The organism is Burkholderia sp. MSMB1078WGS (assembly GCF_001528895.1).
Classification (GTDB): domain Bacteria; phylum Pseudomonadota; class Gammaproteobacteria; order Burkholderiales; family Burkholderiaceae; genus Burkholderia.
Genome location: NZ_LPDI01000114.1, coordinates 113154 through 156143, shown reverse-complemented (window position 1 = coordinate 156143; position 42990 = coordinate 113154). Strand labels below are relative to the sequence as shown.

Genomic DNA, 42990 nt, shown 5'->3' with positions numbered 1-42990 from the left:
TTGATCGTCTTCGCCTGCTCGTCGGTGAGCAGCGAAGCGTCGAACTTGTCCCACGGAATGTCCTTCTCCATGTCCCAGCGGACAGCTTCGAGCGATCTGAAAAGTTCCGGATAGAGCATCGTCGTCATCGTCGTCGCAACGCACTCGGCATCGGCGGTCACGCCGATTGCGTGGACGCCGGCGCGACCGCTTCGGCATCGGGCTCGCGGTCGTCCCGATCGTCGTCCACCGAGCGCGGCGACAGCCGGCCGCGCAGCAATGCGTAGTAGAACTGTCGATAGGTGCGGTGGTAATAGCGGATGCGCGGCGCGATCGCGCCATGCAGGTCGTGCAACCGCTCGATCGGCAGGCTCGGCATCATGTGATGCTCGACGTGATAGTTGTTGCCGTTCGTGAACCATGTCATGAACGCGTTGCTCTCGATCGTCCGCGTGTTGCGGAACGGGTCGGTGCTCGTCAGGTCGCAGCGGTAGTGCTCGGGCATCTCGACCAGCGCATGTACGGGCGCCGCGACGCACACGAGCGGCACGACCCACACCCAGACGGCGAACCACGTGTGCAGCGCGAACGACAGCGCGGCAAGCAGCGCGATCGCCACGGCCATCAGCAGGTAGTCGCGGCGAATCGCGCGCGACACGAGTGCGTTGTCGCCGAAGCGCGCGCCCGGCACGACGAGCTTCGCGACGTTCTTCGCGAACTGGATATAGTGCGCGGCCATCGACAGCCGCCACGCCCACAGCCCCACATTGACGACGGGGCTCGCGCCGTACTGGTCGCCGTAGTCGAAGAACTCCTTGTTCTCCGGCGTGCCGAGCAACCGGTGATGGCGCAGGTGGCTGTCCTGGTACGCGTGGAACGACACGAGCATCGGCATGCCGAGCAGCACGCCGAACACCATGTTCAGGCGCTTGCTGCGGAACCCCTGGTAATGCAACGCCTGGTGCTGCAGCTCGACGCCGTGCGCATACATCGCGCCGATCAGCAGGATGCCGACGATCTTCACGATCACGAGCGTCGACAGCGCGAACATCATCCCGTGCGCGACGAGCGCGACGTACACCGCCAGCTTCAGCGAGAAGACCACGCCGCTCGGGCGGCTCTTCATGTCTGCAACCGGTTTCGAGCGGGCAACAAGCGATGAGGTGACGGACAAGACGCTCTCCTTGAGCCGGACCCTGCCCGGCACGATGACGCGGCGACGCTGGCGCGCTGCCGGGATGCAATTCTTCTGTGAGTCGATGTTTCGGACAAGCGAATTTTCCGAACGCATTGCATGACGCCTGCGCATGAGCGAACCACATCGTGAACTAGACGACCGGTCGAATGAGACCGACCAGTCACCTCGCGCCCCGAGCACGCTAATCACGCGAATAAGGAACCTGCGCCGGCCTTGGTGGATGCGCTCCGCTCATGCATAGCCTGCATAGATTCCGTTTGTCGCAGCGGATCGATCCGGCAAGAATCCACCTCACTCGACGAACGGCGCCGCCGGCACCGTGGCGCGAGCGGCCGTGTTCCTCAAGGGGAGAACCCTCGTGACGAAGTACGCATCCACCATTCATCGCCTGATCGAATCGCTCGAGGACGTCGCGGGCGCCATGCATCGCATGACGTTCGTCGACGACGCGGGCCACGAAGCCGGCATCACGTACCGGCGCTTCGCGGAAGAGGTGTTTCGCCAGGCCGGTGCGCTGCGCGAGCTCGGTGTGCGCGAGAACGATCTGGTGATGCTCGCGCTGCCAGCATCGGTCGAGCATGCGGCCGCGATGATGGCCTGCGTGATGACGGGCGCGCTGCCCTGCACCGTGCCCGTTCCCGCGCGGCGTGCAACGGCCGGACGGCAGGTGGCGGACGTCGCGTGCGAGTTGTACCGGCCGCGCATCGTCGTTGCCGCGGATGCGCAGGCCGCGGCCTGGCACGATGCGGCGTTTCCCGCGGCGTCCACGCGCGTCGTCGATCTCGCGATGCTGTCGAGCGCTGCAGAGGCCGGCGCGCGTGCGCTGATCAGCGCGAAGAGCGGCCGCGATCCGCATCATGTCCAGCTCACGTCGGGTTCGACGTCGCATCCGAAGGCCGCGGTGCTCAGCCACGAGAACGTGATCGCGAACGTGCTCGGCATCGGTGGGTCGGTGCGCTTCGATATCGCGGCCGGCGACGGCACCGCGTCATGGCTGCCGCTCTATCACGACATGGGGCTGCTCACGCTGCTGTCGAACCTCCACTACCGCGCACCGCTGCTGATGATGCAGCCGAACAGCTTCATCCGGAATCCGCTCGGCTGGCTCAAGCGCATCGCATCGGTGCGCGCGACGACGACGTCGGTGCCGACCTTCGCGCTGCGCTATTGCGTGCGCCGCTTCAACGCCGCCGCGATGGATGGCGTCGATCTGTCCGCGTGCCGCAACATCTTCATCGGCGGCGAACGCGTCGACGATGCGACGCTGCGCGATTTCGCCGCGACGTTCGCGCCGTATGGCCTGGCGGCGTCGGCGCTGCAACCGTGCTACGGGATGGCCGAATCGACGCTCGCGGTATCGATGCACCGTGCATGGCACGAAGGCGCGGTCGACGGCGCACCGTACGTGATCGCCGACACGCTCGACCGGCGCGCGCTGATCGAGCGCCGCGACGCGCAGCCGGCCGCCGCGAACGACGGCCACGAGACGGATACCGAAGCGGACACCGAAACGGTGCTCGCGATGGGCACGCCGATCGACGGGATGGCGTTCCGCATCCTCGACGACGGCGATCACGCGCTGCCGAACCGTGCAGTCGGCGAAGTCGCGATCCGCGGCACGTCGGTGATGCTCGGCTACCTGAACCCCGACGACGGCACGATCGCCGCGCCGCTGACGGCCGACGGCTGGTTCCGCACCGGCGACATCGGCTACGTCGCGGACGGCCAGCTGCATATCCTCGGCCGCAAGAAGGAAGTGATCATCATTCGCGGCAGCAACTATTTCCCGCACGAGATCGAGGAAGCGCTGGCGTCGCACGGCGCGCTGCGCAAGAGCACGTGCATCGCGTTCGGTCTGCCCGATCCGGAAACCGGCACCGAACGGCTGGTCGTCGCGATCGAGGCGCGGCCCGTCGACGCCACGCCGCAAACGCGGTCCGAGTGCCAGCAGTTGCTCGCGTCGCGCATCGGGTTCGCCGCGCAGGATCTGTGTTTCGTCGAGCCCGGCTCGCTGCCGCGCACGACGAGCGGCAAGCTGCAGCGCCTGAAGTGTCGCGATCTCTATGCGAACGGCGCGTTGCCCGTGATTCCCGCGTCGGCCGCCGTCGAAACGGGCCAGGGAGCGTTCGCATGACGGCCGCGTCGCCTGGCCCCGTGCTCGAACTGCGCGACGTCACCCGCGTGTACGAGGGCGCGGGCAGCGTCGTCGCCGTACGCGGCGCGACGATCTCCATCGGCCGGCGCGACGTCGTCGCGCTCGTCGGCCCGTCGGGCAGCGGCAAAAGTACGCTGCTCAACCTCGCCGGCTTTCTCGACGTGCCGAGCAGCGGGGAACGCTGGCTCGAAGGCCGCCGGATCGACGACGCGCCGGACACGCTCGAACGGATTCGCCGCGAACGCATCGGCTTCGTGTTCCAGCAATTCAACCTGATTCCGGTGATGTCGGCGCTCGAGAACGTCGAGCTCGGCTGCTTCGCGTGGGGCACGCCGCGCACGCGGCGCGAACGCGCCCGCGCGATGCTCGACGCGGTGGGGCTTGCCGCGCGCGAACGACACCGCCCCGGCGAACTGTCGGGCGGCGAGCAGCAGCGCGTCGCGCTGGCCCGCGCGCTCGCCAAGGAGCCGGCGATCGTGATCGCGGACGAGCCGACCGCGAGCCTCGACAGCGCCAACGCGCGGGCGGTCGCCGAGCTGATCCTCGACACCAACCGCACGCTGGGCACCGCCTTTCTGATTGCGTCGCACGACGATCGTCTGTGCGCGCACCTGCCGCGCCGCATCGAGATGCGCGACGGCGTACCGGGAGTGAATCGTGAACTGGTCGACGTTTGCGTGGCGTAACCTCTGGCGCAACCGGCGCCGCACCGTGCTGACGATGGCGATGATCGGCGTCGCCGCGTTTGCGTCGAGCCTCGCGCTCGGCTACGTGATCGCGACGTTCGACGCTGTGCGCGAAGGGTCGATCGACAGCGGCGTCGGCCATGTGCAGGTGTTGCATCATGGCTATCTCGACCTGATCGGCGAACGGCCGCTGCAGTACGGGCTGACCGCCGACGAGCAGGCTGCCGCGACGCGCGCGATCGCCGCGCTGCCCGGCGTCGCGACGACCGCGCGCGGCATCGACTTCGACGGGCTCGTGTCGAACGGCGATCTGAGCTACGGCTTCGTCGGCGAAGGGATCGAGCCGAACCGCGAGCCGCCCGGCTTCTTCGACTATCACACGGTGCTGTCGGGCCGCTATCTGTCGCCGACGCATGCGGGCACCGAAGTCGTCGTCGGCGCCGAGCTCGCGCGCAAGCTCGGCGTGCACGTCGGCTCGGTCGTGCAACTGATGGCGTCGACCGCGCACGGCGGCATCAACGCGACCGACGCGCAGATCGTCGGCGTGATGAGCACCGGCAACAAGGACGTCGACGAACGGATCGTCGACGTGACGTTCACGGCCGCGCAGGCGCTGCTGCGCACCGACCGCGCGTCGCGCATCGCGGTGTTCCTGTCGAATACCGCGCACACGCCGGCCGCCGCCGCGACACTGCGCGCCGCGCTGCCGACGCTCGACGTGCGGACCTGGGACCAGCTCGTGTCGCTCTATCACCAGGTCGTCGCGCTGTACAAGAACCAGTTCTCGGTATTCGGCGCGATCCTCTGCGTGACGATCCTGCTGTCGATGAGCAACTGGATCCTGATGAGCATCGTCGAGCGGCGCCGCGAGATCTCGACGCTGCGCGCGCTCGGCGTGCCGGCCGCCACGGTGCGCGGCGTGCTGATCCAGGAAACCGCGCTGCTCGGCCTGCTCGGCGCGGCCGCCGGCATCGCGCTTGCGCTGCTGACGATGGTCGCGCTCAATCACGCGCAGATCCACTTGCCCGCGCCGCCCGGTCGCGTGAAACCGATCCTGCTCGAATTCACCGTGTCGCCCGCAGCCGTGGCCGCCGTCGAAGCCGCGTTCGTCGTGCTCGGCGTGGCCGCGGCACTGCTCGCGACGCTCGGGCTCGCGAAACGCAACATCCTCGAAGGACTCGCCCCATGAACCGCATTCGCGTAACGTTCGCCGCGCTCGTCGCGTGCGCGCCGCTCGCCGTCCACGCAGCCGACGTGCCGACGGCCCAGACCATGCTCGCCCGTGCCGACGCATACCGCAGCACGGCCGCCGACACGCAGACGAACATCCGGATCACCAACGAAGTCGGCGGACAATCCGGCGACGCGACCCGCTATCTCGTCTACACGCGCGGCAACGGCGACACGCTCGCGCTCACGCGCAGCGGCGAGAACGACGGCCAGAAATACCTCGCGACCACGCGCGGGCACTGGTTCTACGTGCCGAACACGCGCAGCGCGGTGCGCATCAACGGGATGCAGCGACTGCAAGGCGAGGTCGTGATCAGCGACATCACGCGCACGCACTGGGCGGACAGCTACCGCGCGACGGCGGCTCCGGGCACGACGCCGATCGACGGCAAGCCGGCCACCGAGCTCGACCTGACCGCGACCGACCCCGACAACGTCTACCCGACGATCAAGCTGTGGGTCACGCCCGATACCGACGTGCCGGTGCGCGCGCAGTTCTTCCTCGCGAGCGGCCTGCTGTTTCGCAGTGCGGATTTTTCCGCGCCGGTCGACGCGAACGGCCGCAAGGTGATCCGCAAGATCACGTATCGCAACGAGGTCGAGAAGCAGCGCGCGAGCGTCGTCGACATCCTCGACGGTCAGCCGCGCAAGATTCCGTCGGGCTGGTTCAACCCCGACACGCTCGCCGATGGTCAATGAGTACGACGCCGATGCCGACGCCCATCGTGACCGCCTCCGTTCATCGTCCGGCCGGGCCAGCCGCAACTGGCCGGGGATCGCGCTCGCCATCCCGCTCGCGCTCGGCTGCACGCTCGCGCATGGAGAATCGCTGATGGATCAGCTCGGCACGCTCAACGGTATCGGCTACGCGCGCTCCGTCGACAGCATGGACGGCCGTGCGCTGCTCGGCCGCCTGATCGGCGACTCGCCGCGCAACCTGCAGGAAGTCGGCCTGCTCGCACGCATCGACGGCGAAAACCTGTTCGCGAACGCGCGCGTCGTCGCCAGTAATCATTCGCTCGGCGCGCAAGCGAGCCGCTTCAACGAAGCCGGCGTGCGCTACGCGTTCGACAACGGCATCACGCTCACGGCCGGCAAGCGGATCGACGCGCTCGACACGTCGCAGGCGTTCTTCCCGCTCGGCTTCTTCCAGAAACGGGCCGCGACGGCCGACATCTACGACCGCTACGGCGACGTCGAAGGCACGCCGCTCGTCGAAGCGAAATGGGCCGGCGAGCAGACCACGCTGCAGTTCATCGCCGGCGAGAACCGCACGCTGCGCAACGACGTCGACAACCGCGACGTCCAAGGCGCGACGCAACTCGTGCGCGGCGCATACAACTGGTCGGGCGGCTCGGCCGCCTTGCTCGCCGGCCGTCACGCGGGCCGCGGCGGCGCCGGCGCGACGCTGTCGTTCGACGTCGCGCGCTCGAACACCGTCTATGCAGGCGCATGGCTCGAGCGCGGCACGACGCGACCGCTGCCGGCCTTCATCGCGGACGGCACGCCGCTCGATTCGGCGGCCGCGTACGACGCCGTCGATCGCCGCAACGATCGCCAGATCATGTGGCGCAGCGCGGTCGGCATGCAGAGCGCGCTGCCCGGCAACCTGTCGCTGATCGTCGAGTGGTCGCACGACGAGGCGCGTTACGACGCCAGCCAGTGGCGCCGGATGGTCGGCGCGGTGCAGGCGAACAACGCGCTGCTGCCCGTCGCGCCCGGCGCCGCGCTGGCCGGCCTCGGCGGCACGGCCAACTTCGTGAGCGTCGACGGCAGCCTGCGCGACTACCTGTTCGCGCGGCTCGGCAAGAAAATCGGCCGCGTCGAGTATTCGCTGCGCGGCGTCTATTCGCCGCAGGACAAGGGCCTGCTCGCGATCGCGCAGGTCGTCGCCGACGTGAACAAGCGCGTGAGCGTCGATGTCGCCGTCACGCGCGCATTCTCCGACAGCCAGTCCGAGTACCGGATGGTCGGTCTCGGCACCCGTATCGACGCCGCCGTGCGCGTGCGTTTCTGACAGGAACCCTGCCATGTCCACGCTTTCCGTTCCCGCTTCGACCGCCACGCCGCCCTCTCCGCCGCTGCTGCGCGTGGCCGACCAGGCCGCGTATCCGGTGCTGCGCCACCTCGACAACCTCGACACGATCGGCGCCCCGCCGCGTGCGGCGGCCCGGCTGGTCGAAGCCGCCGCCGTGCGGCTGCTCGACAGCGAGATGGTGATCGCGCTGCGCGCGTCCACACCGGACGTGCTGCCCGACGCGTCCGCGTCGACGCCGCTTCGGCACGACGAGGCGCCGCTCACCGAAGCGCTGCTCGAACAGATCGGCCGCGAAGGGTTTCATCACCTGTTCAAGCCGTTCATGCGCGCGTTCATCCGCATCATGTTCGGGCTGTTCTTCTCGGACGACCAGAACCGCCGCGCATGCGAGTGCATCGACGCCGGCCACAACTTCGCGTTCCTGATGAGCGACGGCGGCGGCCCGACGCTCGCCGCCTGGCGCACCGTCGTACGCAGCGACGACAACGGGCTCGCGCTCACGGTCGACAAGGTGTGGGGCATCGAGGCGCACCGCGACTGCATGGCCGTCGTCGCGGCACGCCTGCCGGGTGTGATGTTCCCGGCCGCCTATCTCGTGTGGCCCGACGAGTACCGAAAGCTGACACGCGCGACCTGCGGCGCGCCGTTCCTCGCGGGCAACCTGCAGCTCGCGAACGTCGCCGGCCAGGTACGCATCGCCGCCGAGGATCGCCTGCGGATCGGCGGCCCGACCGTGTTCAACAAATACCTGACCGTCGTGCGGCCGTACTTCGTCCGCGCGCTGATGGCGCACGTCGGCTGGCTCGAACGGACCGGCCGCGTCGAGCTCGACGCCGACGCACGCGCGGTGCACCGCTTCATCGCGGACGCCGCGCGCAACCAGACCGACGACGCGCACTACAGCTTCGGCAAGGTGCAGCGCGTGCTCGCGATCAAGCTGCTGTCGAACGAGTTCCTGAGCGCGCTCGTCCGCGACGGCAAGGTGCCGCTGTTCGACGACCAGCGCGATCTGCTGGCGTTTTCGAAGATGGAAGGCAGTTCGTACCGTTGTTATCACGAGCTTCGCAAGAGCCTGCGCTGCGAAGCCGGCAGTTGACCCACGCGACAGGCCGATCGATCCCGATCAATCCAACTCAACTTCAGGAGCTCCCCTCATGACGACCCAGAACGTTCCGGCCGACGCGCTCGACATCCTGTCCCGCGAAGTCGCGAAGATCCTCAACGTCGAAACCGTCGACACGGACGCCGGCATCGGCGAACTCGGCATCGATTCGCTGAACATCGTCGAGCTGATCGTGTTCTGCGAACAGCTTTACGGTTCGATCGATCCGGAAGCGCTGAACATCACGCAATACACGACGCTGCAGCAGCTCGACGCGCAACTGCGCCGCCAGCAGCACGCGGCCTGATACGGCGATGCTCGCGCCCCTTGCCCCCGCGGCGGCCGCCGTCGTCCAGCCGGCCCCGGCGACCGCGCTGACCGTGCAGGCGCTCGCGTACCGACGCGTCGCGCCGTCGCGCGACGGCGCGGCCGTGCCGCTCGACGACACGGCCCGCGCGATCGGCGCACTGGCGTGTGCCGAACGCGAGCGACTGTGCGGCGCGATCGCCGCGGACGACTACGTGGTCAGCTCGACGATCCTGTCGATGCTGCTGATGAACGACTCGCCGCAGCATCGCGTGTTCGCGCAGGCGCTCGCCGGTACGAACGACTACACGCCCGACTGGATGACGTGCTCGTACGAGTGCGCGGGCTGGGGCTACGTGCTGCGCCGCACGCTCGCGACCGCGGCCGAGACCGGGCCGCGCACGCTGCTGCTGCAGATCGTCGACATCGACGTGCACGGCTATACGTACTGGCACGGCAATCCCGCCTGGGGGCGCTCGGGCTTCGGCGTCTGCACGCTGCTCGTCGACGTCGGCCGCGAACCGGCGCAGTCGGTCGTCGCGGACGCCGCGCCGCCGGCCAGCGCGGTCGTGCGGCTCGGTCGCGACATCCGCACGTTCTGCGCGGCGCGCCCCGGGCTGCATGCGGCGCTGCCGTTCTTTCCGGCCACGTCGCGCCGCGCGCTGCTCGCGTCGGTCGGCAAGACGCCGCTGCTGCCGGACGGCCACGGCCTGTTCGGTCATGCGTTCGGCAGCGACCCGTGGCTGTCGGTGCTGCTCGCGCACCGCGACGGCGACACGCCGCGCCGCGCGGCCGTCTGCTCGCTCGCGCTGAACGGCTATTACGCGATCGCCGACGTCGCGTTCGCGCCGGACGCGACGTTCTCTCTCGACGGCGAGGCGTGACATGGTGCGGCCCGTTCACTTCACGTACCGGATCGCGCGCGACGCACGGCAGCCGGTTGCGGTCGCGGCCAGCGCATACCGGATGCCGCTCGACACGCCGGCCGACTATGCGCGCGCCGCGCTCGCGGAAGCGGCCGGCGATGCGTATGACGCTGGCAATACGTACGACGTGGCCGCCGGCGAACGCCGCGTGCTGCTCGACCACGTGCAGTATTTCGCATTCCTCGCGGAAATCACGGCGCGGATTCGCGGCGCCGTGCATCCGGACGCGCGCCTGTTCATCGAAGTCTGTGCGCCGTATTTCGGCGCGCTGCCGGCTGAACTGCTCGCGCCGCACGTGCTGCTCGGCGTGCACCTGTACGACGAAGCATTGCGCGACGCCGCGCGCGGCGCGCCGGTCGTCTGGATCGGCGACCGCATCCTGCGCGATGCGGAATTCGCCGGCGACAACCGCGTGTGCTGCGCGATCTGGCCCGCGCGGCTCGCCGATGCGTTCGACGCGCAACTGCGCGGCGCGTGGCCGGCCTATGCGATCCGGCTCGACCCGCACCCGGGTGCGTCGCGCGCCGCCGCTCCGTTCATCGATTCCGTCCATCATTCCGGCGCCGCCGCGCGGCCGGGGAGACCCTGATATGAATGACACGCTTACCGTGATGCAGGACACGGCCGATATCCGCTGGTCGATGCCCGTCGACGCGCTGATGTCGAACGACTACGCGCTGCGCGAAGAGGCGCTGAACCGGCTGTACGAGAAGGCGAAGGCCGCGCAGTGGGATGTCGCGACCGACGTCGACTGGCGCCACGACCTCGACCCGGCGAATCCGCTCGGCATGCCCGACCCGACGCTCCTGATCTACGGCACCGAGCTGTGGGGCAAGCTCGCCGACGCCGACAAGCGCGAGGTGCGCCATCACGCGCAGGGCTGGCTGCTGTCGCAGATCCTGCACGGCGAGCAGGCCGCGCTGATCTGCGCGTCGAAGCTCGCGTCGGCCGAGAGCGGCCTGAGCGCGCGGCTGTGCGCGGCCGCGCAGATGATGGACGAAGCGCGCCACGTCGAGGCATACGCGAAGCTCGTCAACGAGAAGCTCGACGTCAGCTACCCGATGAGCCGCTCGCTGAAGGGGCTGCTGCACGACACGATCACGAGCAGCGCGCTCGACATGACGAACCTCGGGATGCAGGTGCTGGTCGAGGGCATCGCGCTGTCGATCTTCCAGAGCGTCGTCGCGTACAGCACCGATCCGTTCGTCAAGGACCTGTTCTTGCGGATCCAGCGCGACGAGGCGCGTCACTTCGCGGTCGGCCGGATCACGCTGTGCCGCGTGTACGCGGAGATGAGTGCGCACGAGCTGCGCGAGCGCGAGGAATTCATCTGCGAAGGCGCGGCCGTGCTGTACGAGCACCTGTGCGCGGACGACATCTGGGAACCGATGGGGCTGTCGAAGCGCGAATGCAGCGCGATGGTGCGCGAATCGCCGGTGTCGAGCTCGATCCGCCGCTCGATCTTCCGGCGCCTCGTGCCGACGATCCGCGAGATGGGCCTGCTCACGCCGACCGTGCAGGCGACCTTCGAAAAGCTCGACGTCCTCGACTACGCGGCGATGCCGCTCAACTGACATGACGATGCCCTCCCCCCACGCATCCCGCGACGCCGGTTTCTGGATCGGCGTCGACGCAGTGGCCTACGAGCTGCCGGGCCCGCCCGTCGATATCGAGGCCTGGGCCGCCGAGCGCGACTATCCGGCGCAGCGGGCGGCCGCGATCGCGCAGTCGGGCAGCCGCTATTTCCATATGGCGCTCGACACGAGCGAGACCGATCTCGCAATCGCGGCCGTCGGCCGGCTGCTCGACACCGCGCGCGTGCATCCGTCCGACGTCGGCGCGATCGTGCACGTGCACACGCAGCAGTTCAGCGTGCCGCCGGCGCCGCGCAGCCTGCCGCATGAAGTGGCCGCGCAGTTCAGCATCGAGCCGCTGTGGCTCGGCTCCGTCGCGCAACTGAACTGCGTGTCGGTCGCGGCCGGCATCGAGACCGTGCGCGCGCTGATGCGCCGCCATCCGCAGCTCGATGCGGCGCTCGTCGTTTCGTCCGACCGCGTGTACGGCGAGGATTACCGGATGCGGCAGATGACGGGCGTGCAGTGCGACGGCGCGGCCGCGATGCTGATCGCGCGCAACAGCACGAAGAACCGGCTCGGCGGCATCGCGATCGAGACGCACGCGAAATGGCATCGCGGGTCGGACACCGTCGCCGCGAACGAGGCCGACCTGATCATGATGGAGTGGCCGTACACGCGCCGCGCGATCGACGCGGCCGTCGCGCTCGAGCCGCATGCGCTCGACGCATACGATCTCGTGCTGCCGCACAACGCCGATCTGCCCGGCTGGAACGCGCTGTGCCGCGCGATGCGCGTGCCGGCCGAGCGGCTGTATGCGGAAAACATCCATGCGCGCGGCCACGCGTGCTGTTCGGATTTTCCGATCAACCTGGCCGACGTGGGGCTCGATGCACTCGCGCGCGGCCGGCGCGTGCTCGGCGTGATGCAGTCGAACTGCGGCGCGTATGCGGCCGCCACGCTTCATCCGGTAGGTCGCCATGACGCCTGAGCGCCCGCTTCCGCCCGCCGGCGACTACGCATGGATCGCCGACCTGCGCACGCCGTGCTACGTGTACGAGCCGGACGTCGCGATCGCCCGCTACCGGTCGCTGAAGGCGCGGCTCGGCACGCGTCTGATCGTGTCGCTGAAGGCGAACCCGAACCAGGACATGCTCGCGCGTTGCGCGCATGCGTACGAGGACGGCGTCGAACTCGCGAGCCGCGGCGAACTCGACGCTGTGATCGGCCGGATCAAGACGCCGCGCTACCTGAACAATCCGTCGATGGACGAGATGTTCATGCGCGCGGGGCTCGCGTCGCGCTGCCATTTCGTGCTCGACAACCCGGACGCGGTCGCGCGTTTCGTGCCGCTCGCGCGCGAAGCGGCGGCCGGCGGCAGCACGCCCGGCGCGGTGCTGCTGCGCGTGAACGCCGGCGCGCTGGCAGGCGTCCACGCGAAGGCACTGTGGCACGACCACTTCGGGATGACGCCGAACGAGGCGCACGACGCGGTGCGCACGCTCGCGGCCGCCGGCCTGCCCGTGGCCGGGCTGCACGTGTTCTCCGGCCCGCATTCGTTCATCCGCCAGGACGCGACGCAGCCCGACACGCTCGTGCTGCCCGAATTGCTCGCGGCGCTGGCCCGCGATCTCGCGCCGGCCAACGGTGCGCCGCTCGGCGCGCTGAGTCTCGGCGGCGGCTTTGCCGACGATCACCCGGGCGACGCCGCGTTCGAACGCTATGCCGCCGCGCTCGCGCCGCTGGCCGGCCGGTATTCGCTCGCTCACGAATCCGGCCGCGCGATCTTCGCCGATGCGGGCGTGTTCGCGACGCGCGTCGTCGCGGTGAAGGCGTGGCAGGACCGCACGATCGCCGTCTGCGACGGCGGCCTGTCGCATGCGTTCCTGCTCGCGCAGACCGAATCGGTGATGCGCCGCCTGGCCGCGCCGTCGCTCGTGCGCCGCGCACCCGCGCCTGCGCCTCGCGGCGTGCCGACGCTCTACGTCGGCAGCACCTGCAGCCGCGCGGACGTGATCGGCCGCGACGACACGGGCGCGCCGCCCCAGGTCGGCGACATCGCCGTGTTCGCACGCTGCGGCGCGTATCACCGCACGTACTCGATGGCGCATTTCCTGTCCCACGAAGCCGCGCACGTGTACGTGCGGCCGGCCTAGACCCTCCAGAGGAGCCGATCATGAACGCATTGATCAGCATCGCCGACCTGCTCGAACACGGCGCGCAGCGCTGGCCGCAGCGTCCGGCGTATGCCGACGGCGGCGGCACACTGACTTACGACCAGCTCGCCCGCGCGGTCCGGCGCGCCGCCGCCGTGCTGACGGCGCGCGGCGTGCAGCCCGGCGAACGCATCGCGATCTACGCGCCGAAGCGCATCGAAACCGTGGTCGCGATGCTCGCGGCCAACGCACTCGGCGCGATCTTCGTGCCGGTCAATCCGCAGTTGAAGGAAGCGCAGATCGAACATATCGTCGCCGACAGCGGCGCCGCGCTGTTCGTGACCGGCGCGCAGCGGCTCAAGCGCCTGCCGGCGCTCGCCGCGCTCGTCGGCGAACGCGTGATGCTGATGGAGGCACTGGCCGATGCGATCGACTCGCCCGGCACCGACACGCCGGCGTCGGCAGCGACCGCCGCCGGCCGCCCGGTCGACGACGATCCGGCCGCGCTGCTCTACACGTCCGGCTCGACCGGCAAGCCGAAAGGCGTCGTCGTGTCGCACCGCAACCTGGTGTCGGGCGCGTTCAGCGTCGCCGCGTACCAGGGGCTCGCCGAAGACGACGTCGTGCTCGGCGTGCTGCCGCTCAGCTTCGATGCGGGCCTGAGCCAGCTCACGACCGCGCTGGCGTCCGGCGCGTGCTATACGCCGCTCGACTTCCTGCAGCCGGCCGAAGTGCCGCGCCATTGCGACGCGTTCGGCGTCACGTCGATCACCGGCGTGCCGCCGCTGTGGATGCAACTCGCGTCCGCCGGCTGGAGCGACGCCGCGCGCACGCGGATCCGCCGCTTCGCGAATACCGGCGGCCATCTCGCGACGCCGCTGCTGCACCGTCTGCAGGCGCTGTTCACGCATGCGTCGCCCTACCTGATGTACGGGCTCACCGAGGCATTCCGCTCGACGTACCTCGCTCCGGCCGACGCGGCGCTACGCCCGACCTCGATCGGCAAGGCCGTGCCGAACGCGGAAATCCTCGTGCTGCGCGCGGACGGCAGCGAATGCGCGGCCGACGAACCCGGCGAACTCGTGCATCGCGGCGCGTTCGTCACGCTCGGCTACTGGAACCGGCCCGAGCTGACCGCGCAGCGCTTTCGCCCGCTGCCGCGCCGGCACGGCGAGATCCCGCGCCCGGACGTCGCCGTGTGGTCCGGCGACATCGTGCGGCGCGACGCGGACGGCTACCTGTATTTCGTCGCGCGCGGCGACGACATGATCAAGACGTCCGGCTATCGCGTGAGCCCGACCGAGGTCGAGGACGTGCTGTTCGCGTTGCCGCACATCCGCGAGGCCGCCGTGTTCGGCGTGCCGCACCCGGCGCTCGGCGAGGCGATCGCCGCGTGCGTCGTGTCGACGCTCGACGCCGCCGCCTGCCGCGCCGACATCGCGCGGGCGTGCCGCGACGCGTTGCCCACCTACATGAACCCGCTCGTCGTCGAGCTGCTGCCGGCGTTGCCGCGCAACCCGAACGGCAAGATCGACCGGCCGGCGCTGAAAGCGCAGTATCGCGACGCATTCGCGCGCCCGAACCTCGAGGAGACCGCCGCATGACCCTGTCGACGCTCGATGAAACCTGTATCGGCGCGCCCCGCGTCGCCGCGCCCGGCACGCTCGCGTTGTCCGGCGGCGTCGTGGTGCTGCCGCCCGCCGTCGTGTTCAGCGCGATCCAGGCGCAGGAGCGCCATCCCGGCTACCGGCACCTGCTGCTGCCGCAGGCGCGCTTTGCACGGCCACGCGGCACGGGCGCGCTGACGCCCGACGAAGGCACGCGCCTCGCGCCGGGCGGCCGGCCCGTGCTGCGCGTCGCGCCGCCCGGGCGCAGCCTCGCCGACCTGGCCGCCGATGCCGCGCTCGACCTGCGCGATCAGCTCGGCTCCGGCGCGCTTGCGCGCACGACGCACGTGATCGTCGCGAGCTGCGCACTCAACGAAGGCATCGGCGACTCGGTCGTCGGCCGCATGCAGTACGAACTCGGGCTGCAGCGCGTGACGCCGTTCGCGCTCGGCCAGAACGGCACGCTCGGCTGGTATTCCGCGCTGATGCTGCTCGACGGGCTGCTCGACGAAGGCGACCAGGCGCTCGTGATCCTCAGCGACAAGTGGCTCTATCCGTTCTTCCGCCAGTTCGGCGACCTGGTCGGCTACGGCGACGCGGCCGCGGCACTGCTCGTCTCGCGCGCGGGCCCGGCGCCGGAGCCGGCCGCGTGGGGCGGCGTCCGGGCGGTCGCGCTCGAATTCGGGCCATCGATCGCCGATCCGTGGGCCGATGCGCCGGTCACGCTGCGCGACACGCTCGCGCCGGTCGCCGCCCGCGCGATCCGCCGCGCGCTCGAGCAGGCCAACCTGCGCGCGAGCCAGATCGACTGGTGCGTGCCGCCCGGCTTCGATCCCGGCTTCGCGGCGCGCGTGGCCGACGCCGCGTCGATTCCGGTCGCCGCGCGCATCCAGCACGACGGATCGGGCCATCTGTCGTCCGCCGAATCGGCCGCCGCGCTGATCCGGCTCGCGGGCGCGCTGGACGAAGGCGAACGCCGCACGGTGCTCGTGTGGGACGCGGCGCTGCACGGCGCGGCGGCCGCGGCCGTCGTCGATCTGGCCGGCGGCCTCGACGCCGCGCTCGATATCGAAGGAGACGCATGATGAGCGCATACAAGGTCAGTCTGCGCGAACTGCGCTTCTTTCTGTGGGAACTGTTCGAGGCCGACCGGCACTTTCTCGAACATGGGCCGTACAGCGCGCACGACCGCGCGTCAGTGGATGCGCTGCTCGAACGCGCACGCGATTTCGCGCTCGACCTCGGCCGCAGCTACCAGCAGGCCGACGTCGAGGGCTGCACGCTGCTCGACGACGGCCAGGTACGGATTCCTTCGCATTTCCACGCCCTGTGGGCGCGCTTTCGCGACGAGTGGTCGAACACGCTGTTCGGCACCGCGCACGGGCTGCCGCCGATCGTCACGCAGATGATCTACGAGATGTTCATGGGCGCGAATCCGTCGTTCATGACCTACGGCGGCTTCACGCGCCCCGCGATCAAGCTGCTGCAGATGCACGGCACGCCGCACCAGAAAGCGCTCGTCGCGCCGCTCGAAGCGTACCGCTGGGACGCGTGCTTCTGCGCGACCGAGCCGCAGGCCGGCACCGACCTCACCGCGGTCGCGCTGCGTGCGACGCCGCTCGAACGCGACATCTACGCGATCGACGGCGAGAAAGTCTATATCTCGGCCGGCATGCACGAGCTGACGGAGAACACGCTGTACTTCGTGCTCGGCCGCATCGACACGGCGTCGCCGGATTCGTTCTCGCTGTCGTGCCTCGTCGTGCCGCGCTTCTGGCCCGACGAGGCAACCGGCGAGCTGCAACCGAACCACGTCGACTGCATCGGCCTGCCGCGCAAGATGGGGCTGAAGGGTTGCGCGAACACGCACCTCGTGTTCGGCGCGAACGGCACGACCAAGGGCTGGCTGCTCGGCGGCCGGCGCAACGTCGGGTTGCTGCAGCTGATGCCGCTGATGAACCAGGCGCGGATGAGCACCGGGATGTTCGGCGTCGGCGTCGCGTCGAGCGCGTACCTGCATGCGGTCGAGTATGCGGGCCGCCGGCTGCAGGGCCGGCCGATCGAGCGCGCATCGAACACGAATGCCGCGCGCGTCGCGATCGTCGAGCACGCGGACGTGCAGCGCATGCTGGTCGACATGAAAAGCCGCGTCGACGGCTGCCGCGGGCTGCTCGGCAAGCTCGCGGCGACCGCGACGCGCGCGGCGATGCTCGAAGCGACGCCCGACGCCGACCCGGCCGAGATCGAACGCCATCGCAAGCTGCAACTGCTGCTGACGCCGATCTGCAAGGCGTTCATTTCCGACCAGGCGTGGCGCATCTGCGAGACGGCGATCCAGGTGCACGGCGGGCTCGGCTACACCGACGCGAGCCCCGTCGAGCAGAACGCACGCGACGTGAAGATCCTGTCGATCTGGGAAGGCACGAACTACATCCAGGCGCAGGACCTCGTGCGCGACAAGCTCGGCTTCGGCCGTCATTCGCGGCTGATCCAGTACTACCGCGACGAACTCGACGCATTCCTCGCCCATCAGCATCAACCCGGCACGCATGCGGAGCTGCGGCCGCTGTTCGATGCGCTGCGCGCGGGCGCCGACCGGATCGCCGCCGCGCTCGACGACATCGCGCGCGACGTGCAGGACGGCCACACGCATCGCAGCAGCCAGTTCTACACGCGCTTCCTGGAGATGTTCGGCGTGGTCACGTCGGCGTGGGTGCTGCTCGAATCGGCGACGATCGCCGCGCGCCGGCTCGACGCGCCCGGAACGGCCGACGTGCCGGCCGAGCTCGCGTTCTATCGCGGCAAGCTGAAAAGCGCGCGCTACTACTTCGCGAACGTGCTGCCCGTCGTCGACCAGCACGCGGCCGTGATCGCCGCGATGGCGCACGCGGCGATCAGCGTCAGCAGCGACGAACTCGCCGCGGCGGAATGACATGGACACGACACTCGATTCCGGCACCTCCGTCCACGCGGCCGGCGATGCGCCGCGCAACCTGCTGGGCCGCCCGGCGACGCGCCATCGCGGCACCGACATCGACGGCGCGACGCTCGACCCCGAAGCGCTGCGCGTGCGCGACCTCGACCTGAACGCGCTGATCGGGGCGACGACGTTCGAAGGCGCGCTCGCGCATCTGTGGTTCGACGTCGCGCCCGGCAGCGCCGCGCATCGCGCGCACGAGGCGGCGCTCGGCGCGCGGCTCGCGGCGTTCGCCGACGCGCTGGCGCCGGGCTCGGTCGGCCAGTCGGTCGCCGCCGACCTCGGCGCGGCAGGCGTCGCGCCGGTGTTCGCGGCCGCGTCCGGCCTGCTGCGCGGCCTCGACGACGTGACGGCGCGCGTGCGCAGCCCGGCGCCGGACGATGCCGATCTCGACACGATGCTGCTGTGCGCGGCCGCCGCGCCGTTCCTGCTGCACGCGGCGATCGAGGGCCGGCCGTTCGCCGCCGGCACGGCCGGCCGCGCGTCGCTCGACGCGGCCGCGACGCAAGCGCAGCGCATGCTCGTGCTGACCGGCGCGACGCGCGGCGATGCGCCGGCGCAAGCGGCCATGGACATGCTGCTCGTCGCCTGGCACGCCGGCTTCGGCTACATCACGCCGACCGTGCTCGCGCCGCGCGTCGCGATCGGCACCGGCGTCACGCTGGCGCAGGCGATCGCGTCCGGCTTCCTCGCCAGCGGGCCGTCGCACGTCGGCGCGGCGCTCGAAGCGATGCAGTGGCTCGCGGCGCTCGCACGCTCGGTGCCGGGCGGCACCGGCGCGCCGCCGGCCGCGCTCGACGCGGCCGGGCGCACGGCGATCGATGCGGCGCTCGACGCGAAACGCACGCTGTACGGCTTCGGCCATCCGCTGTTCGTCGCCGATCCGCGTCCGCCGCACCTGCGCGGCCGGTTCGCGGCATGCGGCTTCGACGGCGGCTACGTGACGCTGTTCGACGCGTGCTGCGCGCAGGCCGACGCGCGCCGTGCGCTGCGGCCGAACATCGATTTCCTGACCGCCGCGACGCTGCTCGAACTCGGCGTCGCCGCGCCGTCGTGGGGCGTCGGCGTCGGGCTCGGCGCACGCATCGCGGCGATGGCCGCGCATGCGGTCGAACGGCGCCGCCGCCCCGCGTTCGGCGTCAACAGCGCGACCGCGCGACGGCTCCTGGCCGCCGTGCCGGTCGGCTGGCTGTGAACCCTCACCCTTTCGCACAAGGAACGTCATGCTGCTCAAGAACCTGCGCCCGGCGAACGACTACGATCGCTTCGCCACCGAAACGCTCGAACCCTGGGACCTGCTGTTCATCAGTCGCATCCGCCAGCTGGCGCGCGGGATGACGCCCGGCACGATCGCCGACATCGGCACGGCCACCGGCGTCGTGCCGGTGCGCCTGGCGACCGATCCGGCGATGCGCGGCTGGCGCTACGTCGGCATCGACCTCGATCCGGCGATGCTCGACGAAGGCCGCCCACGCATCCGCGAACTCGGGCTCGACGACACGATCGAGATGCGCGTCGGCGACGCGCTCGCGCTGCCGTTCGACGACGGCACGCTGACGATGGCGGTCGGCCGCGCGACGCTGCATCACCTGCCCGACAAGGCGCTCAGCCTGACCGAGATGTACCGCGTGCTGGAGCCGGGCGGCATCGCGCTCGTGCACGACATGCGCCGCGACGCGCCGCAGCACCTGCTCGACCGCTTCACCGAGATGCGCGCGGCCGCCGACTATCCGCCGACCCACGTCGAGGAAAAGATCACGCTCGACGAAGCGCACGCGCTCGTCGCCGCGGCCGGCCTCGCGGCGGTTGCGTCGATCTACAGCCCCAGCGCGGGGCTCGGCGCGCTCGGCTTCGAAATCCTGCTGAAGAAACCGGCGCTGGCCTGAGCGATGACCGATCTCGCCTTCCTCGCCGCCCATGCCGCCGCACGGCTCGGCGCCGACGACGTGCACTGCGCGGCGGTCGCGCCCGGCGCGACGCTGCCGCTGTGCGTGACGCCGCGCAGTGCCGAACTCGCGACGTCGCCGGAGATGTTCGTCGCGTGGTACCGCTCGCGGCTCGACACGATCGACACGCTGCTCGACGCATGCGGCGCGCTGCTGTGGCGCGGCTTCGCGGTACCCGACACCGCCGCGTTCGGCCGCCTCGGCGCGCTCTATCCGGCGCACGCGAACGGCTATACGGCCGGCGCCGCCCCGCGCCGGCAGATCGACGGCCAGGTCTACGAGTCGACCCGCATGCCGCCGCCGTTCAGGATCGGGCTGCATCAGGAGATGGCCTACATGCCCGCGTTCCCGCGCCTCGTCGCGTTCTACTGCCGGCAGCCGGCCGACGCGGGCGGCGAGACGCCGATCTGCGACATGCGCCGCGTGACCGCGCGCGTGCCGGCCGCGCTGCGCGAGCGGTTCGCCGAACGCGGCGTGATGTACCTGCGCAATTTCGCGGCGCCGGGCGACCGCGCCGACGGCCTCGCGGCGAACCCGAACCTGCCGTTCGCCGCCTACCATCGGCCGTGGGACGACGCATTCGGCACGACGGATCGCGACGAGGTCGAGCGGCTATGCGCGGAACGCGGCGTCGGCTGCCGCTGGCTCGACGACGGCAGCGTGACCGTGTCGCACGTCGGCAGCGCGCTGCGCACGCACCCGCGCACCGGCGAGACGGTGTGGTTCAACCAGGCGAGCGCGCAGCACCCGAATCCGCGTTCGATGGGCGAGCTCAGCTATCGCTACCTGCAGCGCATGTACGGCGCGCGCGCCGCGTTCCCGTACGAGATCCGCTACGGCGACGGCGCGCCGATGCCGTTCGACGATCTGGTGGCGATCTACGACGCGCTCGACGACGAGGAGCGGGCGTTCCCGTGGCAGGCCGGCGACGTGCTCGTCGTCGACAACATGCTGGTCGCGCACGGCCGCAACCCGTACCGCGGTGCGCGCGACACGCAGGTCATGCTGTTCGACTGAGGATGCCCACGATGAGCGTTTCGCTTCTTGCGTCCGTGCGCGCGATGTTCGGCGCGCCCGCCGCGTTCGACCGGCCGCAGCGCGCGGGCCTGCCGCCGCTGCCCGATGCGCATGCGCCGGACGCAGCGCTCGGCGCGCGCGCGATCGACGTCACGGCCGGCGATTTCCGTTTCTCCGCGCGCCACGTGCGGTTCCGGCTCGGCGCGATCACCGCGATCGTCGGGCCGAACGGCTCGGGCAAGACCACGCTGCTCGAAACGCTGCTCGGCTTCCGGCGCGGCGGCAGCGACGTGCGCGTGCTCGACGTGCCGGCCGAACGCTTCATGCGCGATTCGCGGTCGCTGCAGCGGATCGGCGCGCAATTGCAGAAGGTCGAGTATCCCGATCATCTGCGCGTCTCGGAGATCGTCGCGCTGCACCGCGCGATGTACGCGCACACCGATGCGGCGATCGCCGATGCGCTCGGCATCGCCGAACTGCTCGACAAGCCGTGCCGCGCGCTGTCGAAGGGGCAGCGCCAGCGCGTGGACCTGTACGTCGCGCTCGCGCACCGGCCCGAGCTGGCCGTGCTCGACGAGCCGTTCACGGGCCTCGACCGCCGCTATGCGGGCGTCGTGATCGACCTGCTGCGCCATCGCGCGCGGGGCGCGAGCGTCGCGATGATCTGTCATTCCGAGGAAGAACTGAGCGTGGTCGACGATCTCGTCTGGGTGCGCGACGGCGGCGTGCGCTACCAGGGCGACCGGGACACGCTGCGCGCCGAGCTCGTCGGCGATGCGCGCGCGGTCCTGCATTGCCGCGACGAAGCCGACGCGCGCGCGCTGCACGAGCGGCTCGCGGCGCTGCCCGGCGTGACCGGCGTGCGCGTGTCGGCCGCGCACGTGGTCGAGGCGTTCGGCGATACGACGCTGCATCCGAACGTGCACCGGATCGTCGGCGAACGCGGCATCCAGCATCTCGCGCTCGCGCCGAGCACGCTGGGCGACCTGCTGCGCCTGTGCACCGAGGGCCCGACCCATGACTAAGGTGTTCCTGATCCTCGTGCGCAACGAGCTGCTCGGCTATCTGCGCAGCCGCTCGTCGCTGTTCTGGACGCTCGTGTTTCCGGTGTTCCTGCTGAGCGTGATGCTGTTCGCGTTCGGCGGCTCGGGCTCGCTCGGCACGGCCGACATCGCGTTCGACGCGCCCGGCGGCGCGACGCCGTACAGCCGCGCATGCGAAGCGCAGATCGTCGACAGCCTGTCGCACAGCGACACGGTGAAGGCGACCTTCGGCGGCCGCGGCGCGCCGGCCGATCGCGTGACCGTCGTGCTCGGCGCCGACGAACGCACGCCGGCGACGATCCGCTACGACTTCAACGGCCCGCTCGCGGTCAAGGCCGCGTCCCGCGTCGTCGAGATCGCGCTCGCGCGCTGCGCCGCGCAGCGGCTCGGGCTGCCGGCCGCGCAGGCGCGCTTCGAGAATGCCGCGCCGACGCGCCGGCCGTTCGATTACGGCGCGTTCTTCGCGACCGGCATCCTGGTGATGGCGTTCATGGCGATCGGCCTGAACTCGACGACCACCGCGATCGCCGCGCTGCGCGAGCGCAATACGTTCAAGCTGTACGTGTGCTTCCCGGTCTCCCGCAGCGTGTTCCTCGCCGCGCTGATCGTCGCGCGCATGGCGATGATGGCGCTGTCGGCGCTCGTGCTGCTGACGGTCGCACGCGTCGCGTTCGGCATCGCGCTGCCGATCGCGACGCCGGACGGGCTGCGCGCGTTGCCGATCGTGCTGCTCGGCGCGGCGATGGTGCTGAGCATCGGCGTGCTGCTGGCCAGCCGCACCCGGTCGCTCGCGGCGGCCGAACTCGCGTGCAACGTCACCTACTACCCGCTGCTGTTCTTCAGCGACCTGACGATCCCGATGCACGACGCGCCCGCGTGGCTGAAGGCCGGGCTCGCGTTCCTGCCGACCAACCAGTTCGCCGTCGCGCTGCGCGGCGCGCTGGTCGACGGCGCACCGTACGCGCAGCTCGCGCCGCAACTGCTCGGCATGACCGCGTGCACCGCGCTGTTCCTGTTCGCCGCCGCGCGACTGTTCCGCTGGCACGACGCCTGACGCGTCGCCACGCCGTTTCGACGAAGGAGAGACACCGATGAAATCGAACCATCCCATAACCGACTACCTGCTGCATGCGAGCAACTTCCTGCCGGCGATCGTGTTCCTGTTCTACGGCCGGCTCGGCCCGGAGCAGCCGGGCCTGCGCTGGACCCACGCGTTCCTGATCGGCGGCGTGCTCGCGCTCGTGCATGGCGCGTGGCTGATCCGCCGCGCGGAGCGCAACAGCATCGCGATCGGCGTCGACCTGTTCCTCGTGATCGGCGCGGTGCTCGCGCTCGTCTCGCCGACAGGTAGCCGTCTGTGGGGCGAGGAACTCGGGCCGGCCGCGATGCTCGTCTGCGTGCTGGTGGTCGGCATCGTCCATACCGCCTGGTCGGACGGCGGCTTCGTCGACGGTGCGTTCGTCGACCACGCGCGCACGCGTTCGCTGTCGCTCGTGCTGCTCGCCGTCACCGTCGTCGCGCTCGCGGTGTCGATCGCGATGCGCCACAGCCCGCTGTGGGGCGGCGTCGTGCCGCTGATCGCACTGGTCATCGTGCGCGGCCGGCTGCGCAAGCAGCTCGCGCGGGCAGGCTGACGATGAACGCGCTGCCCGCCCATGCGGCACACGCCGCGCAACGGCACGCGCTCGCCGCGGCGCTCGGCGACGGCTGGCTCGACGGCGCGGCGTGCGAGCCGTATGCGACCGACGTCGCGCGCTACGGCGGCGTGCCGCTCGGCGTCGCGCGGCCGGCGTCGACCGCCGACACGCGCGCGCTCGTGCGCGTCGCCGTCGCGCACCGGATCGCGCTCGTCGCCCAGGGCGCGCGCACCGGGCTCGTCGGCGCCGCCGTGCCCGATCGCAGCGGCACGCAATGCGTGGTGTCGTTCGAGCGGATGCGCGCCGTGCGCGCGTTCGATCCGGCCAATCGCAGCATCACGGTCGAGGCCGGCGTGCGGCTGTCCGACCTCAATCGGGTGGCAGGCGAAGCCGGGCTCTGCGTGCCGATCGATCTCGGCAGCGATCCGGCGGCCGGCGGCCTCGTCGGCGCGAACGCGGGCGGCAGCCGCCTGATCAAGTACGGCGACGTGCGCCGTCACGTGCTCGGCGTCGAAGTCGTGCTCGCGGACGAAGCCGGCACCGTGATCGACGCGCTCGCGCCACTGCGCAAGCGCAACGCCGGCTTCGACGTCGCACAGTGCTTCATCGGCGCGAATGGCGCGAACGGGCTCGTGACGGCCGTGTCGTTCGCGCTCGCGCCGCTCGAACGGTCGTCGTGCGCGGCGTTCGTCGCGTTCGCGTCGTACGACGCGGCGCTCGCCGGCCTGCTCGCATTCGAGCGTGCATTCGGCGAGATGCTGTCGGCGTTCGAATTCATGTCGGCGGCGGCGGTCGGTCGCGTCGCCGCCGTGTTTCCGGCGTTGCGGGTGCCGTTCGAGGCCGACACCGCCGCATGCTACGCGCTCGTCGAGATCGCGACCGGCATGCCCGGGCTCGATGCGCTGCTCGAGGAACGTGCAGTCGCGACGCTCGACGCGCTCGCGCAACGACACGAGGTGCTCGACGCGGCGTGCGCGCCGGCCGAACGGTTCTGGCGGATTCGCGACGCGCTGCCGGCCGCGGTCGCGCAGGACGGCATGCCGCTGTCGTTCGACGTGTCGTTCCCGCGCGGCGCGCTGGCCGGATTCGTCGCCGATGCCGAGCAATGGCTCGCGGCCGCGCATCCGGCGCTGCGCTGTCATGCGTTCGGCCATTTCGGCGACGGCGGCTGCCATCTCGTCGTGTCGATTCCGCATGCCGACGCGCAACGCTACGGGCCGCTGCAGCAGATGGCGCTGCGCGGCGCGCTGTACGACCGCGTCGCGCGCGCGGGCGGCTGCTTCAGCGCGGAGCACGGCGTCGGGCCCGTCAATATCGCGTACTACCGCAAGCACGTGCCGGCCGCGCAACGGCAGGTCGCCGCCGCCGTCCAGCACGCCGTCGATCCGCTGGGCCTGATCGGCCGGGTCCGCTACTGACGCGCCGCTGCGCGGCGCCACGGAGATTTCGCATGATGTTTCGACACTCGCCCGGCCCGCACACCATGGCCGAACCGGACACCGACGAGCATTCGTTCTCCGGCATCCCGGGCCCGTTGCCCGACTCGGGCGTCGTGGTGAACGTGCGCGGCGTCGCTTACGTGATCCGGTTGCCGCCGCGCGACCATGCGCGCCCGGCGCTGTGGCGCGCGCTGGCGGACTGGCGCGACGAGCGGTCGGCCGACGGCGACGTCGAGCCGGATGGGCGGCAGGATTGAGCAGCCGCGTCGCGACGGCCCGGCAAGCACGCCGCGCATGCGAGCGCGGCGCCGGACCACCTCGGTCGTCCGGCGCCGCGACGGGCGAAGCACGCCGTCAGAACACCGCGTGCCCGCTGATCAGGCTCGGCAGCCACGTCGAGAAGAACGGCAGGTACGTGACGATGTTGATCGCGCTGAAGATCGCCAGATAGTATGGCCACGCCATCTTCGTGGTCTCGCCGATCGACACGTTGCCGATCGCGCAGCCGACGAACTGCACCGACCCGATCGGCGGGTGCACGAGACCGAGCGAGCAGTTCAGCAGCAGCATGATCCCGAACTGCACCGGCCCGACGCCGCACGCCATCGCGATCGGCAGGAACAGCGGCGTCGTGATCAGGATGTGCGCGGCCATGTCGACGAACGTGCCGAGAAACACCTGGATGATGTTGATGTACAGCAGCATCAGCCACGGCGCCGCGGTCGACTGCTTCAGCAACCCTTCGATCGCATCCGGAATCTCCAGGTACGACATCTGGAAGCGCAGCATGTTGGACACCGCGATCAGCAGCAGCACGACGCCCGTCGTGCGCGCCGCATGCGACAGCGCGCGGCGCAACTTCTCGGCGGTGAGCGTCCGGTAGACCACCGCGGTCAGCACGAGCGAGTAGACCACGGCGATCGCGGCCGCTTCGGTCGCGGTGGCGATGCCCTTCGCGACGCACACGAGGATGATCGCGATCACCATCAGCCCGGGCACCGCGCCGACGAAGCTGCGCAGCACCGCATACCAGCCGGGAAACCGCGGCAGCGCGGACGAGCCGTCTGCGCGGCGCGGATAGCCGTGACGCACGGCCTGCCAGTACGCGGCGGCGAGCACGAAGCCCATCACCCACAACACCGGCAGGAGCCCCGAGAACAGCAGGTCGCCGATCGACACGCCGCTCACCGGCTGGCCGTGCAGCATCCCGGTGATGCCCTGCGCGGCGAACGCGTAGATGATCATGTTGGTCGACGTCGGCATCAGCGCGCCGGCGAGCGACGCATGCGTGGTCACGTTGACCGCGTACGCGGCGCTGTAGCCTTCGCGCTTCATCAGCGGAATCACCACGCCGCCCATCGCCGACGTATCGGCGGTCGGCGAGCCCGACACGCCGCCGAACAGCGTGCACGCGACGACGTTCGCCATCCCGAGGCCGCCGCGGAAGTGGCCGACGCTCGCCTGCGCGAAGCGCAGGATCCGGTCCGCGATGCCGCCATGCAGCATCAGTTCGCCGGAGAAGATGAAGAACGGCACCGCGAGGAACGAGAACGCGTTCATCCCCGAGATCATCGCCTGCATCGCGGTCGCGATCGGCAGGCCTTCGACCATGTAGGTCAGCACGCACGAAATGCCGAGCGCGAACGACACGGGCACGCCGAGGACGAGGAATATCAGAAAACTGACGGACAGGATCGCGAGTTCCATGGCGTTATTGTCCCGACGAAGAACGACGAAGCGCGAGCAGGTGCTCGAGCGAGAAGAGGACGATCGCAACCGCCGCGGGCATCGCGATCAGGTAGCGCACGCCTTCGGGCAGCCCGATGATCGGAATGCGGTCGCCCATCGTCTCGGCGGCCATGCTGCCGCAACCGATCATGATCATGATCGCGAACGCGATCAGGCTCAGGTGCTGGATCGCGACGACGACCGTGCGCGCCTTCGGCGACAGCCGGCGCACCAGCGAATCGAGGCCGATATGGCCGCCGTCGCGCACCTTCATCGCCGCGCCGAACATCGCGATCACGATCACGAGCAGCAGCGCGATCGGCTCGACGAAATCCGGTGCGTTGTCGAACGCGTAGCGCATCACGACCGCGTAGAACACCAGCACCGTGAGCACCGCGAGGCACGCCGATGCGATCACGGCCAGCACGCGAAACAGCAGGTCGTTCACGCAGCGCAACAGCGGCACGGCGTGCGGCGGCGCCGGCGCTGCGCCGTCGGGGGCGGCGGCCGGCGAGCCCGCGGCCGCCGCGCCGTTCAGGGAAGTGCGACGCGTCACTTGGTGGCCTCGATCTCGTCGACGATCTGCTTCATCTGCGGCGTCTTTTCATACTTGGTCCACAGCGGCTGCATCGCCTTCACGAACGCCGCGCGGTCGATCTGCGCGGCCGGCAGGATCTTCGCGCCGCCCTTCGTCACCATCTGCTGCGCCGACGCTTCGCGCGCGGTCCACAGCTTCTGGTAGTACGGCACCGAATCGGCCGCCGCCTTCCTGATCGCCGCCTGCTCCTGCGGCGACAGCGTGTCCCAGACCTTCTTCGAGAACACCAGCACTTCCGGCGTCATCGCGTGCTGCGTCTCCGAGTAATCGGGCGCGACTTCGTAATGCTTGGTTTCCTCGTACGACGGCAGGTTGTTTTCCGCCGCGTCGACGAGCCCCGTCTTCAGGCCCGTGTATACCTCGGCGAACGGCATCGGCGTGGGCGTGCCGCCCATCGCCTTGATCTCGTCGACCATCAGGTCGGACGGCTGCACGCGCACCTTCAGCCCCTTCATGTCCGCCGGCGAGCGCACCGGGCGCTTCGCGTAGATCGAGCGCGCGCCGCTCTCGTAGAACGTCAGCGCGATCATCCCCTTCGCGGTGAACGCATCGAGGATCTTCTGGCCGGCCGGGCCGTACATCGCCTTGCGGAAATGGTCGATGTCGCGGAACAGGAACGGGAACGACGGGATCAGCGATTCCGGCACGATCTCGTTGAACGACGCGCCGTTCACGCGCGCCATGTCGATCGCGCCGATCCGCACCTGGTCGACCGTGTCCTTCTCGGAGCCGAGCGCGCTGTTGCCGAACACCTTGATCGAATCCTTGCCGCCCGTCTGCTTCGACAGCTCGTCGCCCATGAACTTCACGGCCATGTTGGTCGGGAAGTTGTCGCCGTGCACGTCCGCCGAGCGGAACACGCGCGCCTGCGCGGACATCGCGAAGCCGGCCATCAGTGCGACGGCCAGGGCGGCACGGGAGCCGGGGAATCGGTGTTTCATGGTGAGTCTCCTTGATGGTCGATCGTTGTTGTGCCGCGATCCGCCGGCCCGCGCGGGCTTCGCCGATACGCTTCCTCGAACCGCAGAGTCATACGTCGTATGACGTGTTCAGCGAATGTACGTCGGTTAACCGTTTAACTCACTTGGTGCATACCCCTATAACCGCTGCCATCCAAGGTTTTCGGCAGGAAACAGGGAATCGCCTTCTCCAGTTTTACGCTTTTCCGCGAAACGTTTTCCGGAAACGGGTCGGCATGCGAATCGGACGCCGAAGGCATGGCTTCCCGACATCCGACGGTCTTCTTTCGCTTCGCTTGCCATCGTTATAGGATGACTGATCACACCATCGCCACGCCGTTGCGATGCCACGAGCATGCGCCGGCCCGCATTCCGCATGACGCGATTCGGGTCCGTGGCGCACGGCCGACGACCCGCGCCGGCGGCCGTGGTTCACGTGTACGCCAATTCGTTCTCGCGAACGCGCGGGAAACCGTCGTCGCGCGCTCCGCCTGCCAGGCACGCGCGATGCTCGCCGTCATCGCATCCGACGCGAAAGGAGCCAGCGATGTCGACCACGAAGCCATCGGCGACCCCCGAGCCGGCTACCCCGCCGAATGCCGGCGACGAAGGCCCGGCCAATGCGCCGGGCATCGGCGAGGACACGTGCCGCGTCTGCCGCGGCACCGGCAGGGTGGAAGGTCAACCCTGCACCGTCTGCGGCGGGACCGGCAAGATACTGCAGGGAATCGGCGGCGGATAGGTAACAACGCCGCCGCATCTGCGCATATCGATCGCTCAGGTCTGCATGACGAGCGACGTGAGCTGGGCTGCGCGCGCCACGTCCGTTTTCGTGTAGATCGACTTGATCTGCGCGCGGACCGTGCCGATCGACACGCCGCGCAGCGCCGCACACTCCTGCGGCGAGCGCCCGTCGCAGCACAGCAGCACCGCGAGCTCGGCTTCCGCCGACGACAGCCCGTAGAACACCCGCAAGCGCTGCGCGCGCGCTGCCGGCGAACGCAGGTCGGCGGCCGTCATCAGTGCCGCAACGCCGGGCCGCTCGCGCGCGAGGCGCGACTGCTCGGGAACGGGAATCAGCGCAAGCGGCAGCGGCTCGCCCGTCGCACGACGCAGCAACAGCCCGCCGCGTGCGAATGCATGCCGCCATTGCGCGTCGTCGACGCAGCCTTCCGGCGCGAACCGGCCGCTCACGATCCGCAGCGCCGGTTCGGCGGCGATCAGTTGATCGGCCGCGCGGTTCGTATAGCGCAGTTCGCGCTGGGCGCCGAGCAGGAACACCGGCACCGGCACCGCATCGAGCGCCGATTCCGCGGCGGCCACGCGCGCTTCGAGCTCGCCGATGCGCGCGTGGATGCGCAGCGCGCGGCTGATGTGCGCGCCCATGATTTCGATGGTGCGACGCTGCTCGTCGGACAGCCCTTGAGATTCGAGGCCGCTCTGTACGCTGAGGAAAGCGCCCGCACCGTCGCCGTGATGGATGTACAGGCCCGAGATGCCGCCGAGCCCGAACGGCTGCATGAATTCCCGATAGAACACGCCATGTGTGCGCTGCCGCACCGACAGATGCTTCACGTCCTCGAACCAGCGCCCTGCGGGCCAGTCCGCGGCAACCGGCACGACCGGGTCGTACAGGTGGAACTCGGCGTTGTAGCGGTGCAGGCACGCGGCGACCCATGACGGATCGTCGCCGGCCACCTGCTCGATCGCCGGCAGCCGTGCCGCATCGTCGAACGACAGCAGTATGGCCATGCGCACGCCGACCGACAGACGCAGCCCGTCCAGCACCGCTTCCCATCGTTGGTCGCCCAGCGCCGCAGCGTAGACGTCATCGATCCATGCCGACGGAACCCACCCGTTCATCTGCATCTGGCCACCCCGCGCCATGCGTTTTTGTCGAACGCCGTTCGGGCATCTTAGTCAATCGGCCTCATTGTTCAAATCGTCGATGCGGGTTTGATCGAAATACCACGTTTTCTACCGTTTCTCGTCTGACGTAATGGCCGTTTCGGACATGGCGGCGCAATCCGCGTCGACGCAGAAGGGCGCCTGCGCAGCGTCGATCGACGCGATGACATCCGGATGAAAGCACGCAGCCGACGGCGCGACGAAACGTTTTTCGCTGCCCGACTCGACGATGCACTTACTTCATCGTCGCGAACCGCACTTCCATCTCGTCGATCTTCGCGAGCACAGCTTCGCTCAGCGTTCTGACGTGACGCGGCACGTCGGGCGTCGACATCAGTTCCTCGATACGCCCGCGCCAGTATCTCGGATGCCTGACGCGCCCCGCCCCCGACATCGACACGTCGTCGAGGTCCGTCTCGCTGTCCAGCAGCGCCACCATGCGCTGGATATGCGAGAGCTCTCGTTCCACATAGTCTCGTGCGAGCATAGTGATTGAAACTCCCCCGAAATACGGCATCAGGCCTTCGGTCATCAACGCGCCACCGCGCGCGGCGCCGACGATGCACCGCACACGTTGCACGCCAGCGTACGCGACGACCGTGTCAGTCGACTGTGCGAACGCGCACAGCGATCGACGAAGCAACGACAGACCTGTTCGAGTGTTCCGGCGATATCCGGTGCCGGTACCCCGGTGTTCATCGTAGGCGTACCGCCCGGCCGCGGCATCCCCAAAAGTGGGGATGCCGGCCGATATCGGTCGGGTAATGACTGACGGAAATGCCGGGGAGCCGGAACGGCCGGCGTGGGTGGCCGGTCGGCTCCGCAAGGCGACGCTGCCGTGCGCTACCGACGATAGGGCGGCGGCGCGAGTTCGAGCGGATCGGGGTTCAGGCGCACCCACGCCACCGCGAGCCGGCACAGTTGCGCCGGGTCGCCGGATTGGCGCTTGACGTCCTGCATGACGGCTTCCACGTCTGACAAATCGGCCGCCGGCAGCGACGTGCCGGTGCGCACGATCGCCGCGAACGCATCGGCCATCTTCCTGAAATCGGCATCCCAGTTGCCACCGCCGTTGTGTTCGAGTTCATGCGCGATACGGCCCGAGATCCGGATCAGTTCGCCCTTCGATCGCGTCCGTATCGTCGGCCGTTCGTCAAAGTGTTAACGCGGTTTTGCATCCGTCGCCGGTGCGCGCGCAACCCGCCGCCCCCGTCAGTCCAGCGGCTCCAGCCCGTCCGGGAGCCCGGATGCGCCGCCGAGCTTCGTGATGTTCCAGCGTGCGGCGTCGTTCCAGTCGTAATCCATTCGATAGGAAAACCGGGCATTGGCGCGAAACAGCGCGGCGCGGAATGTCCTGCCGTCGTTTGCGAGCGCGTCGCGCAGTTGCGGCCCGATGCGCATGATCCCGCCGATGAAATCGCGGTGCTCCATGGTCGACACCAGCTCGACGCCGGCCGCCGTCGCATATGACGCACGCGCGCCGTACTGCCCGTCGCCCGGTGCGCTGAAGCAAACGTAAACTTCGCGCCAGCCGGGAAAAGCGGATTGCATGTAGCCGATTACGTGCCTGGCGAATTCGATCACCCGCTCTGTCGCGTCGTCGTTCATCGATCGGCCCCGACATGAGATCGGTGACGAGCGTAAACGGACACGACGCGACGCGTCAATGGCCGCCGGCATACCGCCGCGCGGCCCGTTCGCCGAATCCGGAACCGTCAGCGATCCCGAGCATCGCTGCAGGCCACCGGTATCGCGCCGCCTGTCACCCCTTGCATGTCGATCGACACGCGTGGCGAGTGAAATGACTTGCAAAAAGCGGCATCATGGTGCATCCCCTCCGCAACGGAATCCCGTCCGTGAATATCGATACCGACCTCCCCGTCATGGTGACGGGCGCAACCGGATACGTCGCCGGCTGGCTCGTGCAGCGGTTGCTCGAGGCGGGCCTGACGGTCCATGCGGCCGTCCGCGACCCCGACAGCCCGGACAAGCTGAAACATCTCCAGCGCATCGCGGCCGGCAAGCCCGGCACGATCCGCTATTTCCGCGCCGACCTGCTCGAACCCGGGTCGTACGAGGACGCGATGACGGGTTGCGCGATCGTGTTCCACACCGCGTCGCCATTCACGGTCACCGTTCGCGATCCGCAGAAGGAGCTGGTCGATCCGGCGTTGCTCGGCACGCGCAACGTACTCGAGACGGCCAACCGCATGCCGTCGGTGCGGCGCGTCGTGCTGACCAGCAGTTGCGCGGCGATCTACGGCGACAACGCCGATCTCGCTGCGACGCCCGACGGTATGTTCACCGAAGCAATCTGGAACACCAGTTCGTCGCTCACCCATCAACCCTATTCGTATTCGAAGACGGTCGCCGAGCGCGAAGCGTGGCAAATCGCCCGCCGGCAGCAACGCTGGGATCTCGTCACCATCAATCCGTCGCTCGTGATCGGGCCCGGCATCAATCCGTACGCGACGTCGGAGAGCTTCGAGATCGTCCGGCAGATGGGCGACGGCACGATGAAGGCCGGCGTGCCGGATCTCGGCATGGGCGCGGTGGACGTCCGCGACGTGGCCGACGCGCATCTGCGTGCGGCGTTCTTGCCGAGCGCCAATGGCCGCTACATCGTCTCGGCGCACGACACGAGCCTGCCGGCGATGGCCGCCACGCTGCTGGAACGGTATGGCGCCGACTATCCGATTCCGCGACGCATCCTGCCGAAGTGGCTGGTGTGGCTGGTCGGCCCGCTCGCGAACAAGAGCGTGACGCGCCGCGTGATCGCGCGCAACGTCGGGCTGCCCTGGCGCGCGGACAACAGTCGCAGCCGCAATGAACTGGGCATCCGCTATCGCCCGCTCGCCGAGTCGATGAACGACTTCTTTCAGCAGCTCGTCGAAACCGGGCAATTGCGGCGATGAACCGCTTCGCGCAGCGGCGGCTCGGCGACGATGGTGCAAACTTGAAAACCCTGCCGGCGGTAAGTTCGCGCGAAGCTCGCGCGGCATGACCTCGATCGCTCGGACCTACCCTCCGGTCAGATCGTCTTCCTGCCCGGCTACCGGAGTCCGCATTCGTTCTTCCGCGCATTCGATGAACGGACCGCGATGACGCCCGAAGCCGCCCGCTCGCGCACGGCGCGCCGATCGACGCAAGGCGGCCCGTTCCGTCGGCGCGGCCATGCCCGGTCAACCAGCGGCGCCGCTGCGATTCAGCCCGAAAATGAAATCGGCTTCGACCGACGCGCCCTTCGGCAATTGCAGCACACCGACCGACGTGCGCGTATGGACGCCGGCGTCGCCGAGCACTGCATACAACACGTCCGACGCGCCATCGGCCACCTCGCTTTGCATCGTGAAGCCGGGCGCGCTTCGCACGTGCACGGTCATGCGCGGCACCGTCGCGATCGCATCGAGCGTGCCGCACTGCTTGCGGATCAGCGCCAGCGCGCGCAGTGCGGAAATGCCGGCCGCGCGACGGCCGTCGTCCAGCGAAACGGATTCGCCCACGATGCCGACGAAATGCACGACTTCCCCGATTCGCGGAATCTGGCCGGCGACGTAGGCCGTCGTTCCGTCGACCAGGACGGGCGTGTACTTTCCGCCGATCCTGATCGTTTCGTCCGGATCGAATCCGAATTCGGCCGCAACCTGTTTGAGTTTGTCATCCCTGTTCATCAGTGAATTCCCCAATCCTTCTGAAAAAAGATAAAGAATAATTGAGTCTCCGAAGCTTGTCCCGCATGAGAAGATCGGACGCAAACGATCCAATCAAACGACTTCTCAGGTGTTCGAAGCAGTCGTGCATTGCCATATCCGCAATACAATTCGTAGTCGGCGCAATTTTCTTCGTCATTTCCGGTTGAAACCGCTATCATGTATGGACACAACCTGAAGAGTGATATATGGCAACTTACAAGGAACTGAAAGCTCAAATGGACGCTTTGGCCGAGAAAGCCGAAGCAGCGCGCGCCGCTGAATTCCAGGCGGTCGTCGACGACATCCGCACCAAAGTCGCGGAATACGGCATTACCGAAAAAGACATTTTCGGTACGCGCCGCGGTCGGCCGGCCAGACAGTCGGGCGCTCCCGTGCAGGCAAAGTATCGCGATCCGAAGACCGGGGCGACCTGGTCGGGCCGCGGTCGCGCACCTGCATGGATCAAGGATGCGAAGAATCGCAATCGATTCCTGATCCAGGAATAAGATTCCCCGCATGGGCCGGCGCGTGATTCGACACGCTGTCCGGCAATTTGGGCATTGATTGGCGCATCGATACCGGCGGCATTCCAAAGCCGCTCCGGTCGACGAGGTTTTGCCCGATCGGCGTGTCGCGCACAGGTCAATCCACCGATCGTGCCGCACGCCCATCCTTTCTTCAGCGTTCATAATAGATCGCAAGCCAGACGGTTTGCACTTCGTCATGCGTCCATGCGACACGATGACGGCAATGCGGCTCGATCAGCACGTAATCTCCGGCGCGCATATCGAGCCGCGTCGCATCCTCTTCGAATTCGAGCACGGCCGCGCCGGACAGCAGCACGACCCATTCGGCCCGCGGGTCGTCATACCAGAACCCGTCCGGGCTCGCATGCCCCATCGATACGATCCGCTCGACGTTTACGCGCGGGCCCGTGACGAGCATGTCGATTCGCTCGTCGCCGCCGCGCCGCCCGTCGACGGCGAATAAATTACCGGTTTGAAGTTGCATGGCTTCGCCTCGTCGTCGATCTTCGGGTAAAGGATGCGGATTTAAAGGCAACGCGAAATATTTGCTGCAGCCTGACGCGCCCCGGCTTGCCCATGTGCCGTTAAAAGCCGTGTCAAAAAGATGAAGAATGACGGTGATTTCATCGGCGCTCATTCGTTGCAAAGATAAAACACGCACCGGCATTCTTTTAGCGACGCCCGCACCATCACGCGTCATTTCCGGTAAAGCCGATCGACCTCCTGCCGGCCCCCGCAGCGTCGAGCCAGGGCAATCGGCCGCGAACATTCGGCCGGCAATTCGGTATCCTGCTTGCAGCGCGCGCCCCGATCGATGCATTTTCCGTTCGCTGGCCGACACGAGCAAGCATCGGGAAGTCCATTCATGCTTTATTTCGATTCGAGGTGGCGTTTGCCCGACGAGCGGCGATATTGCCGGGGGCGTCGATATCGATGCGAGCGCCGACGAAGTACCGGCTCTCGCGGCGCGCAGGATCGCATGGTGTGCCGCGCATCCGGGCACGCGCTTCGCCGGTCATTCGAAAGCGCGCCCGACAGCCGTCGTCAGACCATCGCCCTCAACCATCCCAGCAACGCCGCGTACGCACTCCCGTCCATCGCCGGCGTCGGCGTCAACAGGTAGTAATCCGATCCATCCTCGACGAACCCCATCGGCGCAACCAGCACACCGCTTTCGATGTCGTCGCGCACCAGGTGCCACGGTCCGATCGCGACTCCCAGCCCCGCGACGGCCGCCTGCAGACTGAAATAGAAATGGTCGAACCGCTGCCCGCGCCCATTCGCGGCCGGTTGATTCGCCGCCGCCGCCCAGGCATTCCATGCGTCCGGCCGAGTGCGTGTATGCAGTCGCACAGCGTCGGGCTTCAGCGCGCGGGCAGCACCGCGACGCGACGCAAACCACGCACCGACCTTGTCCGGCCGGCAAACCGGCCCCACGCGTTCGGCGAACAGATGCTCGGCGTGATACGCCGCCGGCCACGCAAAATCGTTGCGACGAATCGCCATGTCGATGCCGCTGTCGAACGAGAACGGCCCGCCGGCAGCGGCCAGATGGATATCGACGCCCGCATGCTGCGCCTGGAAATCCGGCCAGCGCGGCATCAGCCAGCGCATCAGGAGCGTCGGCTCGCACGACAGGACCGAACGCCGCGCCCGGGCAGCGTCGGTACGCAAGGCGTGGGCGGCGTGACGCATCAGGCCCAGGCCGTCATGGACGGCCTGCGCGAGGGTGCGGCCCGCCTCGGTCAGGAACACGCGACGGCTGCGCCGCTCGAACAGCGCCACGCCCAGATCGTCCTCGAGCAGACGCACCGCGCGACTGACCGCGCCATGGGTCAGGCACAGCTCGTCGGCCGCGCGGCTGAAATGCTCGTGACGCGCCGCCGCCTCGAAACACCGCAGCGCCATCAGCGACGGCAGGCCGGTACGGATCGATTGTGATTCAGACTCACCGTTCTGGTCAGAAATCATCGTTTTTCCCGATGAAGCACGATGGATACGATTGTGCCATCAACATATCCGTCGCAGGAGCAACGCCATGACCGAATTGATAGTCGTAGTCACCATCACGCTGCTGGCCGTCATCAGCCCGGGGCCGGACTTCGCGATGGTCACGCGCAACAGCCTGATGCTGTCGCGTCGTTCCGGCGTACTCACCGCATGCGGGATCGGGCTCGGCGTGATCGTTCACGTGAGTTACACGCTGCTGGGCGTCGGGCTGCTGATTCGTCAGTCGGCGTGGCTCTTCAATACCGTCAAGCTGATCGGCGCGATCTACCTGGTCTACCTCGGCGCAAGGATGCTCATGACGAAAGCCGGCGGCGTGCAAGCCGACACCGCCGTGGCGCCGCTGTCCGATCTCGCCGCGCTGCGCACGGGCTTTCTGACGAATGCGCTGAATCCCAAAACCACGGTGTTCATCGTCAGCCTGTTCATGCAGGCAGTCCGGCCCGACACGCCGTTGATCGTGCAGATCGGCTACGGCGCATTCATCGCGGCCGCCCATGCCGGCTGGTTCGGCCTCGTGGCGCTCTGTTTCTCGGCCACGGCTGTCCGCGATCGCCTGCTGTCGCTGCGGCACTGGATCGATCGCACGTTCGGATGCGTGCTGGTGGGCTTCGGCGTCGCGCTCGCCATCGCCCAGGGCGGGCGCTGAGTCAACCCGCGCCGGCTGCGCGGGGCCGTCAACGTCAGAACGTCCGCGCGATCGCCCGTGCCTCGTCGATCGCCCGGCTCCGATCGACCTTCCCGTCCGCACCGAACAACGTGCGCTCGACGACGATTCCGGTGACATCCGTCACGCCCACGAACTTGAGCCACGTTTCCATGTAAGGGCGCTGCAGATCGAACTCGGCGGCCGGCGTAAACGACCCCGGCGCCTGGTAGGCGAGCCCGCGTGCATAGACCACCGCCGCCTTTTTGCCGGCCAGCTTGCCGGCAAACCCCGCTGCGTCGAACGTGAACAACACATCCTTCTGCGAGATCACGTCGATCAGGTGCTTGAGCTTGTACGGAATACTGAAATTCCACAGCGGCACGCCGAACAGGAATTTGTCCGCTTCGTGGAACGGCGCCGCGAGCCGTTCGATCTGCTGCCACGCTACCGCCTGCTCCGGCGTCAACGCCGTGCCGCTCAACCCGGCATATTTCGCGGCCAGCGCGGCGCCGTCGAATTCGGGCATCGGCAGATCCCAGATATCGAGCTTCCGAATCTCGTGATCGGGATGGGCATGCCGGTACGCGTCGAGAAACGCATCGCACACCTCGATGGACGCCGAATAAGCCTTGTTGGGTGAGCCTTCGATATAGAGTACGCGTGTCATGGCGCCGGTCCTTGCCAAGGGTGACGACGGCGCGCCCGATGCGCGCTCGCCCACCGCGCTTCACAGCCTATCCGGCCGGCCTATAATCCGGAAACGATATTAATTGATCAAATTAACCCGGATCGGTGATGAATGAATCCTCCTCTCGACACGGCGCTGCTTCATACCTTCGTTGCGGTTGCCGACGTGCGCAGCTTCACCCGCGCCGGGCGGCGGCTGAACCTCAGCCAGTCCGCGGTCAGCGCGCAGATCGTTCGCCTCGAGGAACAGGTCGGGCAGGCGCTGCTCGTGCGCAATACGCGCAGCGTGACGCTGACCGCGCATGGCGAGACGCTGCTCGGCTACGCGCGGGCGATGCTCAACTTGAGCGAGGAAGCACGGGCCAGGCTGGGAACGGGTGACGCCGTCGATGCCAAGCTGCGGATCGGCGTGTCGGAGGACTTCGCAGGCGGCTGGCTTGCGGACCTGATGCGTCGCCACGGCGCCGCGCGGCGCGGGCTGCGGCTGGATCTGGTCGTCGACATCGGCGACAGCCTGTTTCGACGGCACGCCAACGGCGAATTCGATCTCGTGATCGGCAGCCGGTGCTCGCACTCGGGCCACGGCACGACGTTGTGGCGAGAGCCGCTCGCCTGGGCGTTCGCGCGCCACGAGCCGCTTCCGGAAGGCGACGTGCCGCTCGCGTGCTTCCCCGATCCGTGCCCGTACCGCGGCGCCGCCATCAAGGCGCTCGCGCTGGCCGGCATGCGCTACCGGATCGCGTGCGAAAGCCCGAGCGTGACCGGCATCCGGACCTTCGCACGGGCCGGCATCGCGATCGCGCCCGTGCCGCGCAGTGCGATCGACGACACGCTCCGCGAATTGGGCTTGCCCGAAGGTTTGCCGGCGCTGCCGGAGATGGAATTCGTGATGATGCACGATGCGCGGATGCCGGCGGCCGCCGAATTCGCCGCGACGATTCTGGACGAGACGGCTGCCCGCACGGGCGCGGGCAAGGGTAGCCGCGAGCGTCGCCGCCGGGCGTCCACGACGCCCCCGCCCCGCTCGAATCGCTGACGCGAACTACGGTCGAATCACCTCGAAACGCAACCCGGCATGGCGAACCAGACGCTCGATATAGCGTTCGTCGAACATCGTCGCGGGCGTCCAGAAGCCGCCGCCGCGCCCGGTCTTCACGCCGTCGCGGTGGCAATCGAGCGCGAGACCGATCGCGGCCTGGCCGAGCATCTTGCCGGTGGAGCCGTAGCCGGGATCGCGAATGATCGACCGTGGCAAGCGAGATCCGAAGCCTGCCGCTGCCGCCAGCAAGCACTCTAAGCTTCAAGCCGACTTCAAGGTCAAGGTGACGAGTAGAGGAATCTGTCGGACGGCTGTGGCGCGGTCAATCGGGCTCGCGAAGGACGGCGACCGACGCACCGCGATCGGCCCACCGTCGACGGAGTCCGCTTATAGTGTCGACTGCCCATTCGACGAGGAAAACAGTCATGAAACTGCAGGCCAGCGGTCCGTTCGAAGTGAAGCTGAATCCGGAACCCTTGAGTCACGTCGCGGAGAACGGCGGACTCGGCCGCATGTCGCTGGACAAACATTTTCATGGCGATCTGGAAGCCGTCAGCCACGGAGAAATGCTCGCGTTTCGCAGCAGCGTTCAGGGTTCGGCCGGCTACGTGGCGATGGAAACCGTCGAAGGCGTGCTCGGCGGACGCAAGGGCAGGTTTGTCCTGCAGCACAGCTCCACCATGACGCGCGGGCAGCCGACGCAGTCGATCACGGTCGTGCCCGATTCCGGAACGGACGAATTGCTCGGCCTGTCCGGCGCGATGCGCATCGACATCGACGACGGCCGGCATACGTACCGCTTCGACTACGCGTTGCCGGACGCGCCGCAATAATCCCGCACGTCACGCGAGCGCCGCGTCGCGCAGACGGAACTGCGCGACCGCCGCGCTCAACCGCGAACCCTGTTCGTCGAGCGACAGCGCCGCGGCCGCCGCTTCCTCGACCAGCGCGGCATTGCGCTGCATCGTCTGCTCCATCTGGATCACCGCGGCGTTCACCTGCTCGATGCCCGACGACTGCTCGTCGAATGCCTGGCTGGTTTCGCCCATGATCGCGTTCACCCGCTCGACCGCTGCGACGAGCTCGGCCATCGCCGAGCCGGCCGCCGCGACGAGGCCGCTGCCGTCTTCGACGCGTCGCGCGGAATGGCCGATCAGGTCGCGAATTTCCTTCGCCGCGGCTGCACAGCGCTGTGCGAGCCCGCGCACCTCCGTGGCGACGACCGCGAACCCGCGCCCCTGCTCGCCCGCGCGCGCGGCTTCGACGGCGGCGTTCAACGCGAGGATGTTCGTCTGAAACGCAATGCTCTCGATCACGCCGACGATGCCGGAGATGCGCGTGGAGCTGTGCGAAATCTCCGACATCGTCTCGACGACGCGCTGCATCGCTTCGCCGCCGCGCGATGCGATGCCGGCCGCGCCCTCGACGTACGTGCGCGCGTCGCGCGCGTTGTCCGCGTTCTGGCGCACGGCCGCCGTCAGTTGCTCGACGCTCGCGGCCGCCTGCTGCAGCGACACGGCCTGCTGCTCGGTACGCGCGGACAGGTCGACGTTGCCGCTCGCGATCGTGCGCACGTCGCCGACGATCGTCTCGGTGCTCGTGCGCACCTGGCTCACCGTATCGACGAGGCCGTCCTGCATCCGCTTCAGCGCATTCAGCAGATACGCCATTTCATTCTCGCCCGGGACGACGACGGCGCCGGTCAGGTCGCCTTTCGAAATTTTTTCGAACTGCTCGACCGCGAGATTGATCGGCTCGATGATCGCCTTCGCAAGCACGCGCTGGGCCAGGAACCCGACGACGAGCGCCAGCACCGCGACCGCTCCCATCCCCCACACGATCCGGTGGAAATGCCTGCCGGCCGCATCGTAGCGGGCCTTCTGGCGCGTGACCTGGAACGATTCGAGCGCGTCGATCGCCGCCTGGTAGGCGGCGAACAACGCCGGCGGCGCGGTGCGCTGCGTGTCGAGGAAGTTGAACGCGTCGTCGCCGTCGAGCTGCGACAGCGCCTTCAGGAACACCCGGTCGAGCAGTGTGCGCCGGCGGTCCTGCAGCGTGTCGAACAGCGCCTGCTCGCCGGCGTCGCGCGCATGCAGGCGCGTGTATGCATCCAGTTCATCGTTGCTCTGCTTGAGCAGCGTGTGAAGTTGCGCGACTTCCTCCTTCGCGGGCTGGCCGGCGCTGATGATCTGCGCGACGTCGCTCATGCGTTCGCGCAGCACCAGCATCCGCTCGGAGCTGGTCTTCAGGTGCAGCAGCGACGCGGTGTCGTCGCGGTACATCGCCTCGAGCGAGCCGTTGCCGATGTAGAGGGCCGCGATGCAGGCGCCGACCACCAGCACGAGCAGCACGGTATAACCGGCGATGGTCGCGACGAGTCCACCACGGATAGTGACTTGTTTTCGCATGACGTTCCCTTGAGCCGGCCGGGCACGGCCAGCGGCGGAGGTGAATTCCGGAACACGAACGACGCGCGCCGTGGCGCAGTACCGGCGCGGGGCTGCGAACGGGTTAACGGCTCGGGGAACGGGCGGCTTTTATCCGCATGCGACGCGAATCTTGACGATTGCGACAGAGGGTGGAAACCGAGGCAGCGCGACTAGCCACCGTCGCCGAGCCTCGCGCGAATCTCGTCGGCCGACAGGTCGCGCTGGTGCGTGGCGATCTGCCAGACGTTTCCCCACGCGTCCTTCACCATCGCCCGCCGGTCGCCGTACGGCATGTCGGCGGGCGCTTCGAGCGGGATCGCTTGCGCCGCGAGCGCCCGTCGATAGGTGGCGTCGGTGTCCTGGACATACACGTACAGAAACGCCGGCATCGGATCGCGCAGGCCGTCTCCGCCGCTGACCATCACGACGGAGTCGCCGATCCGGATCTCGGCAGGCAAACCGGCACGGCATTCGCCTTCTGCGTCGAACACCGTGCGGATGAAGGCGACCAGGTTGCGCGGATCCGGCACGACGATCCGCGGCGTGACGGTATGCCATCCATCGGGTTGAAATGGAGCCATGATGTGCGACCTCCGACGAGATTTCAGGCTGGATTGTCCTCCTCGAACGGCAACCTGCAAAGCGGGCGCGCGGTATCGACCGCGAACGTTTCCGTGCATCGCTTCACGTGTCGGCCTCGTAAAACAGGCCGTATTCGCCGTTCGTTCGCCCGATTCGCGCGAACCCGGGTTCCCCCAGATGCATGCCGGCGATCAGCAGCCCTTCCGAGCTGGCCCGGTCGAGCAGCCGTGCACGCGTCGCCGCCGCCTGCGACGCATCCTGGTCGAACGCAATCGAGACGTCCGGCCGCTTGATCTGGATGTGCGGGAAATGCACGATATCGCCCCACACGAGCAGGCCCTGATCGCCGGATTCGAGCACATAGCCGGTATGTCCGTCGGTATGCCCCGGTAGCGGGATCGCAGCGATTCCGGGCAGCACCTCGCCTTCGTCGAAGGTCCGAAGCGCGTCGCCGTAAGCGTCGAATGCCTGACGCGCGATCCGGAAATTGCCGCGGGCGCGCTCGCTGGCGCGGCTCAGATTGCCGTCGTCGCGCCAGAACGCGACCTCGCGTCGATGCGCGAGCAGCTCCGCATTCGGAAACGCAACGTGTCCGGCGGCATTCGTCAGCCCGCCGATGTGGTCGGGATGGGCGTGCGTGAGCAGAACCGTGTCGATCTCGGCAGGATCGATGCCGGCCAGCCGTAAGTTGTCCTGCAGACGGCCGCCCCATTGCCTGATGCCGCCGGCTCCTGCATCGACGAGCATCGTGCGGCCCGCGCCGCGCACGACGTAGCAGTTGATATGCACGGCGGACGGCGCCTGCTGCCCGGCCGCGCGCTGCATGCCGGCAGCGTCGGCCACGTCGATATTCGACAGGAAATCGAGGCTGGCCGTGAGGTAGCCGTCGCTGATCGCGGTGATCGTGAAATCCCCGACACGCTGACAGGGAAACGTAACGTTGGACATCATGCTTCTCCGGTGCGGCTAGTTTCGCGCGTGAAGGTTCGGCACGGCATGACCGAAACAGCGGATGCGCGCCGTCAGCCCCGTGCGGCGAACGACGGCGCGATCCAGCGCTTCCATGAACGCGTCCATGACCGCGGGCGGACGGAACGATTCCACGCGATACCGGATTTCCGCGAAAACGGGATGCCCGCAGCCGTGCCGAACCGCCACGTAAATGACGT

General features: G+C 68.6%; 45 protein-coding genes and 2 pseudogenes (1 of these 47 cut by a window edge). 29 read left to right on the top strand and 18 right to left on the bottom strand.

All coding sequences use genetic code 11. From position 1 onward, the window contains the following. Positions 1–128: pseudogene (locus WT24_RS31320) on the bottom strand (ferritin-like domain-containing protein); the annotation flags it as partial. Positions 129–157: 29 nt separating this feature from the next. Then, the gene (locus WT24_RS31315) at positions 158–1105 is read right to left on the bottom strand and encodes a fatty acid desaturase (protein WP_060037127.1); all 948 of its coding nucleotides are present in this window, start codon (positions 1103–1105) and stop codon (positions 158–160) included. Between the two features lie 430 nt (positions 1106–1535). On the opposite strand from WT24_RS31315, the gene WT24_RS31310 reads away from it, so the two are divergent. From WT24_RS31310 to WT24_RS31200, 23 genes are read left to right on the top strand one after another with little or no spacing between them, the layout of a single operon-like run. Then, entirely contained in the window at positions 1536–3311 is a 1776-nt protein-coding gene (locus tag WT24_RS31310) for a fatty acyl-AMP ligase (protein WP_257127591.1), read from the top strand. After that, positions 3308–4018, top strand: a complete 711-nt coding sequence (locus WT24_RS31305; protein ID WP_060037123.1) for an ABC transporter ATP-binding protein — start codon at positions 3308–3310, stop codon at positions 4016–4018. The genes WT24_RS31310 and WT24_RS31305 overlap by 4 nt, the downstream gene beginning before the upstream one ends. Next, a complete protein-coding gene (locus tag WT24_RS31300) occupies positions 3990–5207 on the top strand; it encodes an ABC transporter permease (protein WP_060037121.1) in 1218 nt (405 codons plus the stop codon). Before WT24_RS31305 ends, WT24_RS31300 begins: the two co-directional genes overlap by 29 nt. Beyond that, positions 5204–5947, top strand: coding sequence for an outer membrane lipoprotein-sorting protein (locus tag WT24_RS31295; RefSeq protein ID WP_060037119.1), 744 nt, complete (start codon positions 5204–5206; stop codon positions 5945–5947). Before WT24_RS31300 ends, WT24_RS31295 begins: the two co-directional genes overlap by 4 nt. Then, positions 5937–7265 (top strand): hypothetical protein, encoded by a 1329-nt coding sequence (locus tag WT24_RS31290; RefSeq protein ID WP_060037116.1) that lies wholly within the window; start codon positions 5937–5939, stop codon positions 7263–7265. Before WT24_RS31295 ends, WT24_RS31290 begins: the two co-directional genes overlap by 11 nt. A 13-nt stretch (positions 7266–7278) precedes the next feature. Beyond that, a complete protein-coding gene (locus WT24_RS31285) occupies positions 7279–8382 on the top strand; it encodes a hypothetical protein (RefSeq protein ID WP_059498687.1) in 1104 nt (367 codons plus the stop codon). Positions 8383–8440: 58 nt separating this feature from the next. Then, positions 8441–8695 (top strand): acyl carrier protein, encoded by a 255-nt coding sequence (locus WT24_RS31280; protein WP_011350104.1) that lies wholly within the window; start codon positions 8441–8443, stop codon positions 8693–8695. A gap of 7 nt (positions 8696–8702) precedes the next feature. After that, positions 8703–9578, top strand: coding sequence for a hypothetical protein (locus tag WT24_RS31275; RefSeq protein ID WP_060037114.1), 876 nt, complete (start codon positions 8703–8705; stop codon positions 9576–9578). Position 9579: 1 nt separating this feature from the next. Further along, positions 9580–10209 (top strand): hypothetical protein, encoded by a 630-nt coding sequence (locus WT24_RS31270; protein WP_060037112.1) that lies wholly within the window; start codon positions 9580–9582, stop codon positions 10207–10209. A 1-nt stretch (position 10210) separates the two neighbouring features. After that, positions 10211–11194 (top strand): ferritin-like domain-containing protein, encoded by a 984-nt coding sequence (locus WT24_RS31265; RefSeq protein ID WP_059498690.1) that lies wholly within the window; start codon positions 10211–10213, stop codon positions 11192–11194. Between the two features lies 1 nt (position 11195). Then, entirely contained in the window at positions 11196–12185 is a 990-nt protein-coding gene (locus WT24_RS31260; RefSeq protein ID WP_060037110.1) for a 3-oxoacyl-ACP synthase, read from the top strand. Then, complete coding sequence (locus WT24_RS31255; RefSeq protein WP_060037108.1) at positions 12175–13350, top strand: PLP-dependent decarboxylase; 1176 nt, start codon at positions 12175–12177, stop codon at positions 13348–13350. Before WT24_RS31260 ends, WT24_RS31255 begins: the two co-directional genes overlap by 11 nt. A gap of 20 nt (positions 13351–13370) precedes the next feature. Further along, the gene (locus WT24_RS31250) at positions 13371–14954 is read left to right on the top strand and encodes an acyl-CoA ligase (AMP-forming), exosortase A system-associated (RefSeq protein ID WP_060037106.1); all 1584 of its coding nucleotides are present in this window, start codon (positions 13371–13373) and stop codon (positions 14952–14954) included. Continuing rightward, positions 14951–16042 carry a hypothetical protein gene (locus tag WT24_RS31245; RefSeq protein WP_060037104.1) on the top strand — a complete coding sequence of 364 codons (1092 nt, stop codon included), beginning with the start codon at positions 14951–14953 and terminating at the stop codon, positions 16040–16042. Before WT24_RS31250 ends, WT24_RS31245 begins: the two co-directional genes overlap by 4 nt. Beyond that, positions 16042–17889 (top strand): acyl-CoA dehydrogenase, encoded by a 1848-nt coding sequence (locus WT24_RS31240; protein WP_060037102.1) that lies wholly within the window; start codon positions 16042–16044, stop codon positions 17887–17889. Before WT24_RS31245 ends, WT24_RS31240 begins: the two co-directional genes overlap by 1 nt. Position 17890: 1 nt before the next feature. Further along, complete coding sequence (locus WT24_RS31235) at positions 17891–19129, top strand: citrate/2-methylcitrate synthase (RefSeq protein ID WP_060037099.1); 1239 nt, start codon at positions 17891–17893, stop codon at positions 19127–19129. Between the two features lie 28 nt (positions 19130–19157). Further along, positions 19158–19820, top strand: coding sequence for a class I SAM-dependent methyltransferase (locus WT24_RS31230; RefSeq protein ID WP_027786439.1), 663 nt, complete (start codon positions 19158–19160; stop codon positions 19818–19820). 3 nt (positions 19821–19823) lie between these two features. Continuing rightward, positions 19824–20897, top strand: coding sequence for a TauD/TfdA family dioxygenase (locus tag WT24_RS31225; protein WP_059790114.1), 1074 nt, complete (start codon positions 19824–19826; stop codon positions 20895–20897). 11 nt (positions 20898–20908) lie between these two features. Next, positions 20909–21922 (top strand): ATP-binding cassette domain-containing protein, encoded by a 1014-nt coding sequence (locus WT24_RS31220; protein WP_060037141.1) that lies wholly within the window; start codon positions 20909–20911, stop codon positions 21920–21922. Next, on the top strand, positions 21915–22994 hold the full coding sequence (locus WT24_RS31215; RefSeq protein WP_060037097.1) for an ABC transporter permease: 1080 nt from the start codon (positions 21915–21917) through the stop codon (positions 22992–22994). The genes WT24_RS31220 and WT24_RS31215 overlap by 8 nt, the downstream gene beginning before the upstream one ends. A 37-nt stretch (positions 22995–23031) precedes the next feature. Further along, positions 23032–23574 carry a hypothetical protein gene (locus tag WT24_RS31210; protein WP_060037095.1) on the top strand — a complete coding sequence of 181 codons (543 nt, stop codon included), beginning with the start codon at positions 23032–23034 and terminating at the stop codon, positions 23572–23574. Positions 23575–23576: 2 nt separating this feature from the next. After that, positions 23577–24995 (top strand): FAD-binding oxidoreductase, encoded by a 1419-nt coding sequence (locus tag WT24_RS31205; RefSeq protein WP_060037093.1) that lies wholly within the window; start codon positions 23577–23579, stop codon positions 24993–24995. Positions 24996–25027: 32 nt separating this feature from the next. Next, positions 25028–25273, top strand: coding sequence for a hypothetical protein (locus WT24_RS31200; RefSeq protein ID WP_059498701.1), 246 nt, complete (start codon positions 25028–25030; stop codon positions 25271–25273). Positions 25274–25370: 97 nt separating this feature from the next. Here WT24_RS31200 and WT24_RS31195 read toward each other — a convergent pair whose 3' ends face one another. Genes WT24_RS31195 through WT24_RS31185 form a run of 3 tightly spaced genes read right to left on the bottom strand, consistent with a single transcriptional unit; the run spans position 25371 to position 28283 of the window. Next, positions 25371–26723 carry a TRAP transporter large permease gene (locus WT24_RS31195; protein ID WP_059498702.1) on the bottom strand — a complete coding sequence of 451 codons (1353 nt, stop codon included), beginning with the start codon at positions 26721–26723 and terminating at the stop codon, positions 25371–25373. Between the two features lie 4 nt (positions 26724–26727). Continuing rightward, positions 26728–27300, bottom strand: a complete 573-nt coding sequence (locus WT24_RS31190) for a TRAP transporter small permease (RefSeq protein WP_060037091.1) — start codon at positions 27298–27300, stop codon at positions 26728–26730. After that, positions 27297–28283 carry a TRAP transporter substrate-binding protein gene (locus tag WT24_RS31185; protein WP_059498704.1) on the bottom strand — a complete coding sequence of 329 codons (987 nt, stop codon included), beginning with the start codon at positions 28281–28283 and terminating at the stop codon, positions 27297–27299. The genes WT24_RS31190 and WT24_RS31185 overlap by 4 nt, the downstream gene beginning before the upstream one ends. Positions 28284–28848: 565 nt before the next feature. Between WT24_RS31185 and WT24_RS34005 the strand changes: the two genes are divergently transcribed. Then, positions 28849–29043, top strand: a complete 195-nt coding sequence (locus tag WT24_RS34005; RefSeq protein WP_082741815.1) for a hypothetical protein — start codon at positions 28849–28851, stop codon at positions 29041–29043. A 35-nt stretch (positions 29044–29078) separates the two neighbouring features. Here WT24_RS34005 and WT24_RS31175 read toward each other — a convergent pair whose 3' ends face one another. The 4 genes from WT24_RS31175 to WT24_RS35055 form a co-directional block, all read right to left on the bottom strand. Continuing rightward, positions 29079–30164: a helix-turn-helix transcriptional regulator gene (locus tag WT24_RS31175; RefSeq protein ID WP_257127590.1), complete on the bottom strand. Its 1086-nt coding sequence runs from the start codon at positions 30162–30164 to the stop codon at positions 29079–29081. A 280-nt stretch (positions 30165–30444) separates the two neighbouring features. Beyond that, positions 30445–30696 carry a hypothetical protein gene (locus WT24_RS31170; protein WP_060037139.1) on the bottom strand — a complete coding sequence of 84 codons (252 nt, stop codon included), beginning with the start codon at positions 30694–30696 and terminating at the stop codon, positions 30445–30447. Positions 30697–31052: 356 nt separating this feature from the next. Next, complete coding sequence (locus tag WT24_RS31165) at positions 31053–31247, bottom strand: hypothetical protein (RefSeq protein ID WP_060037085.1); 195 nt, start codon at positions 31245–31247, stop codon at positions 31053–31055. 174 nt (positions 31248–31421) lie between these two features. Then, positions 31422–31817 (bottom strand): hypothetical protein, encoded by a 396-nt coding sequence (locus WT24_RS35055; protein WP_179949414.1) that lies wholly within the window; start codon positions 31815–31817, stop codon positions 31422–31424. A gap of 215 nt (positions 31818–32032) precedes the next feature. On the opposite strand from WT24_RS35055, the gene WT24_RS31155 reads away from it, so the two are divergent. Then, positions 32033–33124 (top strand): NAD-dependent epimerase/dehydratase family protein, encoded by a 1092-nt coding sequence (locus tag WT24_RS31155; protein ID WP_060037083.1) that lies wholly within the window; start codon positions 32033–32035, stop codon positions 33122–33124. A gap of 267 nt (positions 33125–33391) precedes the next feature. On the opposite strand, the gene WT24_RS31150 is transcribed toward WT24_RS31155, so the two are convergent. Continuing rightward, positions 33392–33880 (bottom strand): RidA family protein, encoded by a 489-nt coding sequence (locus WT24_RS31150; RefSeq protein ID WP_060037081.1) that lies wholly within the window; start codon positions 33878–33880, stop codon positions 33392–33394. 227 nt (positions 33881–34107) lie between these two features. On the opposite strand from WT24_RS31150, the gene WT24_RS31145 reads away from it, so the two are divergent. Further along, a complete protein-coding gene (locus WT24_RS31145) occupies positions 34108–34407 on the top strand; it encodes an H-NS family nucleoid-associated regulatory protein (protein ID WP_059498710.1) in 300 nt (99 codons plus the stop codon). A 172-nt stretch (positions 34408–34579) separates the two neighbouring features. On the opposite strand, the gene WT24_RS31140 is transcribed toward WT24_RS31145, so the two are convergent. Both WT24_RS31140 and WT24_RS31135 read right to left on the bottom strand, forming a co-directional pair. Next, complete coding sequence (locus WT24_RS31140; protein WP_059790128.1) at positions 34580–34912, bottom strand: cupin domain-containing protein; 333 nt, start codon at positions 34910–34912, stop codon at positions 34580–34582. A gap of 560 nt (positions 34913–35472) precedes the next feature. Further along, positions 35473–36399: a LysR family transcriptional regulator gene (locus tag WT24_RS31135; protein ID WP_060037079.1), complete on the bottom strand. Its 927-nt coding sequence runs from the start codon at positions 36397–36399 to the stop codon at positions 35473–35475. Between the two features lie 67 nt (positions 36400–36466). On the opposite strand from WT24_RS31135, the gene WT24_RS31130 reads away from it, so the two are divergent. Beyond that, positions 36467–37084, top strand: coding sequence for a LysE family translocator (locus WT24_RS31130; RefSeq protein WP_059498713.1), 618 nt, complete (start codon positions 36467–36469; stop codon positions 37082–37084). 34 nt (positions 37085–37118) lie between these two features. Here WT24_RS31130 and WT24_RS31125 read toward each other — a convergent pair whose 3' ends face one another. Then, positions 37119–37751 carry an FMN-dependent NADH-azoreductase gene (locus tag WT24_RS31125; RefSeq protein WP_059498714.1) on the bottom strand — a complete coding sequence of 211 codons (633 nt, stop codon included), beginning with the start codon at positions 37749–37751 and terminating at the stop codon, positions 37119–37121. Positions 37752–37883: 132 nt separating this feature from the next. Here WT24_RS31125 and WT24_RS31120 point away from each other — a divergent pair, with 132 nt between their 5' ends. Continuing rightward, positions 37884–38807, top strand: a complete 924-nt coding sequence (locus tag WT24_RS31120) for a LysR substrate-binding domain-containing protein (RefSeq protein WP_059498715.1) — start codon at positions 37884–37886, stop codon at positions 38805–38807. A gap of 6 nt (positions 38808–38813) precedes the next feature. Here WT24_RS31120 and WT24_RS31115 read toward each other — a convergent pair. Further along, positions 38814–39008 (bottom strand): annotated as a pseudogene (locus tag WT24_RS31115) (saccharopine dehydrogenase); the annotation flags it as partial. Positions 39009–39235: 227 nt separating this feature from the next. Between WT24_RS31115 and WT24_RS31110 the strand changes: the two are divergent. After that, on the top strand, positions 39236–39643 hold the full coding sequence (locus tag WT24_RS31110) for a DUF3224 domain-containing protein (protein WP_060037075.1): 408 nt from the start codon (positions 39236–39238) through the stop codon (positions 39641–39643). 9 nt (positions 39644–39652) lie between these two features. Here WT24_RS31110 and WT24_RS31105 read toward each other — a convergent pair whose 3' ends face one another. The 4 genes from WT24_RS31105 to WT24_RS31090 form a co-directional block, all read right to left on the bottom strand. Further along, positions 39653–41218 (bottom strand): methyl-accepting chemotaxis protein, encoded by a 1566-nt coding sequence (locus WT24_RS31105; RefSeq protein ID WP_060037073.1) that lies wholly within the window; start codon positions 41216–41218, stop codon positions 39653–39655. 191 nt (positions 41219–41409) lie between these two features. Next, positions 41410–41820, bottom strand: coding sequence for a VOC family protein (locus WT24_RS35545; protein WP_059790144.1), 411 nt, complete (start codon positions 41818–41820; stop codon positions 41410–41412). A 103-nt stretch (positions 41821–41923) separates the two neighbouring features. Beyond that, positions 41924–42769, bottom strand: coding sequence for an MBL fold metallo-hydrolase (locus WT24_RS31095; RefSeq protein WP_060037137.1), 846 nt, complete (start codon positions 42767–42769; stop codon positions 41924–41926). An 18-nt stretch (positions 42770–42787) separates the two neighbouring features. Further along, on the bottom strand, positions 42788–42990 hold the 3' portion of the coding sequence (locus tag WT24_RS31090) for a hypothetical protein (RefSeq protein ID WP_034208937.1). It continues 124 nt past the right edge of the window; only the last 203 of its 327 coding nucleotides appear in the window; its start codon lies off the right edge, out of view; the stop codon is at positions 42788–42790.

Bases quoted from the DNA above. Each gene is read 5' to 3' on its own strand.
- WT24_RS31260 (WP_060037110.1), top strand. From the start codon at position 11,196: ATGACGATGCCCTCCCCCCACGCATCCCGCGACGCCGGTTTCTGGATC.
- WT24_RS31225 (WP_059790114.1), top strand. From the start codon at position 19,824: ATGACCGATCTCGCCTTCCTCGCCGCCCATGCCGCCGCACGGCTCGGC.
- WT24_RS31110 (WP_060037075.1), top strand. From the start codon at position 39,236: ATGAAACTGCAGGCCAGCGGTCCGTTCGAAGTGAAGCTGAATCCGGAA.
- WT24_RS31290 (WP_060037116.1), top strand. From the start codon at position 5,937: ATGGTCAATGAGTACGACGCCGATGCCGACGCCCATCGTGACCGCCTC.
- WT24_RS31230 (WP_027786439.1), top strand. From the start codon at position 19,158: ATGCTGCTCAAGAACCTGCGCCCGGCGAACGACTACGATCGCTTCGCC.
- WT24_RS31150 (WP_060037081.1), bottom strand. From the start codon at position 33,880: ATGAACAGGGATGACAAACTCAAACAGGTTGCGGCCGAATTCGGATTC.
- WT24_RS31215 (WP_060037097.1), top strand. From the start codon at position 21,915: ATGACTAAGGTGTTCCTGATCCTCGTGCGCAACGAGCTGCTCGGCTAT.
- WT24_RS31265 (WP_059498690.1), top strand. From the start codon at position 10,211: ATGAATGACACGCTTACCGTGATGCAGGACACGGCCGATATCCGCTGG.
- WT24_RS35545 (WP_059790144.1), bottom strand. From the start codon at position 41,820: ATGGCTCCATTTCAACCCGATGGATGGCATACCGTCACGCCGCGGATC.
- WT24_RS31245 (WP_060037104.1), top strand. From the start codon at position 14,951: ATGACCCTGTCGACGCTCGATGAAACCTGTATCGGCGCGCCCCGCGTC.
- WT24_RS31200 (WP_059498701.1), top strand. From the start codon at position 25,028: ATGATGTTTCGACACTCGCCCGGCCCGCACACCATGGCCGAACCGGAC.
- WT24_RS31195 (WP_059498702.1), bottom strand. From the start codon at position 26,723: ATGGAACTCGCGATCCTGTCCGTCAGTTTTCTGATATTCCTCGTCCTC.
- WT24_RS31255 (WP_060037108.1), top strand. From the start codon at position 12,175: ATGACGCCTGAGCGCCCGCTTCCGCCCGCCGGCGACTACGCATGGATC.
- WT24_RS31285 (WP_059498687.1), top strand. From the start codon at position 7,279: ATGTCCACGCTTTCCGTTCCCGCTTCGACCGCCACGCCGCCCTCTCCG.
- WT24_RS34005 (WP_082741815.1), top strand. From the start codon at position 28,849: ATGTCGACCACGAAGCCATCGGCGACCCCCGAGCCGGCTACCCCGCCG.
- WT24_RS31275 (WP_060037114.1), top strand. From the start codon at position 8,703: ATGCTCGCGCCCCTTGCCCCCGCGGCGGCCGCCGTCGTCCAGCCGGCC.
- WT24_RS31295 (WP_060037119.1), top strand. From the start codon at position 5,204: ATGAACCGCATTCGCGTAACGTTCGCCGCGCTCGTCGCGTGCGCGCCG.
- WT24_RS31145 (WP_059498710.1), top strand. From the start codon at position 34,108: ATGGCAACTTACAAGGAACTGAAAGCTCAAATGGACGCTTTGGCCGAG.
- WT24_RS31220 (WP_060037141.1), top strand. From the start codon at position 20,909: ATGAGCGTTTCGCTTCTTGCGTCCGTGCGCGCGATGTTCGGCGCGCCC.
- WT24_RS31140 (WP_059790128.1), bottom strand. From the start codon at position 34,912: ATGCAACTTCAAACCGGTAATTTATTCGCCGTCGACGGGCGGCGCGGC.
- WT24_RS31125 (WP_059498714.1), bottom strand. From the start codon at position 37,751: ATGACACGCGTACTCTATATCGAAGGCTCACCCAACAAGGCTTATTCG.
- WT24_RS31270 (WP_060037112.1), top strand. From the start codon at position 9,580: ATGGTGCGGCCCGTTCACTTCACGTACCGGATCGCGCGCGACGCACGG.
- WT24_RS31105 (WP_060037073.1), bottom strand. From the start codon at position 41,218: ATGCGAAAACAAGTCACTATCCGTGGTGGACTCGTCGCGACCATCGCC.
- WT24_RS31210 (WP_060037095.1), top strand. From the start codon at position 23,032: ATGAAATCGAACCATCCCATAACCGACTACCTGCTGCATGCGAGCAAC.
- WT24_RS31130 (WP_059498713.1), top strand. From the start codon at position 36,467: ATGACCGAATTGATAGTCGTAGTCACCATCACGCTGCTGGCCGTCATC.
- WT24_RS31135 (WP_060037079.1), bottom strand. From the start codon at position 36,399: ATGATTTCTGACCAGAACGGTGAGTCTGAATCACAATCGATCCGTACC.
- WT24_RS31235 (WP_060037099.1), top strand. From the start codon at position 17,891: ATGGACACGACACTCGATTCCGGCACCTCCGTCCACGCGGCCGGCGAT.
- WT24_RS31095 (WP_060037137.1), bottom strand. From the start codon at position 42,769: ATGTCCAACGTTACGTTTCCCTGTCAGCGTGTCGGGGATTTCACGATC.
- WT24_RS31250 (WP_060037106.1), top strand. From the start codon at position 13,371: ATGAACGCATTGATCAGCATCGCCGACCTGCTCGAACACGGCGCGCAG.
- WT24_RS31170 (WP_060037139.1), bottom strand. From the start codon at position 30,696: ATGCTCGCACGAGACTATGTGGAACGAGAGCTCTCGCATATCCAGCGC.
- WT24_RS31280 (WP_011350104.1), top strand. From the start codon at position 8,441: ATGACGACCCAGAACGTTCCGGCCGACGCGCTCGACATCCTGTCCCGC.
- WT24_RS31305 (WP_060037123.1), top strand. From the start codon at position 3,308: ATGACGGCCGCGTCGCCTGGCCCCGTGCTCGAACTGCGCGACGTCACC.
- WT24_RS31175 (WP_257127590.1), bottom strand. From the start codon at position 30,164: ATGAACGGGTGGGTTCCGTCGGCATGGATCGATGACGTCTACGCTGCG.
- WT24_RS31315 (WP_060037127.1), bottom strand. From the start codon at position 1,105: ATGAAGAGCCGCCCGAGCGGCGTGGTCTTCTCGCTGAAGCTGGCGGTG.
- WT24_RS35055 (WP_179949414.1), bottom strand. From the start codon at position 31,817: ATGAACGACGACGCGACAGAGCGGGTGATCGAATTCGCCAGGCACGTA.
- WT24_RS31205 (WP_060037093.1), top strand. From the start codon at position 23,577: ATGAACGCGCTGCCCGCCCATGCGGCACACGCCGCGCAACGGCACGCG.
- WT24_RS31185 (WP_059498704.1), bottom strand. From the start codon at position 28,283: ATGAAACACCGATTCCCCGGCTCCCGTGCCGCCCTGGCCGTCGCACTG.
- WT24_RS31165 (WP_060037085.1), bottom strand. From the start codon at position 31,247: ATGGCCGATGCGTTCGCGGCGATCGTGCGCACCGGCACGTCGCTGCCG.
- WT24_RS31155 (WP_060037083.1), top strand. From the start codon at position 32,033: ATGGTGCATCCCCTCCGCAACGGAATCCCGTCCGTGAATATCGATACC.
- WT24_RS31120 (WP_059498715.1), top strand. From the start codon at position 37,884: ATGAATCCTCCTCTCGACACGGCGCTGCTTCATACCTTCGTTGCGGTT.
- WT24_RS31240 (WP_060037102.1), top strand. From the start codon at position 16,042: ATGAGCGCATACAAGGTCAGTCTGCGCGAACTGCGCTTCTTTCTGTGG.